The sequence below is a fragment of the uncultured Clostridium sp. genome, from assembly GCF_910588715.1.
In the GTDB taxonomy this organism is placed as follows: Bacteria; Bacillota; Clostridia; order Clostridiales; family Clostridiaceae; genus Clostridium.
In genome coordinates this window covers 1-52,451 of the sequence record NZ_CAJURG010000011.1, presented here as the reverse complement: position 1 = coordinate 52,451, position 52,451 = coordinate 1, and the positions used below count along the sequence as shown (strand labels likewise).

Annotated in this window: 50 protein-coding genes and 3 tRNA genes; 7 read left to right on the top strand and 46 right to left on the bottom strand. The window is 28.2% G+C overall.

All coding sequences use genetic code 11. The features are described 5' to 3' along the window. Nucleotides 1–83 precede the first annotated feature (83 nt). From QZ321_RS11355 to QZ321_RS11345, 3 genes are all read right to left on the bottom strand, one after another. A tRNA-Tyr gene (locus QZ321_RS11355) sits at nt 84–168 on the bottom strand. Nucleotides 169–171: 3 nt separating this feature from the next. Then, a tRNA-Thr gene (locus tag QZ321_RS11350) sits at nt 172–246 on the bottom strand. Nucleotides 247–281: 35 nt separating this feature from the next. Next, nucleotides 282–366: transfer RNA gene (locus QZ321_RS11345), tRNA-Tyr, on the bottom strand. A gap of 377 nt (nt 367–743) precedes the next feature. On the opposite strand from QZ321_RS11345, the gene yyaC reads away from it, so the two are divergent. Continuing rightward, nucleotides 744–1,277 (top strand): spore protease YyaC, encoded by a 534-nt coding sequence (yyaC, locus tag QZ321_RS11340; RefSeq protein WP_291743656.1) that lies wholly within the window; start codon nt 744–746, stop codon nt 1,275–1,277. 52 nt (nt 1,278–1,329) lie between these two features. On the opposite strand, the gene mreB is transcribed toward yyaC, so the two are convergent. The 23 genes from mreB to QZ321_RS11225 all read right to left on the bottom strand — a co-directional run bounded on the left by mreB (nt 1,330) and on the right by QZ321_RS11225 (nt 22,434). Continuing rightward, nucleotides 1,330–2,364, bottom strand: coding sequence for a rod shape-determining protein MreB (gene mreB, locus QZ321_RS11335; RefSeq protein ID WP_291743654.1), 1,035 nt, complete (start codon nt 2,362–2,364; stop codon nt 1,330–1,332). Nucleotides 2,365–2,466: 102 nt separating this feature from the next. Then, nucleotides 2,467–2,721, bottom strand: a complete 255-nt coding sequence (spoIIID, locus tag QZ321_RS11330; protein WP_291743652.1) for a sporulation transcriptional regulator SpoIIID — start codon at nt 2,719–2,721, stop codon at nt 2,467–2,469. Between the two features lie 127 nt (nt 2,722–2,848). Then, on the bottom strand, nt 2,849–3,688 hold the full coding sequence (locus QZ321_RS11325) for a M23 family metallopeptidase (protein ID WP_294196856.1): 840 nt from the start codon (nt 3,686–3,688) through the stop codon (nt 2,849–2,851). A 147-nt stretch (nt 3,689–3,835) separates the two neighbouring features. Next, the gene (gene spoIID / locus QZ321_RS11320) at nt 3,836–4,996 is read right to left on the bottom strand and encodes a stage II sporulation protein D (RefSeq protein ID WP_291748134.1); all 1,161 of its coding nucleotides are present in this window, start codon (nt 4,994–4,996) and stop codon (nt 3,836–3,838) included. 131 nt (nt 4,997–5,127) lie between these two features. Then, complete coding sequence (gene murA, locus QZ321_RS11315) at nt 5,128–6,390, bottom strand: UDP-N-acetylglucosamine 1-carboxyvinyltransferase (RefSeq protein WP_291744304.1); 1,263 nt, start codon at nt 6,388–6,390, stop codon at nt 5,128–5,130. Nucleotides 6,391–6,410: 20 nt separating this feature from the next. After that, the gene (locus QZ321_RS11310; protein ID WP_291748137.1) at nt 6,411–7,058 is read right to left on the bottom strand and encodes a hypothetical protein; all 648 of its coding nucleotides are present in this window, start codon (nt 7,056–7,058) and stop codon (nt 6,411–6,413) included. Between the two features lie 241 nt (nt 7,059–7,299). Further along, complete coding sequence (atpC, locus tag QZ321_RS11305; RefSeq protein WP_291748141.1) at nt 7,300–7,698, bottom strand: ATP synthase F1 subunit epsilon; 399 nt, start codon at nt 7,696–7,698, stop codon at nt 7,300–7,302. A gap of 11 nt (nt 7,699–7,709) precedes the next feature. Continuing rightward, nucleotides 7,710–9,104, bottom strand: coding sequence for a F0F1 ATP synthase subunit beta (gene atpD / locus QZ321_RS11300; RefSeq protein WP_291748143.1), 1,395 nt, complete (start codon nt 9,102–9,104; stop codon nt 7,710–7,712). Nucleotides 9,105–9,119: 15 nt separating this feature from the next. Beyond that, nucleotides 9,120–9,965, bottom strand: coding sequence for an ATP synthase F1 subunit gamma (gene atpG, locus QZ321_RS11295; RefSeq protein ID WP_291748148.1), 846 nt, complete (start codon nt 9,963–9,965; stop codon nt 9,120–9,122). A 37-nt stretch (nt 9,966–10,002) separates the two neighbouring features. Continuing rightward, nucleotides 10,003–11,517, bottom strand: coding sequence for a F0F1 ATP synthase subunit alpha (atpA, locus tag QZ321_RS11290; protein ID WP_291748150.1), 1,515 nt, complete (start codon nt 11,515–11,517; stop codon nt 10,003–10,005). Nucleotides 11,518–11,527: 10 nt separating this feature from the next. Next, nucleotides 11,528–12,067, bottom strand: a complete 540-nt coding sequence (locus QZ321_RS11285; RefSeq protein ID WP_291740150.1) for a F0F1 ATP synthase subunit delta — start codon at nt 12,065–12,067, stop codon at nt 11,528–11,530. Between the two features lie 2 nt (nt 12,068–12,069). After that, entirely contained in the window at nt 12,070–12,549 is a 480-nt protein-coding gene (locus tag QZ321_RS11280) for a F0F1 ATP synthase subunit B (RefSeq protein WP_291748152.1), read from the bottom strand. Between the two features lie 35 nt (nt 12,550–12,584). Then, nucleotides 12,585–12,818 (bottom strand): ATP synthase F0 subunit C, encoded by a 234-nt coding sequence (gene atpE, locus QZ321_RS11275; RefSeq protein WP_042399498.1) that lies wholly within the window; start codon nt 12,816–12,818, stop codon nt 12,585–12,587. A 15-nt stretch (nt 12,819–12,833) separates the two neighbouring features. Beyond that, complete coding sequence (locus tag QZ321_RS11270; RefSeq protein ID WP_291748155.1) at nt 12,834–13,517, bottom strand: F0F1 ATP synthase subunit A; 684 nt, start codon at nt 13,515–13,517, stop codon at nt 12,834–12,836. Beyond that, nucleotides 13,518–13,889, bottom strand: a complete 372-nt coding sequence (locus QZ321_RS11265; protein WP_291748158.1) for an ATP synthase subunit I — start codon at nt 13,887–13,889, stop codon at nt 13,518–13,520. A 664-nt stretch (nt 13,890–14,553) separates the two neighbouring features. Beyond that, a complete protein-coding gene (locus QZ321_RS11260) occupies nt 14,554–15,735 on the bottom strand; it encodes an acetyl-CoA C-acetyltransferase (RefSeq protein ID WP_291748162.1) in 1,182 nt (393 codons plus the stop codon). A 140-nt stretch (nt 15,736–15,875) separates the two neighbouring features. Further along, nucleotides 15,876–16,373: a dCMP deaminase family protein gene (locus tag QZ321_RS11255; protein WP_291748165.1), complete on the bottom strand. Its 498-nt coding sequence runs from the start codon at nt 16,371–16,373 to the stop codon at nt 15,876–15,878. Nucleotides 16,374–16,532: 159 nt separating this feature from the next. Beyond that, a complete protein-coding gene (upp, locus tag QZ321_RS11250) occupies nt 16,533–17,162 on the bottom strand; it encodes a uracil phosphoribosyltransferase (protein ID WP_291748169.1) in 630 nt (209 codons plus the stop codon). A gap of 31 nt (nt 17,163–17,193) precedes the next feature. Further along, nucleotides 17,194–17,643: a ribose 5-phosphate isomerase B gene (rpiB, locus tag QZ321_RS11245; protein WP_291748172.1), complete on the bottom strand. Its 450-nt coding sequence runs from the start codon at nt 17,641–17,643 to the stop codon at nt 17,194–17,196. A gap of 91 nt (nt 17,644–17,734) precedes the next feature. Further along, nucleotides 17,735–18,784, bottom strand: coding sequence for an L-threonylcarbamoyladenylate synthase (locus QZ321_RS11240; protein ID WP_291748174.1), 1,050 nt, complete (start codon nt 18,782–18,784; stop codon nt 17,735–17,737). Nucleotides 18,785–18,897: 113 nt separating this feature from the next. Beyond that, nucleotides 18,898–19,983, bottom strand: coding sequence for a peptide chain release factor 1 (prfA, locus tag QZ321_RS11235; protein WP_291740134.1), 1,086 nt, complete (start codon nt 19,981–19,983; stop codon nt 18,898–18,900). Between the two features lie 91 nt (nt 19,984–20,074). Next, nucleotides 20,075–21,829 (bottom strand): peptide chain release factor N(5)-glutamine methyltransferase, encoded by a 1,755-nt coding sequence (gene prmC, locus QZ321_RS11230; RefSeq protein ID WP_291748177.1) that lies wholly within the window; start codon nt 21,827–21,829, stop codon nt 20,075–20,077. A 17-nt stretch (nt 21,830–21,846) separates the two neighbouring features. Then, entirely contained in the window at nt 21,847–22,434 is a 588-nt protein-coding gene (locus QZ321_RS11225; RefSeq protein ID WP_291740130.1) for a thymidine kinase, read from the bottom strand. A gap of 192 nt (nt 22,435–22,626) precedes the next feature. On the opposite strand from QZ321_RS11225, the gene rpmE reads away from it, so the two are divergent. Beyond that, entirely contained in the window at nt 22,627–22,833 is a 207-nt protein-coding gene (rpmE, locus tag QZ321_RS11220) for a 50S ribosomal protein L31 (protein ID WP_005212373.1), read from the top strand. Between the two features lie 137 nt (nt 22,834–22,970). On the opposite strand, the gene rho is transcribed toward rpmE, so the two are convergent. The 10 genes from rho to QZ321_RS11170 form a co-directional block, all read right to left on the bottom strand. After that, complete coding sequence (rho, locus tag QZ321_RS11215) at nt 22,971–24,401, bottom strand: transcription termination factor Rho (RefSeq protein WP_291740128.1); 1,431 nt, start codon at nt 24,399–24,401, stop codon at nt 22,971–22,973. Between the two features lie 284 nt (nt 24,402–24,685). After that, nucleotides 24,686–26,287 carry a CTP synthase gene (locus QZ321_RS11210; protein ID WP_291740126.1) on the bottom strand — a complete coding sequence of 534 codons (1,602 nt, stop codon included), beginning with the start codon at nt 26,285–26,287 and terminating at the stop codon, nt 24,686–24,688. 266 nt (nt 26,288–26,553) lie between these two features. After that, the gene (locus tag QZ321_RS11205) at nt 26,554–26,970 is read right to left on the bottom strand and encodes a DUF1934 domain-containing protein (RefSeq protein WP_291748180.1); all 417 of its coding nucleotides are present in this window, start codon (nt 26,968–26,970) and stop codon (nt 26,554–26,556) included. A gap of 9 nt (nt 26,971–26,979) precedes the next feature. Further along, the gene (locus tag QZ321_RS11200) at nt 26,980–27,969 is read right to left on the bottom strand and encodes a tRNA 4-thiouridine(8) synthase ThiI (RefSeq protein WP_291748182.1); all 990 of its coding nucleotides are present in this window, start codon (nt 27,967–27,969) and stop codon (nt 26,980–26,982) included. A 16-nt stretch (nt 27,970–27,985) separates the two neighbouring features. Beyond that, nucleotides 27,986–28,666: a stage II sporulation protein R gene (spoIIR, locus tag QZ321_RS11195; protein WP_291748184.1), complete on the bottom strand. Its 681-nt coding sequence runs from the start codon at nt 28,664–28,666 to the stop codon at nt 27,986–27,988. A 71-nt stretch (nt 28,667–28,737) separates the two neighbouring features. Next, nucleotides 28,738–29,583 carry a 4-(cytidine 5'-diphospho)-2-C-methyl-D-erythritol kinase gene (gene ispE, locus QZ321_RS11190; RefSeq protein ID WP_291748187.1) on the bottom strand — a complete coding sequence of 282 codons (846 nt, stop codon included), beginning with the start codon at nt 29,581–29,583 and terminating at the stop codon, nt 28,738–28,740. Nucleotides 29,584–29,710: 127 nt separating this feature from the next. Next, nucleotides 29,711–32,326, bottom strand: a complete 2,616-nt coding sequence (cphA, locus tag QZ321_RS11185; RefSeq protein WP_291748190.1) for a cyanophycin synthetase — start codon at nt 32,324–32,326, stop codon at nt 29,711–29,713. Next, nucleotides 32,310–33,143, bottom strand: coding sequence for a cyanophycinase (locus tag QZ321_RS11180; protein ID WP_291748192.1), 834 nt, complete (start codon nt 33,141–33,143; stop codon nt 32,310–32,312). The genes cphA and QZ321_RS11180 overlap by 17 nt, the downstream gene beginning before the upstream one ends. A 115-nt stretch (nt 33,144–33,258) precedes the next feature. Beyond that, a complete protein-coding gene (locus QZ321_RS11175; protein WP_291748194.1) occupies nt 33,259–34,827 on the bottom strand; it encodes an SPOCS domain-containing protein in 1,569 nt (522 codons plus the stop codon). A gap of 430 nt (nt 34,828–35,257) precedes the next feature. Next, complete coding sequence (locus tag QZ321_RS11170) at nt 35,258–35,494, bottom strand: Veg family protein (protein WP_291740109.1); 237 nt, start codon at nt 35,492–35,494, stop codon at nt 35,258–35,260. A gap of 248 nt (nt 35,495–35,742) precedes the next feature. Between QZ321_RS11170 and yabG the strand changes: the two genes are divergently transcribed. After that, nucleotides 35,743–36,630, top strand: coding sequence for a sporulation peptidase YabG (gene yabG, locus QZ321_RS11165; protein WP_291748197.1), 888 nt, complete (start codon nt 35,743–35,745; stop codon nt 36,628–36,630). Between the two features lie 42 nt (nt 36,631–36,672). On the opposite strand, the gene QZ321_RS11160 is transcribed toward yabG, so the two are convergent. Then, the gene (locus tag QZ321_RS11160) at nt 36,673–37,674 is read right to left on the bottom strand and encodes a CotS family spore coat protein (protein WP_291740107.1); all 1,002 of its coding nucleotides are present in this window, start codon (nt 37,672–37,674) and stop codon (nt 36,673–36,675) included. A 104-nt stretch (nt 37,675–37,778) separates the two neighbouring features. Between QZ321_RS11160 and QZ321_RS11155 the strand changes: the two genes are divergently transcribed. Continuing rightward, on the top strand, nt 37,779–38,897 hold the full coding sequence (locus QZ321_RS11155) for a glycosyltransferase family 1 protein (protein WP_291748200.1): 1,119 nt from the start codon (nt 37,779–37,781) through the stop codon (nt 38,895–38,897). 65 nt (nt 38,898–38,962) lie between these two features. On the opposite strand, the gene QZ321_RS11150 is transcribed toward QZ321_RS11155, so the two are convergent. Genes QZ321_RS11150 through QZ321_RS11140 form a run of 3 tightly spaced genes read right to left on the bottom strand, consistent with a single transcriptional unit; the run spans nt 38,963 to nt 41,763 of the window. Continuing rightward, nucleotides 38,963–39,997 (bottom strand): CotS family spore coat protein, encoded by a 1,035-nt coding sequence (locus QZ321_RS11150; protein ID WP_291741534.1) that lies wholly within the window; start codon nt 39,995–39,997, stop codon nt 38,963–38,965. A 13-nt stretch (nt 39,998–40,010) separates the two neighbouring features. After that, nucleotides 40,011–40,751, bottom strand: a complete 741-nt coding sequence (locus QZ321_RS11145) for a hypothetical protein (RefSeq protein ID WP_291741531.1) — start codon at nt 40,749–40,751, stop codon at nt 40,011–40,013. 16 nt (nt 40,752–40,767) lie between these two features. Then, entirely contained in the window at nt 40,768–41,763 is a 996-nt protein-coding gene (locus tag QZ321_RS11140) for a CotS family spore coat protein (RefSeq protein WP_291748203.1), read from the bottom strand. Nucleotides 41,764–41,887: 124 nt separating this feature from the next. Here QZ321_RS11140 and QZ321_RS11135 point away from each other — a divergent pair, with 124 nt between their 5' ends. Further along, complete coding sequence (locus QZ321_RS11135) at nt 41,888–43,018, top strand: glycosyltransferase family 1 protein (RefSeq protein ID WP_291741526.1); 1,131 nt, start codon at nt 41,888–41,890, stop codon at nt 43,016–43,018. A gap of 96 nt (nt 43,019–43,114) precedes the next feature. On the opposite strand, the gene QZ321_RS11130 is transcribed toward QZ321_RS11135, so the two are convergent. The 3 genes from QZ321_RS11130 to tsaD all read right to left on the bottom strand — a co-directional run bounded on the left by QZ321_RS11130 (nt 43,115) and on the right by tsaD (nt 46,642). Beyond that, nucleotides 43,115–44,317 (bottom strand): trypsin-like peptidase domain-containing protein, encoded by a 1,203-nt coding sequence (locus QZ321_RS11130; protein ID WP_294196843.1) that lies wholly within the window; start codon nt 44,315–44,317, stop codon nt 43,115–43,117. Between the two features lie 202 nt (nt 44,318–44,519). Continuing rightward, nucleotides 44,520–45,533, bottom strand: coding sequence for an alpha/beta hydrolase (locus QZ321_RS11125; protein WP_291748210.1), 1,014 nt, complete (start codon nt 45,531–45,533; stop codon nt 44,520–44,522). A gap of 92 nt (nt 45,534–45,625) precedes the next feature. Next, complete coding sequence (gene tsaD, locus QZ321_RS11120) at nt 45,626–46,642, bottom strand: tRNA (adenosine(37)-N6)-threonylcarbamoyltransferase complex transferase subunit TsaD (RefSeq protein ID WP_291741517.1); 1,017 nt, start codon at nt 46,640–46,642, stop codon at nt 45,626–45,628. Between the two features lie 327 nt (nt 46,643–46,969). Here tsaD and QZ321_RS11115 point away from each other — a divergent pair, with 327 nt between their 5' ends. Further along, the gene (locus tag QZ321_RS11115; RefSeq protein ID WP_291748212.1) at nt 46,970–47,611 is read left to right on the top strand and encodes a RusA family crossover junction endodeoxyribonuclease; all 642 of its coding nucleotides are present in this window, start codon (nt 46,970–46,972) and stop codon (nt 47,609–47,611) included. Nucleotides 47,612–47,621: 10 nt separating this feature from the next. After that, nucleotides 47,622–48,191 carry a GDSL-type esterase/lipase family protein gene (locus QZ321_RS11110; RefSeq protein WP_291748214.1) on the top strand — a complete coding sequence of 190 codons (570 nt, stop codon included), beginning with the start codon at nt 47,622–47,624 and terminating at the stop codon, nt 48,189–48,191. A gap of 33 nt (nt 48,192–48,224) precedes the next feature. Here QZ321_RS11110 and QZ321_RS11105 read toward each other — a convergent pair whose 3' ends face one another. Genes QZ321_RS11105 through QZ321_RS11095 form a run of 3 tightly spaced genes read right to left on the bottom strand, consistent with a single transcriptional unit; the run spans nt 48,225 to nt 51,899 of the window. Further along, nucleotides 48,225–49,157, bottom strand: coding sequence for an NAD(P)/FAD-dependent oxidoreductase (locus QZ321_RS11105; protein WP_291748217.1), 933 nt, complete (start codon nt 49,155–49,157; stop codon nt 48,225–48,227). Next, nucleotides 49,150–50,508, bottom strand: a complete 1,359-nt coding sequence (locus QZ321_RS11100; RefSeq protein ID WP_291748219.1) for a TldD/PmbA family protein — start codon at nt 50,506–50,508, stop codon at nt 49,150–49,152. The genes QZ321_RS11105 and QZ321_RS11100 overlap by 8 nt, the downstream gene beginning before the upstream one ends. Nucleotides 50,509–50,519: 11 nt before the next feature. After that, on the bottom strand, nt 50,520–51,899 hold the full coding sequence (locus tag QZ321_RS11095) for a TldD/PmbA family protein (protein WP_291748222.1): 1,380 nt from the start codon (nt 51,897–51,899) through the stop codon (nt 50,520–50,522). Nucleotides 51,900–52,451: the final 552 nt, after the last annotated feature.

Genomic DNA, 52,451 nt, shown 5'->3' with positions numbered 1-52,451 from the left:
CAACCTGCTGATTACAAGTCAGCTGCTCTGCCATTGAGCCAATGAAGCGTAGTTTAATTTAATTTTATTAAGTAAGTTATCAATGGTGGGGGAGGACGGATTCGAACCATCGAAGCGAATCGCAACAGATTTACAGTCTGCCCCCTTTGGCCACTCGGGAACTCCCCCATTTGGAGCTTCATGTCGGAGTCGAACCAACAACCTGCTGATTACAAGTCAGCTGCTCTGCCATTGAGCCAATGAAGCGTAGTTTAATTTAATTTTATTAAGTAAGTTATCAATGGTGGGGGAGGACGGATTCGAACCATCGAAGCGAATCGCAACAGATTTACAGTCTGCCCCCTTTGGCCACTCGGGAACTCCCCCATATCTCTTATTAATAACTTTACTGCCGTTCGCTAAGTTGTTACCGAACTGACAAGGATTAGTATATAATTAATTCTTATTTAAATCAACACCCATTTTAAGCCTTTTATGACCTTTATCATTAATTATCTATATATTTCTTATATTTTCTCTATTTTAATACATTTTTCACTTTATATTAGAAAATAATCAACATACTAAAATCAATTAACTAAATACACTAATAACTTTTAGTAACATATATAGTCTTATTCAAATATATTATAATTGCAAAATATTTTAATATTATTCCCATAAGAAATTATATTATAAAATTTCCAATCATATATTTTATATATGATATTCTTACATCCATTATCATGATAGGGGTGAATTAATTGATAAAACGAAAATTTAACTATAAGTCAAATTTAGCATACTATGAAATTGCTGAATTCATGAGAAAATATATTAACTCTAATACTATAGTAGTTTGTATTGGCACTGATAAATGTGTTGGCGATTGCTTAGGACCACTAGTTGGAACTTTTCTTGAGGAACATAATTTTCCGTTACCTGTATATGGTACTCTAAAAGACCCCATTCATGCACTAAATTTAGATAAAAAACTAATAGAAATAAACAAATTGCATCCAAATGCCTGCATAATAGGTATAGATGCATGTTTAGGTGCTGCAACATCAATAGGAGAAATTCATACTCGTGATTATCCTATACACCCTGGAAAGGGTGTAGGAAAATCCCTTCCTGACGTTGGATCAGCATCAATAATTGGTATAATTGATTCTAGTGATACAGCTGAATTTTTCACCTCTAGAAGTATAAGGCTTCATTTAGTATTTGAAATGGCAAAGGTTATTTCTCATGGGCTTATTCACTCATATTATCTAAGTAACATAATTAATAAGTAAAGCTAGAAGCATAAACTTCTAGCTTTACTTATTAATAAAAATATTAAAATAACTAATTTATTAATTCTATCTCTCTACCTGAAATATTGTTGTCCAATTTATCTATATAATTTAAAACTTCACCAGTTCCCATTACAACAGCTTCAACTGAATTTTCAGCTACTCTAACCTTTATACCAGTATTTTCTTCAATAAGCCTGTCTAATCCATCGATTAACGAACCACCACCAGTCATTAATATTCCTCTTTCTATTATATCTGACGATAACTCTGGTGGAGTTTTTTCTAATACTGATTTTACCGTTTCAACTATTAAAGATACTGGTTCCATCAATGCACTTCTTAATTCCTCAGTAGAAATCATTACTTCATCTGGTAAACCAGTTATTAAATTTCTTCCCTTCATTGTAGTTGTTATATTTCTAGAATCCTTAAATACCGAACCTATTGTTACTTTTAAATCCTCTGATGTTTTTTCCCCAATTAAAATTTTATGCTTATTTCTAACAAACTTAGTGATGGCCTCATCAAATTTATCACCAGCTATTTTAATTGACTCTCTTAAAACTACTCCACCTAAGGAAATTACAGCTATATCAGTTGTTCCACCACCAATATCAACTATCATATGTCCATCTGGCTTAGTTATATCTAATCCAGCACCAATTGCTGCTGCTAATGGTTCCTCTATAAGATGAACTTTCTTAGCTCCAGAATTCATTGTAGCATCTACAACAGCTCTCTTTTCCACTTCTGTTGCCTGTGATGGTACACAAACCATTACCTTTGATGATTTAACTCGTCCTTTTCCACATGCTTTCTTTATAAAAGCTTTAAGCATTTTTTCTGTTATATCATAGTCTGAAATTACACCATCCCTTAATGGACGAACTGCAACTATGTTCCCCGGCGTTCTACCAATCATTTTTCTAGCTTCTTCACCAACTGCTAGAACTTTATTATTATTTTTATCAATTGCTACAACTGATGGTTCTTTTAATAAAATTCCCTTACCTTTAACATATACAAGTACAGTTGCTGTTCCTAGGTCTATTCCTAAATCACTACCTCTTCTCCAAAACCACATTTAATTCACTCCTAGATATATAATAATTTCAAAATAATTGCTTTTTCTACAAATTTATTCCTAATACAATTATATATGTAATGAATTTATCATTCAATGGTTTTATATTTCATTTTCTTTATATTTCATTTTTGTAGCTTCTCCACCTCTTATATGTCTTTCTGATTTATTTAGTTCTAATATTAAATGTGTTTGTTCTGCTATAGATGGATTAATCTTAGGTAGTCTTTCAGTCATATCCTTATGAATAGTACTTTTACTTACACCAAATACTTTGGCTGTTTTTCTTATTGTAGCTTTTGAATCAATTATATATTGTGCAACCTCTAAAACTCTTTCTTCAATATAATCCTTCAAAATTCTCCCTCCTTAACTTCTATTTATTATTTACTTAATACAAAAAAACATTCATAAAATTTACATAAAAATAAGTACTAAATATTTTTTAAGTATCAACCATAAAAATGGTTGATACTTAAAACAATTACTTAAAGTTAAAATATGAACTAGGATTAACATCATTTCCATTTGCATCTTGTACTTGAACATTTAATACATCACCGCAAACTTTTGATGTAAATATACCTGAAGTATTACCAACTGTACCTATTTCAGTTCCAGCATTAACAACATCTTCAACAGCAACCTTAACTTCTTCACTTAAGTTTGTATATTTTGTTTTTAATCCATTTGCATGTGCGATAACAACATAAGTACCATCAGTAGTGTTACTTGATACTTCTTCAACCTTTCCCTCAGCTGCTGCTTTAACTACAGTACCAACTGAAGCATTAATATCAATACCTCTTCTTGATGTATCTTCACTTCTATTTTCATCTGAGTAAGTTCTAATCATTTTTCCAAATTCTCTTGAAATAGCAATATTTCCATCTATAGGTAATGATAAAACTACTTCTGTATCTGTTCCTGCTGAAACATCTGCAGTTTCTTCTTCTGTAACTTCTGTAGTTTGATTTTCAGCAACTTCTGTACCTTGATTTTCATTATTTGCTACTTCATCATCTACATTTGCAACTTCTGGTTCAGATAAATTTTCCTCATTATTATTGGCTAATTCATCATTATTTTCTACTCTTTCAGCATTTTGCTTATTAAAGTTAGAATCTGTTTTTGAAGAAATGTTATCCTCTGCCTCATTTAAAGATAATTCATTGTTTACCTTATTTTGCTCCTTAGAAATTGAATTCTTTCTAACTGTAAACGCTGCTACAGTTGCTACTAAGCATAGGCAAACAAATAATACTACGTAAAAGCCCTCCCTTCTAAAAAAGTCCTTTACTTTATTTTTTTTGTTTTGGTCCATTTCAACACCTCCTGTCTTGTATTCTTGCCCGTAAAAGTAAATTAATTCACTTGAATATTAAATTTTATACGTCAAATTTATACAAAAAAAAACAAAAAGAGACTCTTTTGAAAGATTCTCTTCTTGTTTTTAACATTTTTTATTAATCTATTTATTAAATTTCAAACTTCCTATATTTGTCCCAGTATAATAATGCTTTAATATTTCATCATATAACTTACCACTTTTAGCCATAATATTTGCACCAAATTTACTCATTCCTACTCCATCTCCATATCCCGTGCACTCAAATACAATAGTATTTTCATTTATTGAGTATGTAAAATTAGTTGAATTTAATCCTGCCATAACTTTAAAATCAATACCACTTATTTCATCATTACCAATAGATATTTTAATAACTCCTCCAGTTTTACTTCTATTAATTATTTTTAATTTAGAACTTAAATTAGATTTATTTATTCCTGACTTAGGATACTTAGAATTTATTGCTAAAACTAAATCACTTAAAGTCATTTCTTTTTTAGTTTTATACTTAGGGGATTCCTCTTCACCTAAGCTTTCAACTGATATAAGATACGGTATATTTCCTAATGACATATCAACTGCTGATTCAGTAGCACCAGAGCTTATATCAAAAAACATCGGACTCATAACTAGTTCATCTTTATAAGTTAAAACCATTCCTTTCGTAGCATCTACCGCTGATTTTATCTTGTTCCAATATTTTTCTCCATTTTCTTCTCCCCACTTATTAATTAACTCTTCTTTAGATGAATATATTTGACAATGACTTGAATCACATATATCACCTTCATTAGCAATAAGACACTTTTTTATTTTTTTACTAGCTAAATATGTTCTACTAACTATAGCCTGTGCTTTTAATGCTTCTTCTTCAAAGCTTACCTGCATTTCATTAGCAATTACACCACATATATACTCTTCTAAATCTATTTCATCTATTTTATTCTGTAATGTTCTATAAACTTTTACATTCTCAGTTCCATCAACATATATCTCCTTAACAACATTATTAGAAGCTACAGCTTCTGTTTCTTCAGTTTTTTCATCAATAATATCTTCTTTTTTAGCTCCTTCATTAATATTTTCCTTATCTTTATCCTCAGTAGTTTCATTAGATTGCTTCTCTATATTTTCATTAACCTTTATATCCTTATTGTTTTTTAAATTAAATTTTATCCCTATAGACATAATTGGAATAATTATCATAAATAAAATTATTAATATAGTTGTATAAAATAATAGTTTTATTTCTTTTATACTGCCGTAACTTTTTCTCTTCATAATTCCTCCTATAAATAGGTTACATCTATATATATGTTTTAATCTGTAAAACAATACCTCTTATTTACAGCAGTTAATTTAACCAAAGTTTAATTATAAAAAATTTAGGAGCCAAAAATGGCTCCTAAGTATTATTTATAAGTTCTATAGATTTCTGCTCCTAACTTTCTGAATTTATCTTCTATATTAGTATAACCCCTATCTATATGATAGACTTCTCCTATTTCTGTTTCTCCACTAGCAACTAATCCAGCTAAAATCATTGCTGCTCCTGCTCTTAAATCAGTAGCCTTTACTTGGCATCCAGTAAGATTTTCTACACCATCAATAATTGCAATTCTTCCATCAATTTTAATATTTGCGCCCATCCTACCAAGTTCTCCAACATGCATAAACCTATTTTCAAATACAGTTTCAGTTATTACGCTTGCTCCTTTAGTAACTGATAATAATGCCATCATTTGAGCTTGCATATCTGTTGGAAATCCTGGATAAGGCATTGTTTTTATATCTACTGGTTTTTTCTCTCCAGTTCCGTCTACTATCATCTTTTCTCCATTAATCTTACAATGTACACCACATTCCTTTAGCTTTTCAATAGTTGGCATCAAATGTTCTTCATTAACTCCATTAATAGTTATTTTACTGTTTGTTATTCCTGCTGCAACCATAAATGTTCCAGCTTCAATTCTATCAAAAATAGGTGTAAATGGTTCTGGTTGTTTTAATTCTGATACACCATGTATAGTTATTCTTCCATATCCTGCTCCTTCAATTTTAGCACCCATACTATTTAAAAATCTTGCTAAATCCCATATTTCTGGTTCTTCAGCAGCATTTTCTATAATTGTAACTCCTGGTGCAAAAACAGAAGTCATCATAATATTTTCAGTAGCACCTACAGAAGGGAAATCTAAATATATTCTACTTCCATGTAAATCTTTTATTTTAGCCTCAACATATCCATATCCTATTTCTGAATCTATCCCTAATGACTTAAACCCTTTTAAATGAAGGTCCACTGGTCTACTTCCTATATTACATCCTCCAGGCATTGATATTTTACATCTTCCAAATCTAGCTAACATTGGTCCAATTACTAAAAATGATGCTCTCATCTTACGTATTAATTCATTATTTGCTTCTATTTCCTTTAAATTTAAAGTATTTATTTTTAAATCGCCTGTTATTGGTGAAAACTTAACTTCACAATTTAATTCTCTTAATAAATTTATCAAAACTGTTACATCTTCTAACATAGGTACTTTTCTTAAAATTATCTCTGTTGGATTTAAAATAGTTGCAACAATTATAGGTAATACTGAGTTCTTTGCAACACTTATATCAACTTCACCATGAAGCTTCCTTCCACCTCTAACTATAATTTTTTCCATATTATCCTCCATATTTATTTTTAGTATGTTACGAAAATTATCGGAGTTCCTATAATTAAATACGATCCAGAATCGTAAGTAATTTGTCCAATGTTTATATCTGTTCCATCCATCATTGACGCTTTAGCTACAACGCCATTATTTATATCTAAACTTTCACTAACTTTTATTTTTAATTTATTTTCTAAATCCTTAAATGCTTCCTTTCCTTCTATATCTAGCTTACCCTTTATAAATGAAAAATACCTCTCATCTATAAAATTAATATTTCTAATTTCTTTAGCTAATGACTTTAAATAATCTTCAGTTAATGTTTTGTTATTATTTATAACTACTACTTCAACTTTTGTTAATTCATTATAATTATAAATATTAACCTCATAGTTAATATTATTATTTTCTGAATGGATATAATTTTCTCCCCTTTTTATTTGAAAATTACCATTTCCTTTAAAAACATTAAAAATTCTTTCTAATTCACTATTTATATCGTCTTTTATTGTATATTCTAGCTTTATTCCATTATTTATAAATTCATACTCATTTAATATATATCTTTCAACTTCATTAAATAAACTACTTTTACCTACGCACTCATATTCTTTTCCATTAATAATTAATAGAGAAAAGATTAAAAGAAATACAAAAAATAACTTTCCCTTCTTCATATTGTAATCCCCGTCCTTTCCTCTAAAATTATTGTCCAAACTATATATTTTTATACAATAGAACTATAAATTTAGTGTTAGATTTATCATAAGTTAAATTCATAATATAATATATTATAAAACTGCTATAATAGTGCATTTTCCTCTTAAAATTTTATGATCCTCTACTATATTCGCCTATATATAACATTATATTTTTAACTTTATAAAAAAATAAGGAAGTCACTTATTTGTGACTTCCTTATTTTAACTCTAATCTAGCTTTAGCTCTTGCTTCTGCCTTCTTAGCCCTTTCTATATCTATATTACTTTCTTTGCTATTTAATCTTCCTTGAGCTCTCTTAAGAGATTCCTTAGCACGATTTTTATCAATCTCTTCTGGAAAATTAAAAGAATCACAGCAAAAGTTAATTATATTATCCTTAATATAAACAATTCCTGATGATGTAAATAAATTTTTCTTATTTCCATCAATAGTAGTATACGTGGATACTGTTGGTATAGTTGCTATTATAGTTGGGGCGTAATTTGCTAAAACTTCTATTTTACCATCAGGTTCAGTTGTTGATAAACTAACTACTTCTTCCGTTAATACTTCACGCCCTGGAGATACGATATTAAGTTTTATTAATTTTCCCATAAACACATCTCCTATTTCATACTATTTGCTTTTTCTATAACTTCTTCAATTGTACCTGCAAATAAGAATGCTGACTCAGGTAAGTGATCGTATTTCCCTTGTAATATTTCTTTAAATCCTCTTACTGTTTCCTTTACAGGAACATATCTTCCTTGCATTCCTGTAAATTGTTCAGCAACTGTAAATGGTTGAGATAAGAATCTTTGAATTCTTCTTGCTCTAGCTACTACAGCCTTATCTTCATCAGATAATTCATCAACACCTAAAATTGCAATAATATCTTGCAGTTCTGTATATCTTTCAAGTATATTTTTCACTTCTGTTGCTACTTCGTAATGCTCTTTTCCAACTATTCTTGGATCAAGAATTCTAGAAGAAGATTCTAATGGATCAACCGCTGGATATATCCCTAATGCTGAAATTGATCTAGATAATACAGTAGTAGCATCTAAGTGTGTAAATGTAGTTGCTGGTGCTGGGTCTGTTAAGTCATCAGCAGGAACATAAACTGCTTGAACTGATGTTATAGATCCATTTTTTGTTGAAGTAATTCTTTCTTGAAGTGCTCCCATTTCAGTTGCAAGTGTTGGTTGATATCCAACTGCTGATGGTATTCTTCCTAATAATGCAGATACTTCTGAACCAGCTTGAGTAAATCTAAATATATTATCTATAAATAATAATACATCTTGACCTTGATCTCTAAAGTATTCAGCCATAGTTAATCCAGTTAATGAAACTCTCATTCTAGCACCTGGTGATTCATTCATTTGTCCAAATACTAATGCAGTTTTATTGATAACTCCAGAATCAATCATTTCATGATAAAGATCATTACCTTCTCTTGATCTTTCTCCCACCCCTGTGAATACAGAAAGTCCACCATGCTCTTTTGCAATATTATTAATTAATTCTTGGATTAAAACTGTTTTTCCTACCCCAGCTCCTCCAAACAGACCTATCTTACCACCTTTTTGATACGGTGCAATTAAGTCTATAACCTTAATTCCTGTTTCAAACATTTCTGGCTCTAAAGACTGCTCCTTAAAGCTTGGTGCTGGTCTATGTATAGGATATGATTCCTCTGACTCTATAGCACCTTTATTATCTATAGGAGCTCCTAATACATTAAATAATCTTCCTAATACATTTTTACCTACTGGTACTGATATTGGCTTTCCTGTATCTAAAGCCTTCATACCTCTTTTTAATCCATCTGTAGATTCCATTGCTATTGCTCTAACAATATCATCTCCAACGTGTTGCTCAACTTCTACAACTAATTCTCTATCACCCATATCAATTTTAATTTCATTGTATATGTTTGGTAGAGAAGCTTCATCAAATTTTATATCAACTACAGGTCCAATTACTTGAACTACTTTTCCAATTTTACTTTCAGCCATACTTCTTCCTCCTTGCTACTTTTGAGCTTCGGCTCCCCCAACAATTTCTGAAATTTCTTGTGTTATAATTCCTTGCCTAATTCTATTGAACTTAATATGAAGATTTTGTAATATATCATTTGCATTTTCAGTAGCTCCATCCATAGCTGTCATTCTAGCACTATGTTCACTTGCTTTTGCACTAATCATACAAGTTTTAAGTTGACTTTTTAAATACATATCTATTGCATTTTTAAATACAGACTCTTCATTTGGCTCAATTATATATTGCCCTGCTTGACCAGACTTCTTTTCTATTGGTAATATCTTAACGCTTTTTACTTCTTGCTTAACTGGAGAAATAAACTCTGTATATACTATATTTACTTCAGAAACTTCTCCCTTTTCATATAAATATATAGCATCATTATATATCTTATTAACATCTTTAGTAGCAGGCATATCTGGTAAATCTACATATTCAGAATATGTACTTATTCCATATCTAGAAGTATATGAAATTCCCTTACCTCCTACAATAATAACTTTTGCCCCGCCACTTTTTTCTACTAAATTATTTAAATATATAGCTACATTATTATTATATCCTGCACATAACCCAGTGTCTGAAGTCAATGCAATATATAGTTTATCTCCATTAAAGTTTTTATAATAAATTGAATCAAAATCTTCTGGCATACTAGAGACAACTTCCTTAATAACTTCTTTACACAAATTATTATATTGCTCATTAGCTACAAGCTCTTTTCTTGCCTTCCTGAGTTTAGAAGTGGCAACAAGCCCCATAGCCTTAGTTATTTTTCTAGTACTTTCAACTGACTTTATTCTTCTTTTTATATCTATAAGTCCCGCTGCGCCCACTGCTTTACCTCCTAAAGAATTGCATAGCTATATAAAGCTATGCATCTTTTAAAAATTCTTTTTTAAATTCAATTATAGATTTTTCGATACCATCTTTTAGTTCATTAGTTAATTGTTTATCAACAACTATTTGTTTTAATATATCTCTATGATGAGTATCCATATATTCTAAGAATTCATCTTCAAATCTTCTAATATCTTTAACCTTTATGTCTGATAAAAAGTCATTTACAGTTGCATATAATATAACTATTTGCTTTTCAACATCCATAGGTTTATATTGATCTTGTTTTAATATTTCTGTTATTCTCTTTCCTTTTTCAAGTCTTCTCTTAGAATCTGAATCTAAGTCAGAACCAAATTGAGAGAATGCTGCAAGTTCTGTATATTGAGCAAGCTCTAATCTTAATGTACCTGAAACTTGCTTCATTGCTTTAATTTGAGCATTACCACCAACTCTTGATACTGAAATACCTGCATTTACTGCTGGTCTTTGTCCTGAGTTAAATAAATCAGTTTCTAAGAATATTTGCCCGTCAGTAATTGATATTACGTTAGTTGGAATGTATGCTGTTACGTCTCCAGCTAAAGTTTCTATAATAGGAAGTGCTGTTAATGAACCTCCACCATTTTCTTTAGATAGCTTTGCAGCTCTTTCTAAAAGTCTTGAATGAATATAGAATACATCTCCTGGATACGCTTCTCTTCCCGGTGGTCTTCTAAGTAATAATGACATTGTTCTATATGCTACTGCATGTTTAGATAAATCATCATATATTATAAGAACATCTTTCCCCTTATGCATGAAGTATTCACCCATACTACATCCTGCATATGGTGCTAAATATTGAAGTGGAGCACTTTCTGATGCTGTTCCAGCAATAACTATTGAATAATCTAATGCACCCATTTCTTCTAATGTGTTAACTATATGTGCAACTGTTGATTGCTTTTGACCAATAGCTACATAAACACATATAACATCTTTACCTTTTTGATTTAATATAGTATCTATTGCTATAGCAGTTTTACCTGTTTGTCTATCACCTATAATAAGTTCTCTTTGACCTTTTCCAATTGGAACCATTGAATCTATTGCCTTAATACCTGTTTGTAATGGTTCATTAACTGAAGATCTATCAATTATACTTGGTGCTGGTACCTCTATAGGTCTAGTACCTGAATAATTTATAGGTCCCTTTCCATCAATTTCTTCACCTAAAGAGTTTACAACTCTTCCCAAAAGACCTTCACCTACAGGAACTTCAACTATTCTATTAGTTCTTTTAACTATATCGCCTTCTTTTATTCCTTCTTCAGAACCTAATAAAACACATCCAACATTATCTTGCTCTAAATTTAAAGCCATTCCAAATACATTGTTTGGGAACTCTAAAAGCTCACCTTGCATACAATCATCTAATCCATATACTCTAGCAATACCATCACCAATTTGAATTATTGTTCCTGAGTCTGCTGTTTGAATTTGATTTTCATATCTTTGTATTTCTTTTTTAATGATAGATGTTATTTCTTCTGGTTTTATATTCATGCAATCACCTCTATTCCGTAGCAAGCATTAGCTTTTCTAAGTTATCTAATCTTGTTTTTACAGTTCCATCTATGACGTCATTTCCTATTCTTACATAAATTCCGCCTAGAATTTCTGGATCAATTTCTTTTTTTAATATAATTTCTTTATTATACTTTCTCTCAAGCTTCTCTACTAAAGAATTATATTCATTTTCTTCTAATGGTACTGTAGTTTTTACTATTCCCTGTAATACATTTAATTTGTCTAAATGTATCTTTTCCATTTCTTTTAATTTTTCTTTTAAGAATAAAATTCTATCCTTTTCTATTAATATTAATAAAAATGATAAAAGTTCCTCATCTATTTTACCCTTAAATATGTTAATAAAAGTTCTTTTCTTTTGCTTTGTACCTATTTGTGGATGCTTTATTACCTCAAAGAAATCTTTATTATTTTCAATCAATTCGCAGATTTCTCTTAAATCTCCAAGGTACTCATCAACTTTTTCTTTTTGTTCTGCCACTTCATATAGTGCCAGCGCATATCTTCGGTCTAAGTACTCATACATATTTAATTACCTACCTCAGAAATAAATTCATCAATTAATTGTCTATTTTTTTCTTCATCAATATTTTTTTCTATTACTTTTCTAGAAAGATCTAAAGCTAAATCTATAGCTTCTTTCTTTAAAGCATATTCTGCTTTTTCTTTTTCTCTTTCTATTTCTATTTTTGCTCTTTCTACAATTAAGTTTGCTTCAGATTTTGCTTCTCCAACAATTTCATCATATACTTTTTCAGCCTTTTTCTTATGTCTTTCTGTAATAGCTTTACCTTCTTCTCTAGCTCTTTGTAGTTCTCTTTCATTATTTATAGCTAAAGTTCTTGCTTTTTCAAATTCTTCATCTGCACTATCTAACTTTTGAGATATTTCATTTTCTCTAGCCTCAACTACTAATTTAACTTTTTCAAAGAAGAAATATTTTAATCCAAAGAATAAAATTAAAAAATTTACTACTGTGGCTAATATAACACCTAGATTAAATTCCATTACTTATTCTACCCCCTTCTGGAGTTATTAAAATATTAAGCTACTCCAACAAATATTAATAAGATTGATACTAGTAATCCATAAATAGCAGTTGCTTCAGCAAACGCAGAACCTATAACTAAAGTTGTAGTAATTTTCCCTGTTGCTTCTGGATTTCTTGCAACACCTTCAACTGCTTTCCCTGTAGCGTTTCCTATACCAATACCTGCTCCTAAACCAACTAATACTGCAATACCTGCTCCTAATGCTCTCATTCCTATTTCATTCATTTTTAAATTCCTCCTCTAATTATGTTCAGATACTATTTTAATATTTATCATTGTTAACATTACAAAAATTACTGCCTGAATACCACCATCAAATATATCAAAATATAAATGTAATGGAATTGGTACAACAAGTTGTGCAAACCATGCTACTTTTTCTAAACTTTCGTAAACAAGTTCAATTATAAAAGTAGCTGCTAACATATTACCAAAAAGTCTTAGTGACAATGATATTGGAAGCATTACTCTTTCCAATATAGTGATAGGTAATATAAAAGATACTGGTTCTAAATATCCTTTGAAATATCCTTTAACACCATTCTTCTTAATTGCGTATCCTTGTACAACTACAAATGATATTAAAGCTAAGGTTAATGTAACACTAAAGTTTTTTGTTGGAGGTGATATTCCTATTAGTCCTGTAAAGTTCATTACTAAAACAAATATCCCTAGAGCCCCTACAAAAGGAACTATACTTATAAAACTTTCTCCAACATTGCTTACTACAGCATTATTTAGCATATCATAAATCCATTCAACAATAGTTTGCTTTTTAGTTGGCCTTACTTTCATATTTCGTGTAGACCACCATGCTACTGCTAAAATTAATAAAACAATTATTAGCTGTACTATTGCTTCTGGCTTTATATCAATTGCTATTTTGCCTAAGTAAAAAGAAAATATAGCTTTTGATGACTCCATCTATTCACTTCCCTTCTGTATTTTTATAGTAGTTATTACTAGTATTATATAATGTATAAAAAATCCTATTAGATAAGCTAATAAATAGCTTGTCTTATTAGAAAAAACTACCGCTATAGCAACTATGCTTACTATTCTTATTAAATAACTCATAGGAAATAAAATTGATTTACTCTTTTTAGCTTCATTTAAAAATTTATTAGTAACTATAGCTGACACAATAAAGTTTATCATTGAAACTATTGCTCCAACTAATAGTATTGCTCCAATTTTAGATTGGTGTAATAATAATAGTATTAAAAATAAAACAACCCCACCTATTAAATCATTTCTTGCTACAGTTTTGACTATTATACTTAAATCTTTAGTCATTTTCGTCTCCTAGTAAATAACTTATTTGGGACATAGTGATTTTACGTTATTCCTATATAAAAACTAACTATATTTCTAGTGCAATATTATTTATTGCATAAAATAGCTCTTATCTAGGAATACTATTTAATTTACAAGTGTTTCCTAATCCCTGTGACAAAGAGGATTATATACCTACTTGAAAATTAATAAAAACCCCATTTTTAGTTATTTTTTTAAATTTAACCTCAAAATCGCTGATTATTTTATATTATTCCGTAAATACTTACCTAAAAGCTTGTTTTTGCAAATTTATTTTTTTTTGTGCAAGCACCTTTTCTTACTTGCATTTATATAAATTTTCTTAATATTTAAACTTTTTATTAATTTTATTTTGATAACGTTTCATAATTTTATTATGTTATTTTTATTTAAATATATTATTACTTTTTAGATTTTTTAATCTTTTTTTATCATTTTGAAACTATTACCATATTATATTAAAGAAATTTTTTAATGATTTTGAATAATTGAAATCTGATTTATTCATAATTTTTTTAAAAATTTACTATTGTTTATTTGTATAATTATCATCAAATTTACCTATAACCTATTAAATTAAAAAAGGAGTCTTTAAAAAACTCCTTTTTTCTATAACCTTCACTGTTTATTAATTAAATAAAAACTAAATTCTTTCAACTACAAGTGCAGTTCCCATTCCTCCACCTATGCATAAAGTAGCTAATCCCTTTTTAGCATCTCTCTTTTCCATTTCATGAAGTAATGTAACTAATATTCTCGCTCCTGATGCCCCTACTGGATGTCCAAGTGCAATTGCACCACCATTTACATTAACTTTATCCATATCAAAATTTAAATCTTTAGCTACTGCTAAACTTTGAGCCGCAAAGGCTTCATTTGCTTCAATTAAATCCATATCCTCAACAGTTAAGCCTGCAACTTCTAATGCTTTCTTAGTTGCATGGAATGGACCATACCCCATAATAGAAGGTTCCAATCCCTTACTTCCATAAGAAACTATTTTAGCCATTGGTTTTAATCCTAATTCATTAGCCTTTTCAGCACTCATAACTACAAATGCGGCAGCACCATCATTAATTCCTGATGCATTTGCAGCAGTTACAGTTCCTCCCTTAATAAATGATGGTTTTAACTTAGACATTTTTTCTATAGTAGAGCCGAATCTTGGGAACTCATCTTGTTCAAATATTTTTGGTTCACCTTTTCTTTGCGGAATAATTACTGGAACTATTTCATCCACAAATCTACCTGCCTTAATTGCCTTTTCTGCTTTTAATTGTGAGTTTAATGCAAATTCATCTTGCATTTCTCTTGTCAATTTCCATTCTTTTGCTATATTTTCAGCTGTAACACCCATATGATAATCATTAAATGCATCCCATAAAGCATCTTTAATCATTGTGTCCATCATTTTTCCGTCGCCCATTCTTTGACCCCATCTAGCTCCTGGCATAGCATATGGTGCTGCTGACATATTTTCCATTCCACCAGCAACCACTACATCACAATCACCAGCTTTAATCATTTGAGCTGCTAATGCAACACATCTTAAACCTGACCCACACACTTTATTTATTGTCATTGCTGGAACTTCTACTGGAAGTCCTGCCTTTATAGCAGCTTGTCTAGCAACATTTTGACCTTGAGCTGCTTGAATAACATTTCCCATAACTACTTCTTCTACTAATTCAGGCTTAATCTTAGCTCTATTTACTGCTTCCTTAATTACTATTGACCCTAGTTCTGCAGCAGGAACATCCTTTAATGATCCTCCAAATGAACCAATTGCAGTTCTTACTGCACTAACAATTACTACTTCTCTCATAATCTCTCCTCCCATTACTATACCCACAAAATAATAATGATGTTAACTATTTAAATTATTAAACAATTAACATCATTATTATACCATTTGACTTTTTCCAATTTCAACCAATTATCATATATTTTTAAAGTTATTATATATTAAACATCATTAACGTCAAATGATAATTCTATTTTTTCATGTGTTGCTTTTAATTGAGATAATTTAACTCCTGCACACTTAAACATAAGCTTTGAAGCTCTTACAGAATCTGTATTTGCGTATTTATCACTTAAATATATAACTTCACTTATTCCTGATTGTATTATTGCTTTAGCACATTCATTACAAGGAAAAAGTGCTACATATATTCTACATCCTGATAAGTCTTTTCCCTTAGCATTTAAAATTGCATTTAGTTCTCCATGAACTACAAACGGATACTTAGTATTTAAAGCTTCTCCTTCCTTATCCCATGGAAATTCATCATCTGAACATCCCTTTGGTAATCCATTATATCCTATACTTTCGATTATATTATTTTTATTTACTATACAAGCTCCAACTTGTGTACTTGGATCCTTACTTCTTTTTCCTGATAATAGTGCTACAGACATAAAATAATCATCCCAAGATAAATATCCTTCTCTTTTTCCCATAATATTTATTATACTACTCACAATATATTAAAATTAACGAGTAGTCCTCCCTTCTTTTATTATATAATACAATTTAATATTTAATTTATTATTTACATAAACTCTAATATTATTTAATAAAAAATAAATAAAAAGCGAAGGCAATGCCCTCGCTTTTTATTACTTAGTTCCAAAAAGTCTATCTCCAGCATCACCAAGACCTGGTACAATATATCCCTTTTCATTTAATTTTTCATCAATTGCTGCTACATATATATCAACATCTTGATGTTGATATTGAACTAATTCAATTCCTTCTGGAGAAGAAATTAAACACATTAATCTTATTTTCTTAGCTCCTCTTTGCTTTAATAAAGTTATAGCATCAGCTGCAGATCCACCTGTAGCTAACATTGGATCAACTACAATTACATCTCTTTCTGCTATATCTTGTGGAAGCTTACAGAAATATTCTACTGGTTGAAGAGTTTCTTCATCTCTATATAATCCTATATGTCCAACTTTTGCAGCTGGGATTAAATTTAATATTCCATCTACCATTCCAAGCCCAGCTCTTAGTATTGGAACTATAGCCATTTTCTTACCAGCTAACATTTGACATTTAGTTTTGCATATTGGAGTTTCTACTTCAACTTCTTCTGTTTCTAAATCTCTAGTTACTTCATAAGCCATTAACATAGATACTTCTTCTACTAATTCTCTAAAATATTTTGACCCTGTATCCTTACTTCTTATGTATGCTAATTTATGTGATATTAAAGGGTGTTTCATTTCTGTTACTTTGCTCATTTAATTAAGCCTCCTATGTATATATAATTTATTATTTAGAATATTTTTTTTCAATTTCAGTAATTTTATTAATTCTTTTTGTATGTCTATCGCCTTCAAATTCAGCACCTAAAAATGCCTTAACTATATCTATTGCTAAACCTTTTCCAACAATTCTTTCCCCCATAGTTAATATATTAGCATCATTATGTTCTCTTGTAGCATGTGCACTAAAAGTGTCTGAACAAAGTGCCGCTCTTATACCTGGAACTTTATTTGCTGCAATTCCTATCCCTATTCCTGTGCCACAAATTAATATACCAAAATCAAATTCCTTAGCTACTACAGCCTCAGCAACTGGTAATGATATATCAGCATAATCACATGATTCTTCAGTATAAGTTCCAAAATCTTTAAACTCTATATTTTGAGATTTTAAATATTTAGCAACTTCATCTTTTAAATTTAAACCACCATGGTCACAACCTAATGCAATTTTCATAAAAAAAACCAACCTTTCTATTATATTTAAAATAGAATATCCATATTCTATTTTTATAAAAAAAGAGAATAGGTTCCCCCATCCTCCTTAATTACACATCTACAATATCATATCCAGCAGCCTTAGTTAATCTATTCATTATTGCCACTCCAACACCCTTTTCCTCAAAACCTTGACATAAAATATATTTTACCCCCATGTCATCACATTTTCTTAATGCTTCAAAAAGATGTTTCGCAATTTGACTTAAATCTTTTTCACTACCTAATGATATAACATTGCCTTTATCAAATTTATCTAAATTTTCATCTGTAGTTAATATAGCTACATCGTTATTTTTTTCTATATAATTTTCTAACATTTCTTTAATAATTTCAATAGTTTTTTCGTTTTTACCCCTAATTATTTTTAAATTTGCCTTTGGAGCATAATGCCTATACTTCATTCCCGGTGCCTTTGGCTTTAAATTTTCATTTGGCTTTGACTTTAATGCTTCATCTATATCAATATTTGAATCTATTTCTCTAAGCATTTCTAAAGTTATTCCTCCTGGTCTTAATATCATCGGAGGATTAACAGTACAATCAATAATAGTAGATTCAACTCCAATGTCACTACTTTCCCCACCAATTATATACTCAACTCTACCATTTAAATCCTCTACACATCTCTCTACTTCTGTAGGGCTTGGTCTCCCTGATATATTAGCAGATGGTGCTGCAATTGGTTTTTCTGAAAGTTCTATAAGCTTAAGTGCTATTTCAGAGTTTGGCATTCTTATACCAATAGTATTAAGATTTGCACTTGTAACATTAGGTATAATATCTTTTTTTTCTAAAATTATAGTTAGTGGACCTGGCCAAAATTTATTAATTAATTTTTCAGCTACTTCAGGAACTTTTTTTACTAATCCAGAAACATCCTTAGAACTAACATGAACAATCAATGGATTATCTTGTGGCCTTCCCTTAGCAACAAATATTTTTTTTACAGAATTTTCATTTAAGGCGTTTGCTCCTAATCCATATACTGTTTCTGTAGGAAATGCTACTATTCCTCCATTTTTTATAACTTGTGCCGCTTCTTCTATAAACTTAATATCCTTTTTTATATCTTTAATTATGGCAACCTTAGTTTCCATAAGGAATTACCCTCTTTCTATAAATTTCTTTTAAGCATCTTAATAATTATATATTAATATTATTGCCTATTTAAAAAGCCCTACATTAAAATAATGCAAGGCTTTTAAATTTATTATATTGAATCAGTATTTCCCATAGCTTGCATTTTTTCTGCTTGGTCTGCTGTAATTAAAGCATTAATTACTTCTTCAATGTCACCATTCATAAAACTATCTAGTTTATATAATGTTAATCCAATTCTATGGTCTGTAACTCTTCCTTGAGGATAGTTATAAGTTCTTATTCTTTCACTTCTATCTCCAGTACCAACTTGGCTCTTTCTATCTTCTGCAATTCCTGCTAATCTTTCAGCTTCAGCAACTTCATAAAGTCTAGCTCTTAATACTTTCATAGCCTTTTCTTTATTTTTAAGTTGTGACTTTTCATCTTGACATGCAACAACTGTTCCTGTCGGTATATGTGTTATTCTAACAGCTGAATCTGTTGTATTAACGCATTGTCCTCCATTACCTGAAGATCTATAAACATCAATTCTTAAATCTTTATCATTGATTTCTATTTCAACATCATCAACTTCTGGTAAAACCGCAACTGTAGCTGTAGAGGTATGTATTCTACCTGAACTTTCTGTATCTGGTACCCTTTGTACTCTATGTACACCACTTTCGTACTTAAGTTTTGAAAATGCTCCATTACCCTTAATCATAAATACAACTTCTTTAAATCCACCAAGGTCATTTTCATTTGAACTCATCATTTCAACTGACCATCTTTGAGATTCTGCATATCTTGTGTACATTCTGAAAAGATTTGCTGCAAATAATGCTGCTTCATCTCCACCAGCTCCACCTCTAATTTCTACAAATACGTTTTTATCATCATTAGGATCCTTTGGTAATAATAAAATTTGTATTTTATTTTCTAATTCTTCTTCTTGTTCTTTAAGAGTTGAAATTTCTTCAGATAACATTTCTCTCATTTCTTTATCTGTTTCTTCTTCTAACATTTCTTTGTTAGCTTCTAAATCTTCAACTACCTTTTTATATTCTCTATATGCTGTTACTATTATTTCTAAGTCAGCATGTTCCTTACATAGCTTTCTCCACTCTTTTTGATTAGCCATTATTGAAGGATCAGATATTTTAACTGATAGTTCTTCGTATTTATTTTCCGTAAATGCTAATTTATCTAATAACATAGTATCACTCCGTACTGTATTTTTTCATATTGACACATTATAACACAATAATTAGGATTTTATCAAGTTTTAACAAAGACATAATCCTTTTCTAAATTTCTCCAATAACCACTCTATCATGCCCTGCTAAATCCTTAATAACTCTTATATTTTTATATCCTTTTTCAACCATTAAGTCACTAACTTCTTTGCCTTGATCGTGTCCTATTTCAAAAGCTAATACTCCATTATCTTTTAAAATCTTATTACTGTCATCAATTATTTTTTTATAAAAATATAATCCATCTTCTCCACCACTTAAAGCTGTATGAGGCTCATATTTTTTAACATCATCCATCAATGTTTCTATTACTTCATCTTTTATATATGGTGGATTAGAAACTAATATATCATATTTTTTATTCATGCTTATAGGTTCTTTTAATAAATCACTTTTTATAAAATTTGCTCTCGAATCTAAATTATGCTTTCTTATATTTTTTTTAGTTACCTTTTCTGGAATTTCATAATAATCAATTAAATCTACATTAGTATTTTCTTTTAAATATGCAATAGATATACCAATTGCACCACTTCCACAACATAAATCACAAATATCGTATTTTCTTTCATTCTTAATAAATTTTAATGTTTCTTCTACTAATATTTCAGTATCCCCTCGTGGAATAAGTACCCCTTCTTCAACTTGAAACTCCAATCCCATGAATTCAGCACTTTTTAATATATATTTAATAGGCATTTTATCTTTTCTTTGGTTTATTAGCTTATAAAATTCTTTTTCTTTAATTTTACTAACTTCCTCTTCCTTATTAGTAATTAAATAAAGTTTATCTTTACCTAACACTTTTCCTAATAATAGCTGAACATCTAATATATATGTATCTATATTAGCTTCTTTTAATATTTTATTTCCATCTATTAATAATTCCCCAATTGTTTTCTTATATTCAATTCCTTCTGCTGCCATTAAAGATTTTATAGCAACTTCTAATTGTTCATCATCAGGTTCCTTAGTCGTAAGCTCTTGTAACTTTAAACCTGGGTATGCAATAAATTTTCCCAATTTACTTTCAGTCCTTCCAAGCCATTTTATTAATTCGTAAGTAATACCAGCAACTAATGGCATAAGTACTATTCTTAATATAAGTCTTTGCCAAAATCCACCCCAACCAGTTAAGGTAAATAAAATAATACTAACAATCATAGTTAAAAATAAAAAATTTGTTCCACATCTAGGATGTAATCTTCCAAATTTTTTAACATTTTCTATCGTTAGTTTCTCTTCAGCTTCATAGCAAAATATCGTTTTGTGTTCTGCTCCATGATATTGAAATATTCTATATATATCATCTAGTTTACTTATGAAATACATATAAGTTATTAATATAGCTATTCTTATAGCTGATTCAATTAAATTTAATAATATTGGAGATAATCCTATACTTTTAAATATTGATGCTATAGCAGTGGGTATTCCTAAAAACAACCCTGCAGCAACAAAAAAAGATACCATCATAGTTAATGTAATTATTAAGTCATTAGCACCTTTATCTCCTAATTTATTTTTAAGCCAAGCATCAAATTTTGACTCTTCTTCATCTTCTTCAAAGAAACTAGCAGAATAATTTAATGTATTAATTCCGATTATTAAAGAGTCTATTAATGTAGCTGCGCCTCTAATTATAGGTATATTTAAAATTTTATATTTCTTTGTTATTGGGGTTGTTCTTTTAACCTTAACCTCTATTTCTCCACTAGGAGTTCTTACTGCAGTTGCTAATCCCTTAGCTCCCCTCATCATAACTCCTTCAATTATAGCTTGCCCCCCGACATCACATTTTCTCATAGCTTCCCTCTTCCATTTTATTTTTCATTTTTAAAATTAAAGTAGCAATGTCCACATAAAGATTCATATTCAACATTATCTACATTATCTATAGCAACCTGTTCACCTTCAAAAACAAACTTTTTATTTATTTTTCTTCCATTTAAAACAGCTTTTCGTCCACACTTACATATAGTTTTTAATTCTTCTATGCTATGGGCTAATAGTAAGAGTCTTGTACTTCCTTCAAAACCTTGCATTTTAAAATCAGTTCTAAGTCCATAACAAATAACTGGTATATCTAAAGAAACCGCAACTTCAAAAAGTTCATCTATTTGATGAGCTTTTAAAAATTGAACTTCATCAACTAATATGCAATTTATTTTATATTTATCTTTTTCCCAATTTTTAATTTCTTCAAATATATTTTGATCATCATTAATTAATAAATCAACCTTACGTTCAACACCTAATCTTGATACTAATTTATCTCCACCTTTTTTATCAGTTGAAGGCTTAATTAGCACTACCTTCATTCCACGTTCTTCATAATTATGGGCAACTTGCATAAGATTTGTGGATTTACCTGAATTCATAGCACCATATCTAAAATATAATTTACTCATAATGTTTTTCTTCTCCTTCTCCTTTGTGTCTCTTTCGATTATAGCATTTTAACATATAGTTAAAAAGAAATTTTTATTTCTTCATAATTTTACATAAAATTTTTAATATTGACTGAAATTTTTGCTTATGTTATAATTCAGTAGGTCATTGAATTAAGTTCAATGAATGTAATTTTGAAAGAGGTGAATTAAATGAAACAAGGCATACATCCAGAATACCATCACGATGCTGTGGTTAAGTGCGCATGTGGAAACACTTTCACAACTGGTTCAGTTAAAGAAGAATTAAAAGTTGATATATGTGCTAAATGCCACCCATTCTTCACTGGTAAGCAAAAAATCGTTGATATCGGCGGTAGAGTTGACAAGTTCAATAAGAAGTTCGGTCTTAACAAATAAGATTAAAGTTAGAATTTATGAGAAAGAATTATATTCTTTCTCATTTTTTCTTTTTCTTTAAAATTTTAAAAGAAACCATTAATAGATAGTAAATTTACAAATATTATACTTATCTATTAAAAAGTTTCTTTTATATATTATTTTTTGAATATATCATTTTTAGGAAAAACTTGAATAAATTCTTTATTATTCTTTGTTTTAGATAACATATTAATTAAGTTTTCTGTAACATTTTCAATGTTACCATCCTTATACATAACTTTTCTAATAGCAAATGCTACTTCCTTTTCCTCATCTGATAATAATAAATCTTCTTTTCTAGTTCCAGACTTGTAAATATCAATTGCTGGGAATATTCTTCTTTCTTGAAGCTTTCTATCTAAATGAACTTCCATGTTACCTGTTCCTTTAAACTCTTCAAAAATCATATCATCCATTCTTGAGCCAGTTTCAACTAAGGCTGTTGCTAAAATAGTTAAGCTTCCACCTTCCTCTATATTTCTTGCTGCTCCAAAGAATTTTTTAGGCATTATTAATGCTCCTGGATCTAATCCTCCTGATAAAGTTCTACCAGTAGGAGTTATTGTTAAATTATAAGCTCTTGATAATCTAGTTATACTATCTAATAATATAACTACATCTTTTCCTTGCTCTACCATTCTCTTTGCTCTTTCTAAAACCATTTGAGCTACTTTAGCATGATTTTGTGGTTCTTCATCAAAAGTAGAATAAATAACATCTCCATTTATAGATCTCTTCATATCAGTAACTTCTTCTGGTCTTTCATCTATTAATAAAACTATAAGCTTAATGTCCGGATGATTTTTACTAATATTTTGAGCAACTTTTTTAAGTAGTGTAGTTTTACCTGCTTTTGGTGGAGCTACTATAATTCCTCTTTGACCTTTTCCTATTGGACAAATTATATCCATTAATCTAGAAGATAAATCCTTTTCATTATCACTTTCTAAATGTAATCTTTCATTTGGATATATAGGGGTCAATGTTTCAAAATTTTTTCTTCCTATAGCTTTTTCTGGATTATCTCCATTTACCCTTTCTACGAATAATAAAGCTTTAAATTTTTCTCCCTCTTTAGCTTCTCTTACCTTTCCTTGGACCTCGTCACCAGTTCTTAAGTTAAATCTTCTTATTTGTGACGGAGATACATATATATCATTTTCTCCAGTTAAATAATTATTACATCTCAAAAATCCAAAGTTATTATTTTCTTGAACTTCTAATACCCCCTTAGAAGAACCTGATTCATTTATCATTACTTTTAATCTTTCTTTTTTTTCTTCCTTTTCCTCACTTGTCATAGAGTAGTTATCTCTATTGTCTTGATTATTTAAGTTAGAATTAATATTATTTTCTGTTTCTCTTATTTTAGGAGCTATTTTTTCTGTTAAAATTACTCCATCCTTTTCTATAGCATTAGGTGAAACCTTTACTAATTCATCAATTATTTCACTTTTCTTTAATTTACTTATATTTTTTATTCCAAGCTCCTTAGCCTTATTTTTTAAATCGACTAAAGTCATCTCAGCATATGTCTCTCTTGTCAAACTGACACCTCCAATAGTTTGTATGTTTAATTTGGAATAATATATAGACTAAACCTTAGGCTTGATATATTTGAAATGAACTATCAACTTAAAATAGATATATTTTAAGTATCTATAATTATGAACTAATAACACTTAAAATTCAATAGAAATTTATATTAATAATCTTATCAATTTTTTATAGTAATAAAATAAACTATATCTCATTAAAACTTTTAATTTAATAAGATATAGCTTTTCTTTTTATATAAAATTTTTATTAAAATTTTACTTTTATATAATGACTATTTTTCTTTGATTGCCGCCTTTATAAATGACTTAAATAATGGATGTGGATTATTAGGTCTTGACTTTAATTCTGGATGAAATTGAACAGCTACAAACCATGGATGATTTTCAATTTCTATAATTTCAACTAATCTTCCATCAGGACTCATACCTGTAACTTTCATACCAGCTTCATTTATTTCTTTTCTATATTCATTATTAAATTCATATCTATGTCTATGTCTTTCATAAATAAGTTCATTTAAATAACAATCATATGCATTTGAATTTTTATTTAGCTTACATGGATATATACCAAGTCTCATTGTTCCACCTAAATCTGCAATATTCTTTTGTTCTGGCATAATATCTATTACAGGATACATTGTTTCTTTATCAATTTCAGAACTATTTGCATCCTCATATCCTAATACATTTCTAGCAAATTCAATTACCGCAGTTTGCATCCCTAAACAAATTCCTAAAAATGGTATATTGTTTTCTCTTGCATATTTAATAGATTCTATCTTACCTTCTATTCCTCTATCTCCAAATCCACCAGGTACTAATATTCCATTAACATCTCCTAATATTTCGTTCACATTTTTTGATGTTATATAAGCTGCATTAACCCACTTTATTTCTACATTTATTCCATTAGCTAATCCACCATGATTTAACGCTTCAACTATGGATATATATGCATCATGTAATTCAATATACTTTCCTACTAAAGCTATTTTAACACTACCCTTTAAATTTTTTAATCTAGTAACCATATCAATCCATTCAGTATTATCAATATCTCTACAGCCTAATCCCAACTTTTCTACTACTAATCTATCTAATCCTTCTTTATAAAGCATTAATGGTACTTCATATAAATAATCAGAATCTATATTTTGAATTACACATTTACCTTCTACATTACAAAACAATCCTATTTTATATTTTAAATCCTCTGATATTTCTTTCTCCGATCTACAAACTATAATATCTGGTTGAATACCAATACTTCTTAACTCTTTAACAGAATGTTGTGTTGGTTTAGTTTTTAATTCACCTGACTTCCCTAAAAACGGAACTAATGTAACATGTATGAAACATACATTATCAATTCCAACATCATATTTTATTTGTCTTATAGCTTCAAGGAAAGGTAAAGACTCAATATCACCAACCGTTCCACCAATTTCAGTAATTACAATTTCAGCTTCTGTTTCTTTTGCAACCTTATAAACTCTATTTTTTATTTCATTTGTGATATGTGGTATAACTTGAACTGTCCCACCTAAATATTCTCCTCTTCTTTCTTTAGATATAACAGACCAATAAACCTTTCCAGATGTAATATTGCTATTTTTAGTTAAATTTTCATCTATAAATCTTTCATAATGTCCTAAATCTAAATCTGTTTCTGCTCCATCATCAGTTACAAAAACCTCTCCATGTTGATATGGACTCATTGTTCCTGGATCTACATTTAAATATGGATCAAATTTTTGTATACAAACCTTTAATCCCCTATTCTTTAATAATCGTCCCAATGATGCTGCTGTTATTCCTTTTCCTAAACCCGATACAACTCCACCTGTTACAAAAACATATTTAGTGTTCATTTTTACCCCCATATCAAACTTTATTTAACTTGCTTTTAAATTCTTCACATTTAATTCAATAAAATAAAATTTTAAAAATTAATATTATAACTACATAATTATTTATATTACTCACTTCTTTTTTAATACTATTTTTATTTAATTATTTTTATAAGGCTTTACTAAATTAAAAATATACGCTTTTAATAATTTTATTAATAAAAATTCTATAAAAAAGCTATATCATATTAAATCAAAAAATTTTAATATGATATAGCTCCTAAAATTTAATTTACATTTATTTTTATATCTAGTTCAGTAATTATTCCTTCTTGACCTTCAAGACCTAGAATATACTTAGAATAAATTTTACCACCATTTTCATTAATACTTATATTTAATTCTTCAGTATCAACATTTAAATTTAATATACCATATGGTGTTTTATATAAAGAAACAGCAACCTCTCCTTCTTTAAACTCCATATTTGTAGTTGTAGATCCAACTCTCTCTAATATCATCATATCATCTTTTATATTTAAAGTAGTAGTTGTTCCATCCATACCTGATATTTCTGATTCTTCATATATTGCTTTAAAACCTTGTTCATCAATAATAAATGTTCCTGGAGTTACCACTTCAATTACTTCATTAGCATCCAAATTTGATGTACTTTTTACAGATATAATAGCTCTCTTTTCCATTTTATCCCCCTATTTTATAGAAATCATATATTTCTCTAGTTCCTTATCACTTATAGGTTCTACAACTATAATGTTTTCTAGTTTTTGCCCGTATATTCCATATTTAACTTCAACTTGTGCTTCTTCTCTTCCCTTACTATATCTAGCTGCAATTCTAGCTGCTAAATGTATATCATTTTCTGTTCCTTTTTCTTCTAATAACACAAGTGCTCCAGAAAATTTAATTGTATGGAATGAATAATATTCTTTATGTATAAGTGATTTAATAGCATCTCCCTCTTCTTGAGTTCTTGCAACTATTATTTTATTATTATCTTCAGTTCTAAAATGTCTTCCATATCTTAAAAGACTTAATTCATCTTCATTTACTTCTTCTTTAAAACTTAAAAGATCCTTTAATCTTAATGCATAATTAGGTTCTGTTAACTTACATCCCCCAGCTGGTGATGGATATTCAGTTATTCCCCATTTTGCAGCTAATTCCATTTGTGGCTTTCTACTTCTGCCTGTTATGTTTAATAATTTTTCCCTATTAACTAAACCGCTTAATTCCATTTCTGTAGGTTCCATATTTTTTGCACATAATGGTCTTAAAATTTTATTAGCAAACCCTGATTCTTTCTTTACTATATTTAAAGCTTGCTTATTTTGAGACATAGGACGTTGATTTAATACTTCACCTGTAATAATAAAATCTGCATTATGTTCCTCTAATAATTTTCCTGCATAGTTCATCATCATTGCATGACAATCTATGCAAGGATTCATATTTTTTCCTCTACCGTGTTTAGGATTTTTCACAAGCTCTAAATGTTCTGGTGAAAAATCCACTACTAATAATGGTATATCTATTTGTTTCGTCATTTTTATAGCACTTTCCTCGCTAAAGAAATACGATCTAAAACAAATTCCTAATACATCTATCCCTTGCTCCTTTATTAATTTTGCTGCTAAAATACTATCTAGCCCTCCTGAAATCATAGCTAATGCTTTTGCCATACTTTTATCCTCCTAATTAATCAAACATGTTTTCTACAGCTTCTACCACCTTAAACTTAAATTTAATTTCACTGTTAACATTATTTGATTCATCATTTTTTTCTTTATATTCATTTGTTATATTATAATTTTTAGATTCTATATTTGCAATCTCATCTTTTAAATTAGTAGAATCTACTGAATTTTTACTTTCATCAACAAAGCATAATGATGGAAACATAACACACCACCAATTTTGCCCCTTTCCCTCTCCAATTATGACCCTAAAAGCTTCATAATTTCCTTGTGGGAAAACACAATCTCCATAAACTTTATCTGGAAAATTTTCATAAGATAACATTGTATTTACTTCATAAGTATAATTATTTTCTTCAATAACTTCTTTTGCAATCTTATTAACATATTCAATGTTTTTTTCTAATTCAATTTCTGCCTCTTCTAATGAAGTTACTCCACTTAATTTTCCACTTAATGCCTCAACAACCCTATCTCTAACCTTTAATTTAAGATTTTGATCCTCTTCTGTGTCACTATTTGCTATAACATGAAATCTTATAAGCTTGTCCTTAATTTCATTGTAATTTAATGTTGTTAATTCTAAACTATTTTCATTAAAATTATTCTCACTAACTTGACATCCATTTAAAACAAAAATTATTAAAAATAAAGATAAGATAAAATAAATATACTTTTTCATAAACATAACCCCTTTCTAGCTTTAAGTATTGACATTTTAAAGGGGTTTATTCATTTATATTTAATTTTTATTTAAATAGTTCTAGTTAAAAATACTTCCTTATAATTTTCCTTCATTTTCTCATAACATCTTTGAGCTTTTAACATATCATCAAAAAATGCAAAAACACTTGGGCCACTTCCGCTCATCATTGCACCTAATGCACCATATCTATACATATCTTCTTTTATTTTTATTAATATGTTGTGCTTTCTTAAAGTTACATTTTCTAATAAATTTTTCATGTTATTTGCAACATAATACAAATCATCATTTTCCATAGCTTCCATTAAACTTTCAGTTTTAGGATGCACCCTAACTCTCTCTAAATTAAAAGTTTTATATACTTCTTTAGTTGAAACTCCAAAGCTAGGCTTTACTAAAACTAATATTTTATCTTTAAAAGGTTTTAAAGTAGTTAATTTTTCTCCAATTCCTTCACAAAGAGCCGTACCTCCATTAATACAATATGGAATATCTGCACCTAATTTTAATCCAATATTCATTAATTCTTCATCTGACGCATTTACATCAAAAATCCTATTCATAAGCTTTAAAACAGCTGCTGCATCAGTACTTCCCCCAGCTAATCCCGCAGACACTGGAATATTTTTTGTAATATCAATATAAACTCCTTCTTCAATGTTATATATTTCCTTAAACAAACTTGCAGCTTTATAAGCTAAATTTTTTGAGTCAGTAGGAACGTAATTTTTATTACAACTTATTGTTATACCTTCCTTTTGTTTTTCTATTGATATTTCATCATACAAATCTATATTTTGCATTATCATTCTTAACAAATGATATCCATCATTTTCTCTTTTCCCTACTATATCTAAAGAAATATTAATTTTTGCATAAGCCTTTATCTTCATATATTCAAATCCTTTCAATGGAAAATGCATACTTTTAAATTAAAGTTCAGAGTATTGAACCCTGAACTTTACAAGTAATATTATATATATTATTTTTCTTATAGTAAATATATCATTGCTGCATTCTTTAATTTGAATTAACAACATTTCCTAAATTTGTATCATCTTCTTGAATTGATTCTATAAACTCAACTAGCGGTTTGAATTTTTCAAAAAATACAATTATAATATCTCCTCTTGAAGCTTCATTTAATGCTACTTTTAAAGCCTCAACCTCATTTAATATTATTTTTATATTTGCATTTTTATTTATTTCCAATATACCTTCTTTAATTAATTTAGGCACTTCCCCACTTTCCCTACCACGTCTATCCTTATCTTCTTTAATTATTATCTTATCAAGATATTTAGCACTTATATTTCCTACTTCTTTAGCTACATAATCATTTCTATCACAAGGAATACCAATTATTCCTGTAATCTTTCCCTTACCAATAGATTTTAATGTTGGTAAAACCTTTTTATATCCTTCTATATTATGACCATAATCTAATACAACCTTTATTCCATTATAATCATAGATATTAAATCTTCCTAAGTTATCTTCTAAGTTAAAATTTTTTAATCCTATTTTTATCATACTATAATCAATTTCCATAGCTACTAATGCAGCACAAGCCGCCATTGCATTTTCTACATTAAATTCTAATGTTCCATTTAACGTTATAGGAATATCATTAATATTGACTACCTTATATTCTCTTCCTCTATTATTAACATATATATAATTATCTTTTATATATATAGCTGTCTTTTTTTTGTTTATATTTTCTTTTATCAACTCATTGTTAAAATCAGAAGAATAATAAATTATATTTGAATTTATTCTATTAATAATTTCTTTGCTCCACTTATCATCAGCATTAATAATTACATTTCCATCCTTCTTAACTGCTTCTGCAACTAATGATTTTACTTTACAAAGCTCTTCCATAGAATTTATATTGTCTATTCCTAAATGATCATCAGTAATATTAGTTATCACTGCAACATCTGCCAAATCATAAGCCAATCCTTTTTTTATAATTCCGCCCCTTGCAGTTTCTAAAACTGCAATATCTACATCCTTATTGAACAATATACATTTAGCACTTTCAAAACCTGTATCATCACCAACATCAATACATTTTCCATTTATATATATTCCATCAGTGCTTGTCATACCTACACAATATCCCATTCTTGATAATGTGCTATTTATTATTCTAGTGGTTGTTGTCTTACCATTTGTCCCAGTAATCGCAACGACAGGTATATTTTTAGGATTATTATTATACATTAAATTTATAATATGACTTCCAATATTTCTTCTTATACCTTCAGATGGATATGAATGCATTCTCAAACCTGGTGCAGCATTAACTTCAATTATAGCACCATCATTCATTAATGATTTAGTAATATCCGTTGTACAAACATCAACTCCACATATATCAAGTCCTATAGCCTTTGCTGCTCTTATACATATTTCTTTATTTTCTTCTGAAATAACATCTGTATAATCTATAGCTAATCCACCTGTAGATAAATTTGAATTTTGTCTTAAAAATAATTTTTCCCCACTCTTTAATACAGAACTTAAATCATAATTACTCTTACTTAAGTTACGTTCTAATTCGTTATCAAATTTCACCTTAGTTAATGGTTTCTCGTGATCTTCTCCCCTAAGCTCATCATTATTTAGCTCATCAATTAGTTCTTTAACACTCTTTTCTCCATCTCCAACTATAAAGGGAGGAACTCTCTTTGAAACTGCTACAACTTTATCTCCAACTATGCAAACTCTGTAGTCATCTCCCTCGTAATATTTCTCAATCAATATATCCTTAAAATCCTCTGTTAATCTTTTATAGTACTTTAGTAATTCCTTTTCGGTAGTTATTTTTAATATAACCCCTCTGCCCTTACTTCCAAACTCTGGCTTTAAAACAACAGGGTATCCTATTTCTTCTGCAGTTTTTAATAAATCAATTACATTACTTACCTTTTTACCTATTGAAACAGGTAAATTTTGTATGCTTAATAATTCTTTAGTTAATAACTTATCACATGAAATATCAGCAGAAACACAACTCGTAGAATTAGTAATTGCAGATTCTATTATCCTTCCTTGTTTTCCATAACCAATTTGATAAAAGCCACTATTACCCATTTTTATAACTGGTAATCCAAGATTTTTAGCTGCATTACAAATTTCTAGTGCACTAGGTCCTATAGTTTCTTCTGGAATAATAGATTTAATTATATTCATCCTATCATTAAATCCAATTTTTTTATTATCTATTAATGAATTAATAATATCTACTGATAATTTTGCAACTTCAATTCCAACCTTAGGATACTCATATTGATATACAATTATATATTTATCACCCTCAACTTCTCTAGCTTTTCCATAAGCTACATCTATACCTAAAATATTTTGTATAGCAATAATAATGTGTTCACAAATATGAGCTAAGTATGTTCCTTCTTCTAACCTTTTTACAAATCCACCTTCTTCATCTATTCCACATCTATGAGTTTTAAGAATTGGAATCATTTTTACTAAGTTTTTATTGAAATCTTTAATATCTTTACTAGGTATCTCTGAATACCCCTCTAAGTCTACATCTAATTGTATACACTTTTTATGAGAATGTATATTCCTTCCATTATACACAATACTATTTATGATTTTCATAAAAATTATTATCCTCCTCAAACGGAACCTTATCTAATAAATTAAATCTATTTCCTTCTTTTAATACATGTATTTTTACATTAAATATACTAAGAATCTCATCACTGTATTGTTCTGATACATTGCTATAACTAATTGAACTTCCATCTATAAAGTATACAGCTCCCGATCCAATAACTTCTGCTGTGCCTTTATCACTTACTACTATTGCTGTATCTTCATCTATTCCTATTCCTAACACTTCAGGATTTTGAGCTATAGCAGTTAGTAATCTTCCTATTCTTCCTCTTTGAGCAAAATGTTGATCTATTATTATATTGTTTACTAATCCTAAACCTGGAGACATTTTTAAAGTACATTTATGTGGTGATTCATCATCTTCTCCTTCAACTATCATTGTGTCACTCATGACAGATGCACCAGCTGATGTCCCTGCAATTAATCCTCCATTAATGCAAAGATTCTTTATAGCATCATATACAGGAGTTCCCCCTATCATGCTAGTAATTCTTAGTTGATCTCCGCCAGTAAAGAATAATGAGCTTGCATCGTTTATTAAATCAATATTTTCTTTTTTAAAAGCCTCTTCTCTATTACTAATATCTAGCTTATCTATATTTTCAACTCCCAAATTAGAAAATATATTTTTATAGTTTTCATAACTTTTTTCTGGGTATTGTGTTGCTATGGTTGCTATTATTAATTTTTCATTTTTAGGATCTATATACTTTGCTACTCTTTTTAATATTTCCTTATCACCCTTTTTATCTTCGGCTCCTCCAATTATAATTAAATTACCACTTACTTTCTCGCTCAATTTATCACCTCAAATCAGATATTTCTTATTTTATCCAATAGTACAAAATATATTCAAAAATGATAAAAGGCTATTGCATACAATATTGCAATAGCCTTCATATTATTAAATATTATTAAAATTTACATTTTCCTGGTATAATTATCTTCTTACCTTCAATTAACGACTCTGGACCTTCTAATTCATTAATTTCTATTAGTGAATCCATTGTTGTATTATACTTTTTAGCCAAATCCCAAAGTGTATCACCTACATTAACAACATATATTGTCACTGATGCCTTTTTACATTCCTTTTCTTCATCACTTTCAATTATATCAACAATTAACTCTTTATTAACCTTATAACATACTTTAACTAATACAGATAGCGTTGCTCGTACTCCTATAGTATTAGCTTCAATAGTTGCATCTAAATTTTCCAAGTGAACCTTGCATAAAGCAACCATATCTGGTTTTGTTCCCTTTAAATCAATAACTGACGTAAATGGAATCTCACCATTACACATATCTGTTTTACAATCATCATCTGTTGTTTTATAAAGAACTAATGCTTTTATAATACCTTCAATTTTTATTTTATCATCCTCTATAACCTTATCTGTTATAACTGGAAAACCTGTAGCAGATATTATACAAGCAATTTTATCATTTTCATCTTTAGGATATAAATTATCCTTTACTATTAATTCAGATGTAACTATTCCGTGAACTAATCCTATTTCATAATTCTTTTTAGTTAATTCTATTGATTTCGTAGGTGAATAAGCATCTTTTATTACATCAATTATATCTTTAGATATTACTTTAATATTTCCCTTAATCATAAATTCAACATTTACAATTCTATTTTCACCTAAATCATCTGCATTTATTATGCTATCAAAATTTATTATATCTATTTGATGTGATGTAATCATTTCACTATTTACCCCAATAGCCTCTTCTTCCTTAGATAAATAAATGTCATCTTGTAATACAAATATGTCGTTTTCATCTTTTCCCTTGCATAATACTTCAATTTTACAATAGCAACCGAAATATATTTTTCCATCACCAAGTTTAACTTCTTTTTTGTGTAAATTCATGCAACATTTTAATATTTCATCTATTTCAGGCTTATCCATTGTAACCTTAAGCATTGATTTTCCCATCAGCTCTATATCTTTTTCGCATTTTATTTGGTTTATCTCTTCACTATTTCTTTTAACCTGTATATCTTCTCCGCCTTCAATTTCCTTAACAAACTCAAATTCTTCAACCTTATAAAGTTGCCATTTAGTTGTTCTTATTCCATCAATAGCAATCTTACGTTCATTCATAATACTAGCTTGAATATGTTCTATTACGCAATCGACTTCACAAATCACTTTATGTTCTTCATTATTAAGATCAAGATAGTCTGCGAACTTTTCTGATAAACTAACTGAATTTATACTAGTTACCTTACTTTCATCTTCTGATAAATACATAACAGAATAATTTATTTGACCTTCTACCATTATTTTATCTGCTAATGTTTCTTTATTTGTAATAGTAGCCTTAGCTTCTACTCCTAATATTTGATATACATCTGGATGAGAGTCTTTTATTAAATATTCACCCTTTAGTACATTGTTTGTAGAATTTTCTCTTAATAATTGTTCATTTTGAATACTTTCTTTAACAATATCTATCTGAGACATCATATCCCCCCCTATAGTATAACTACTATAATTTATATTCTCTAAATATATATTTATTCTAATAAGGCTTTAACTGTTCAACAATTTTTAAAAAATATATTCTCTAATTATTTTACTTTTATCACCTTCTATTCCATTTTAATTCATTCTTTTGTCGAATTTTAGACTTATTTATAAAAAAATTTTATTTTTTTTAAATAAAATGTTGACTTTATTATAAATATGTCGTATTATAAAGATGGTTATTGACCATATAACCTCTCATAAATTCTCAATACCCTTTTATACCATAGTTGAAAGATGGATACCCGCCATCTTTCTTTTTTTATTTCTTTATAAATATATTACTTAAAGTTAGTTTTTAGAAATATTCAAAAAAGTTTTTTAAATAAAATAAATAAAAGCTTCGAAATTTTTTCGAAGCTTTTATTTATACTGCATAATACAATGATACAGTTTTAGTCAAAACGTCTGAATAACTATAAGTTACTGTTCTTTGGGTGTCATTTTCTAATCTTACAACAAAAATACTAGGATGAACACTTTCGATCACTCCATCATTTACAAGTATCTTCCTTCTTCCACCATTGGCTTTTAGTGTTACCTTTTCACCTACATGATTTTCGATGTCTTTTCGTATGTTGGCTAAACTTCTATTACTTTCCATATGACCACCATCTTTCTAATTTTATTATAAAGCTTTTAAGCTTATTTGTCAAATAAATCTAAATATTTTAACATTTTACAATAATATTGTCAATGTAAACTTTTTCTCTTTTTATGCAATTTATCACATCTAATAATTATTATTACACTTTTTCTCACTTTTTATTCATTTATTAAATATATAGTGGGGCAAAGATTTATAAATAAACATACTATAGATTGTAATAATCTATTTATTAGGAGAAAAAAATGGTAATAGGTGACACTGTAGTTAGAAAATCTTACGATAAAGATATAACATTTAGAATAATAGATATAAAAGAGGTTAATGGTAAAACGATTTATATTCTTAAGGGAATTAATATAAGAATAATTGCAGATTCACCAGATTCTGATTTAGAACCTGTTGATGTTGATTTTATTGGAGAAAAAGAAAAGATATTAAATAGTCGTATTAATGAAGCTATAAAAAAAGCTGTTAATACTAGGTCTTCCTCAGCTAATAAAAGTAGTTCTATATTATTACCTAGAGGAAGTAAAAGTCAAAAAAACAATTCTAATAAAGACTTAATGTTTGGTCGACCTGGAAAAATACTTCATATTGATGGAGATAAAGATTACTTAGAAACCTGTTTAAAAGTATATAAACAACTTTCATTAGATGCAGTTGGAAGAGCCATATCTGAAAAGGATCAAGCAGATAAGGTTGTAGATTTAGTAAAAGAAATTAAACCAGATATAGTTGTATTAACTGGACATGACAGCGTTTTAAAAGAAAGTAACGATTACTTAGACTTAAATAATTACAGAAACTCTAGATATTATATTGATGCTGTTAAAGCTCTTAGAAATTACAATTCTAGCTATGATGAGTTAGTTATATTTGCTGGTGCTTGTCAATCATGTTATGAATGCTTATTAGATGCAGGTGCAAATTTTGCTAGTTCTCCAAGCAGAGTTCTAATTCATTGTTTAGACCCTGTATTTATATGTGAAAAGATAGCATACACAACTATTGATTCCGTTGTTTCAATAACAAATATAGTTGAAAATACAATTACAGGAATAAAGGGCATTGGTGGACTTCAAACTCGTGGTAAATATAGAGAAGGATATCCAAAATCACCATTTATATAATATATTTAATTAATTTAAAAGCCGGCTTTTAAAAGCCGACTTTTAAATTGTATTATATTCACTTTTAAAATTGTCTAAAAACTTTAGATACTCATCTTTTTCATTTATTATACTTTCTAACTTACTATCGAAGGTGTTTTGTCCCCAGTTGACCTCATTATAGTAATATCTATTTGCTAATCTCCAATATCTTTGTGGAAACTGTAAATAAGCATATAATACATTGTATTCGCATTCTTTTAATTTAGAAACTTCATTGTAGGAATCTATTATAGCTTTTGCAAATTCCATATTCCATTTATTTCTCTTTAAGACTTTTATCATAAAATTTGAAATATCAAAGGTTCTTATTTCTCTCTTACAATAGTCAAAATCTATTACACTAACAGAATTATCCTTTCCTAGTATAATGTTATGATAAGTATAATCATGATGGCAGAATCCCTTTTCAAGTTCAGCTTCTTCACATAATTTATCATATTCTGATGTTTTTAATGTATTTAAAGCTCTCTTTCCCATTTCTTTATAAAAATCCATTGATTTTAAATACAATAAATCAAAATTGCTTTTTCTATTCTTCTTTCTAATCATATCTCTCATTTTGTCTAATGATTTTATTCTCTTTTCCATAAGACTTGGCCATCTACCTAAATCACTCTTTAATTTAGAATTTTCAGGCGGATCATATCCCTTAGATGCTTCATGAAGCTTTGCTAACGTTGCTGCTGCTATTTTTACTTCATCTATGTTATGAAAATCGCATTCTTTTCCATCTAGCCACTCAGATAGAGTATATAAATCTTCATTTACTAGTGCATATGGCTCACCATCTATGTTTAAAAAATACTTGTCTACAGTATTAAATCCATTATTTATTAAATGTTCTTTAGCTCCATAAACAAATAAAAGTTTTTGTGGCCCATAATTTATTTTTTTAAGACATCTTTCGCCTTTATTAGTTTTTAAATAATAGATACCTTTATTAGCTTTTATTATATCTATTTTTATTTGAAATTGTCTTTCTATTTCAAATTCTCTCATCATATTCCTCACCCCCTCTATATTTATATGTGTATATGAACTGTTTTATTAACATTTTTTATTTATTATAATATAATAAATTATAACTATTTTGAAAGGATTAAATCATGAAAATTGGTATTGATGGAAGAGCCGCAAAATGGTATAGGGGAACCGGTATTGGAACTTATACCTATCAACTTATAACTAATTTAAGCAAATATGATGATTCAAATCAGTATCTTACTTTCATTCCTAAAGGTTCTGATTTAAATCTTAAAGATAACTTTTCTATAGAGTACACACAAGACTCATCTGACAATAACTTTTGGGATAATGTAAAAGTTCCTAATTTATTAGACAACTTTAATATGGAACTATATCACGTTCCTCAAAATGGTGTAGGCCTTTCAGACAATATTAATTGTCCTAAGACTATTACATTACATGATATAATTCCACTAAGAATGCCTGAAACTGTAAGTGATCGTTATTTAAGAATATTTAATAACGAAATGCCAAAAATACTAAGTAATTGTGATGGTATAATAACAGTATCTGAATTTTCTAAGATTGATATAGCTAATGAATTTAACTTTCCACTTGAAAAAATATTTGTTACTCCTTTAGCTGCTGAAGATATTTATAAACCAATAAATAGATCTTATTGTAAAAATTTTATAAAAGATAAATATCGTATTAGTGATAATTTTATATTATACGTTGGAGGATATAGTCCTAGAAAAAATATTATTGGCATCATGGAAGCATTTTCACTATTAAACTATAATTTAAGGAAAGGTTTAAAGATTGTTATTACAGGTAAAAAGGGACTTTCTTATGAACGCTATAAAAATCGTGCCATAGAACTTGGTATAAGTGATTCTGTAGTTTTTACAGATTTTATTCCTCTTGAGGATTTACCTATATTTTATAATGCCTGTGAATTTTTAATTTATCCATCATTTTATGAAGGCTTTGGACTTCCACCATTAGAAGCTATGGCTTGTGGAACACCTGTAATTGCATCTAATGTTACCTCAGTTCCAGAAGTATGTAAAAACTCTGCAATATTAATTGATCCTAATGATGTTGATGAATTATCTTATTCAATGGAAAGAGTATTAACGGATAGTTTTTTAAAACTGACAATGATTGAACGAGGATTATCAAATAGTCGAAAATATTCTTGGAAAAATACCGCTTTAAATACTATACAAGCATATAGAAATATAATTGGTGTTTAATTTAAATATGAAAATTTAATCTACATTTAATAAGAGCTATGCTACTGCATAGCTCTTATTATTTTTTATTTTAAATTTTTATCTATATTTCTTAACAATTCACTTTTAAAAATATCATTTTCTACCTTATCTTTAAATCTACTTAGAAATACCTCATAATCCCATGACTTTTGTTTTAAATAATATCCCTTTGATATATTAATAAAGTCTAATGGATAATTTAACATTGCATATATTACACCTTTTTCTTTATCTGATATTTCTGAAATACTACTATAATCATTTATTATTTTCTGAACTACACTTTTATCATAAGCATAATTTTTTATTGCCTTTATCATAAAATTATATATATCTCTTGCTCTAATATCTATCTTACAGTAGTCAAAATCTATCATATTAACCTTGTCATCATCTATTATAAAATTATGATGAGCTAAATCCAAATGGCATATTACCATATTTTTATTATCATTATAAAGCTCATTATAAGAACTATTAGTTAATAAGTTTATACTCTTATTTAAATCATTTTTTGCTTTAGCAACATTATTTAAAAATAAAGAGTCAAATTCATTTTTATAACTAAACTTACTTATAACTCTTTCAGCTTCAGTAATAAAACATAAATCATTTAAAAACTCATATATTAAGTTTTTAGATTTGTTTAATATAACCTCTTCACTATTTAGCCTTTCTGTTATATTTATTGATGCATTATGAAAATTTGCTAAAGCCTTTGTACACCATTCTACTTCGATTGGATTTGTAAATGTTGCTTCTCTACCATCTATTAAATCTAGTAGTACATAAGACTTGTCCTTCCAATTAGTTATTATATCTCCCTGAGAGTTTGTACAATATCTTAGTATATACTCATCTCTTTCTTTAATTATATTTAAAACCTCATTTATAAAGTTAATTCTATCTATTGAAGAGTCAGTGATTTTTAATATTTTCTTACCTTTGTCTGTAAACAAAACAAATACTTTCCTTAATGGAATAATGTCATAAACTTTAACTCCAAGTTTATTAAAAAACTCTTCGCTCAAATCATAACTACACAATATCCTCTTATCTATATACCTAAATTTATTCATTTCGCTCCTCCATTCATAAAAGCTCAATACCATCTATATTTTGGGCAACATGAATTTGATTTACCCACCCTTCATCACTAAATCTCTCCCTATCTTCTTTTAATTTTAATAAAACCTTAATTGATTCAATTGGATAATTTGATAATATCCTAATATAGTCTATGCTATCTCTATTTAAATTTGATTTATATACAAAATCATTTATTAATTTATTAATATCTTCTTTATATCCTCTTTTCTTTAATCTTTTTATATAATTATAACAATCTTGCTCTATCATATTATAAGAAATATATCTTGTAGTTCTGATCTTAATTGCTAATCCTTCTTTCTTTAAGTTTCCCTCATCTACTCTTCCTAAACATATATCATAATTATTCATACTCCTCATTATTATTTTTAAGTACTCATCTTCATTTAATGCATTTAATGATTTATTAGCCCTATTTAATATTTTATTTCCTTCTTCTACAATAAATAAATCAAAATCACTCTTATTATATTTTTCTTCAAAATACTTTATCATCCTTGAAATTCTTTTAGCTTGAACAATAAATGATTCCATTTCTCTTCCTATAGAACTTTCAATTCTAGGAATCATATTTATTTTTTTTCCTCTTAAAATTCTTTGTACTTCAATTATTAAAGATATCTGACTTTCTGTATCCCAAATATACTTTTTTTTATCTTTCTTTGGAAAATTTTCTTCTCCAACAATAATTCCATTACCATTTAAAAAATCTAGTATATCCAAATAGACTTCACTCCCTTTAATTGAAATACTCTTCTAAAAATTCTTCTCTATAATCAATATCTTCTAAATATTTTTTTATTTTTCCAATGAAAAAATCTTCTCCCCAAGGTTGTTGCTCCCAATAATATTGAAGTCCTACTTGCCAAAACACTTGTGGAAATCTAATAAACTCTTTTATTAACTTTAATTCTTCTTCATATATACTATTAGTCTTGCAGTAGTTATTTAAAATTAAATTTGCCTTTTCTTTACTCCATTTTCCATCCTTCATAGATCTAATTAATAATGATGACACATCATGTAAATGGCTATCTAAAATACAATAATCAAAATCTATTACATTAAATTCTCCATTCTCATCAACTAAAATATTATGATTGGCAAAGTCATGATGACAAAATCCCATTTTCATTACTTCCTTATCCATAATTTTTATATAATTACTTTTTTTAATTCCATCAATTGCTCTTTTTCCTCTTTCTATTTCAGATTCTATGTTGTCTAAGTATAATAAATCAAATTTAGATTTATATGCTTTTTGATATATCCTATTTTTAAAATCTAATATCTCATTACACCTAGTTTCAAAAACCTCTATCCATGAATACCATCCAATTCTAGGCTTCATATTTTTACTTAATATAAATCCACAACTACATTTATGAAGCTCTCCAAGCTTTTTTGATATAGCAGCTAATTCTATTGGATTATTATAATTACTCACTCTAGAAGAAATCCATTCTGTTAAATATGCATAACAATTTTCTAATTTTATATAATCTTGTCCTTGATTATTTTTTAATATCTTGGGAATATTATTGAAACCTCTTCTTTGAAGATGTTTAATAGCAGATAAAATAAAGTAAAAATGTTCAAAATCATATTTAATTATTTTTATTGCATAATTTTTATTTTCTGATTCCAATCTATAACTATTTTTAACTTTTTCAAGTGATTTTACTTTTATATTGTAATTAGATTCTATAGAATTTTTTAAGCTTTCTATATCCATGATTATCTCCTAAACCTTTATTTTATTCATTATATGAATTTATATATTTCGTTGTGTTTACTATCACATAAATTACTTATTTATAATATTTATAATATTATAGGTTTTTAGGAGGCGTTATTCTTTGAAAATTTCGATAGATGCTAGGGGTATTAATTTATATAAAGGATCAGGTATTGGTACTTATACTGAAAATCTTCTTAGAGAACTTCTTAATATAGATACTAAAAATAATTATTCAATTTTTTGGACAGGAGAAAATTACGAAAACTATAAGAAAGATAATTCAAAAATAATTTTTACTTCAAAAAAGCATGGTGGTTTTTACGAAAATTATTATTATCCAAGTTATATAAAAGAAAATAACATAGATATTCATCACTTGCCTCAAAATGGTATTGGATTTAATGAATTTTATACATCACCTGTAGTAATAACTATTCATGATTTAATTCCTTATGTATTGCCTGAAACAGTAGGAAGAGGATATTTAGAAAAATTTTTAAAGGATATGCCTTTGATAGTACATGATTCTAAAGCAATATTAACAGTTTCTGAATACTCTAAAAAAGATATAATTAAATTTTTCCCATTTGTTAATGAAGAAAAAATATTTGTAACTCCTTTAGCTGCTAATAAAAGCTATAAGCCACTAAATAAGAATAACTGTATTGAATATATAAGAAATAAATATAATATTGATTCACCATTTATATTATATATAGGAGGATTTAGCACAAGGAAAAATGTTAGGGAACTTATCATAGCTTTTAATAAAATTCAAAAATCATTAAAAAAAGATTATAAGTTAGTTTTATGTGGTCCAGTAAAAGATGAAGGTATTAAATTAAAAGAATTATGCAAAGAGCTTTTAATAGATGATAAAGTTATATTTACAGGATTTATACCAGATGATGAATTGCCTTTATTTTATAATGCTGCTAAGATCTTTATTTATCCATCTTTATATGAAGGCTTTGGACTTCCACCACTTGAAGCTATGAGCTGCAAAACACCTGTAATTACTTCTAATTTAACATCTATTCCAGAGGTAACTAATGACTGCGCTATATTAATAAATCCTTTTGATAAAGATGAATTAGCCTCTTCAATTCTTACTTTATTAAACTCAGATTCTTTACTACAGGAATATAGTGAAAAGGGCTATAATAATAGTTTAAATTTCACATGGAAAAATACTGCTACTATTACCTTAAAGGCTTATGAATATGCCTTTAAAGATATAAATAAATAAAAAAAGCCATATAATATTGAATTAAAAACTTTCAATATTATATGGCTTAATTTTATTATATAAAGTCTTTATTAATAAGCTATATAAAATTTTACTTTAATTTGTTGTAGTTATTGTATAAGTTAAGTTTATAGTAGTATTCTTAGTCTTTCCATCTCTTATAAACTCAACATTCATACTATCTCCCTCTTCTTTAGAGTTTTTAATTTCTTGCAACTCTTCAAAAGTCTTAATTCTTTTTCCATCAACTTTAACTATTAAATCTCCACCTCTTAAACCTGACTTCTCTGCTGGTGAAAATTCATTAACTTCAACAATATAAAGTCCTTCTTCCATATTTAATTGTTTAGACATAGCCTCATCTATAACCCTTATTGATACTCCTAGGTTTAATATAGGTTTTGATAATGAATCAATTTTTTCCTTTACGTCATTAATAGGAATTGCAAATCCAATACCTTCTGCTCCATTACTTGCCTTTAATGTATTTATACCAATAACTTCACCTTTAGTATTTATTAATGGACCACCACTATTGCCTGAATTAATAGCTGCATCTGTTTGTATTAAATTTGTATTAACTCCTGATTGAGTTTCAACACTTCTATTTAATGCACTTACAATTCCCTTTGTTAATGTAGATGATAACTCTTTAGATAAAGGATTACCAATTGCAACCACCTCTTCACCTGGTTGTAATGCATCAGAATTACCTAGTTCTACAACACCAGGAACTTCTACATTTCCATTTAATTTTATCATTGCTATATCTTTATCCGAATCATAATTTACAACTGAAGCTGTAACTTCTTGACCATCACTTAATGTTACAGTAACTTCTTTTGCTCCATTTATAACATGATAATTTGTTAAAATGTAACCGTCAGTATTTATTATAAAACCTGATCCCATTCCTTCAGTTTCTTGTTGGAACCAGCCATTTACACTTTGAATTGATTTTGTAGATATCATAACTACTGCTGGAGCTACCTTCTTGTATATATCAGCTGCTGATAATGCTGTATTATCTTTTCCAAATGAAACTGGGTCAGCAACTATATTATTAGAAGCTTTATTTAATGGAACATTCTTATTTGCTAAATAATAGGTAATTCCAGAACCAACTCCCCCTCCGCATAAAGAGCAAATAAGAGCTAGTGCTATATACTTAGCCATTCCACCCTTCCTTTTTCTATTGTTTCCCTTTTTTATCTCTTCATTAAATGTATATCTTGTTTCATTTTCTCCACTTAATTGTGCTTCGCTATAAGCTGCATCATAAATATTCTCATTATCCATGTATATTACTCCTTTTTCTCTCTCATTTATTCTATACTTATAATATAACCAGTCAATGTGTCAAATATATGACAATAAAAAATACTTAATAAAAAGAAGCTATACTATATTGAAATTTCTTAACTCAATATAGTATAGCTTCTTTTTTATTATACTTCTATGTTATAAGTTAAATAAAAAATTATTTTAATATAGCTAACCTTTAATTATTTTTTTGCTCATCCATAAATTTTAATTTTTTAACAGTTTGCCTTATGGCCGTTAATACATTTTCCTTATCATTTAAAGCTAAAAAATCCTTATCACAAGTAGTTGTAAATACTGTAGTTAAATCTTCGCTTCCTAAACTTCTTAATGGATCATTTTGCTTTTTAGTAAGTAAATAATATGGAATATCATTAAATACACCATCAACTTGACTATTACTTTTCCCATTAAGAACATTATTTAATTCATGATATACTGCATTTGTATAATCCGATTTAGTTCTAAGCGTTAAAAATTCATCTAAATTGCTATCTAAAAGCCCAGATTCATAATCATCTAAACTTACATCTAAATTTAGCTTGTCCAGAAGCATTGTTAATCCAAATTTTGATCCAATTCTTTCGATATTTCTTCTAAGCTTAGTAATAATTTGGCTTCTTTTATATTCCTTAGTTTGAACTTCCTTTTCATTAATTGGATTTATCATTATAGCAGCTTCAACAGAATCCTTAAATTGTTTTGCAAAACTTGTTAAAACAAGAGAACCATAACCTTCTCCAACTAATATATACGGTCCTGATAATCCTGCTTTTCTTAATAATATTTTTAAGTCCCTAGCTTGTTCTTCTGGTGTTCTTCCTGATGCTCCATCACTAAAACCATAGCCCTGTCTGTTATAAACAAAAGTTCTAACATTATCTTTTTCTTTTAATTCTTCAATTATAGGAGTCCATCCCTCTAAGGTAGAACCAATATCCCCATCAAAAATAATAGTGTAGTTACCCTCCCCCTCAATTCTATAATCTAACCTTAAATCATCTACAGTTGTATAATTAACTCTTTTTTTTAGCTTTTCTCCATCAACAAAGTTAACTATACTTTGAGTAACAAATCCAATAACTATTATTGTGACAATTATCCCAGAAATTAATTTAAACTTATCCTTAGGACTTCTTTGCCTCCTCATATTCACTGAACGTACTCCATTTGAATACGGCAAAAACTTCATTTTATTTCTCTCCCCATACTTTTATATACAATAAATATTATCTAAAATATTAAAGTTACATAAACTTATTTTATTCAAATATTAATTATATATTAATAATTTAATTTTAAATTAGGTTTTGCATTTAAATTTAAATCACTAACTTTTCCGTTAACAAAATTAAAGTATGCTGCACTTCCAATCATAGCCGCATTATCAGTACATAAAATTGGTGCTGGAAATAATACTTCTATTCCTCTTTTTGAAGCGTCTTTAATAAGAGTTGCTCTTAAGCTTGAATTAGACGCAACTCCACCTGCTATAGCAATAGTTTTTACCTTTCTTTTTTTACAAGTTAATAATACATTTTCCTTTAACACATCAATAACTGCATATTGAAATGATGCTGCAACATCAGCCTTATTTACTTCAATATTTTGCATTTTGCACTTATTTAAATAATTTAATACGGCTGATTTTACTCCACTAAATGAAAAATCTAAAGTTTCTTCATGGAAATTAGCTTTTGGAAATTGGATTGCTCTTGGGTTTCCTTCCTTTGCTAATTTATCAATCTTAGGTCCTCCAGGATATCCAAGTCCTAAAGCTCTTGCAACCTTATCATAAGCTTCTCCAGCTGCATCATCCCTTGTTTGACCTATTACCTCATATTCTCCGTAATCTTTAACATGTACTATAAAAGTATGACCACCAGATACCACTAAAGATACAAAAGGTGGTTTTAATTCTTTATGTTGTATATAATTAGCACAAATATGCCCTTCAATATGATTTACTCCTATTAAAGGTTTTTTAGTAGCAAAAGATAGCCCCTTTGCAAATTGTAGCCCAACTAGTAATGCTCCTACTAATCCTGGACCATATGTAACACCAATTGCATCAATTTTATCTAAAGTAACATTAGCTTCCTCAAGAGCTTCTTGCACAACACCGCTAATAGCTTCAATATGCATTCTTGAAGCTACCTCTGGTACTACTCCACCATATTTTTTATGAGTATCTATTTGAGATGCAATTACATTAGATAATACTTCTCTTCCATCAACAACAACTGCTGCTGAAGTTTCATCACAACTTGATTCTATAGCTAAAATATATTTATTTTCCATTTACTTTTTTACCTCTTCTTTTTACTAAATAACACCAAAATGTATTATAACGTAATAATAAAACATAATCAAACTATTACTTGTTAATATAAATTTACTCATGTATAGTTTAAATGTAATAAAATTTTTAATTTATATTATGTTCTTATGAGTATTATATACTTTTAAAAAATTTTATTCATTATTTTTTGTTTCATTTTATGGATTTTTAAGGATTCTTAAAGATTTCTTAATAATTTTTTTGCAAGTTTAATTATTATTTATAATTATTGCCATTATTATTTTATCTTATATCATTTTATTTTTAATATAATTGGGGGAAAACATATGAACTCTTATGCAAAAGTAATAGTTTTAGGCTCACCTATAACTAAATCAAATTTTAAATTACATAATAAAAATGGAAGAGCAATATTGCCTTATAATACGGGAAAATCCCATGATAAGTACGCTTTATATGAAGAAGAAATAGCTTATCATGCAAGAAATCAAAATCCCGATATAATATTTTATGAATCACTTATTGCAGTATTAAAAGTATATTATAAAAGCGAAAAAAGACATCCTGATACAGCTAATATAACAAAAAGTATATTTGATGGTATTGAAAAAAGCGGATTAATAGTTAATGATGCACAAATTAGAAAAATAATAGTTGAAGAATTTTATGATAAAGAAAATCCTAGATTTGAATTAGAACTATTTGGAGAAAGTGATTTTTCAGTTTCATATTCAATTAATAAAAAAGAATCTTCTAGTGAAAAAATGTTATATTCTTCATTGAAAAAATCTAACAACTCAACTATAAAACCTTTAAAAGAAAAAAAAGAAATTAAAAATAACGATAATTATGTTGAACCAATAGAAAAATGCTCCATTTGTAATAATATTTTAAAAGATAATAATTATATAAAAGCTGATAAGGGAAAAACTCTTATTTGTAAAAATTGTTTTAATAAATTATTTTAAGGAGGTTGTTATGGAAAATAAATATGTATTTTTAGGAGATAGCTTAATATTTGGATATGGTGTCAAGCCTAAAGATAATTGGGTTAATAAATTAAAAGTAAATTATAATTTAAATATAAACAATAAAGGGATTAATGGAAGTACCTCTACTGATATGCTTTTTAGATTTCAAAACGATGTTGTTGAAGCTTCTCCTAACATCTTATTTTTAATGGCTGGAACAAATGACTTGCTTTCTAATAGATCTGTAAACTCTATTATTAAAAATATTGAAATAATGCTGAAAGAAGCATTATCAAATAATATAAAAACATACATAGGAATTCCTCCTAATATTATTCCTGAAATGGCAAACAAGCTTTTTATGAAATGTGACACGTATGACTACTGTAAAGAAAATTTAATCTTATTACGCAAAGAATTATTAAATCTATGCAAATTATATTCCATAAACTATATAGATTTTTATTCAATAACAGAAAATACAAATAAAATATCAAATTTATATCTTGATGGAATTCACTTTAATCCTCAAGGTCAAGAACTATTATTTGAAACAGCAAAAAAATACTTTAACTAAATTGTAAAACAATTTAGTTAAAGTATTTTTAATTTATATTAAATATTCAGCTACTTGCTTTCCTACTTTAAATCCATTTTCACCACTTTTAAAAATTTCCTTAATTCCCTTTTCCATAGTTCCTGTTATAAAAACACCTTCAACAGAAGTTCTATTATCCTCACTATAAATTTTATCTCCATCAACCATAAGACTCATTTTTTTTATAAAATCATTATCTGGCAAATAACCTACAGATAAAATTAAAGAATCACACTCAATTGAAGTAATTTCTTCTGTTTCAACATTTTTAATTTTAGCTAAAGCAACTCTTTCTTCTCCTTCAATTTCAATAACTTCGCTTGTATGAATTATAGGAATATTAAATCCATTAATAATATCTAATTCATCTCTATTAAAGCATTTTCTTTCAGTAACTATTCCCCTTATATTATCGCCTTCAATTACTAATCTTCTAGCTAATATAAGAGTCCAAATATCATCTCCTATCATTATAATTTCTTTTCCTGGAAGATAACCACTATAGTTTACTAACCTATGTGCAGAACCAGTAGTAAAAATTCCCGTAAACTTATGAATTGGTATCATAATATTTCCTGTATACTTTTCTCTACATCCTGCTGCTAAAACTATTGCTTTTGCTTCAATTTCTTGTATTCCATCAATTGGATTAACATACGTTACAACTTTATCTCTATTTATTTCAAGAACTCTAGTATTAACTTTATATTCTCCACCTAATGATTTATAGTCCTTTATTAAAATACTGCTAAGCTCTGGACCAGTAACAACATTATTTAAATAATATTCTCCAAATCCATTATTAATAAATAAATTTAAATTTCCACCTAAAACATCTTCTTTTTCTAAAACTAAAACATTTTTAACTCCAGACTTTAAAGCTGAAATTCCAGCTGAAAGCCCTGAAGCACCTGCCCCAACTATAATTAAGTCATATTTATTCATTTTTTGACCCCTCTCCAGCAATGGAAAGTTCCTTTACCAAAATACTTGGACTACCTACGCTACTCATAGGAAACTTTAAATCATTTCCTATTTCCTCAATATCACTTAATAAAGTAAAGAAGTTTCCTGCTACTGTTATTTGTTCTACTGGCTTAGATTTAACTCCATTTTCTACATAAAAACCCTTTGCGGCTAAAGAAAAATCCCCTGTTATAGAATTTGCCCCAGAATGTAAACCTGCAAAATCAGTAATTATTAATCCCTTATCTATTTTTTTAGTCATATCTTCTAGTGAACTAACACCTGGTTCTATATACATATTTGTTGGAGACACTGAAATAGCTGAAGCATAAGAAGACTTAAATCCATTACCCGTTGACTTAATTCCTGCCTTATTAGCCGTTTTTAAATTATGAAGTAAACTCTCTAGTTTACCATTCTTTATCAAATAAGTTTTTGTTGTTGCTACTCCTTCATCATCAAATCCAACTGATGCTAAACCATCTTTTAAATGTGGGTCATCAACTAAATTTACTATACTTGAAGCAATAACTTTACCTTCTTTTCCCTTTAATAAACTTAAACCTTTTTGAACCGAATCTCCACTAAATACCCCTGCAAATGTAGAAATAATAGATACCATTGCATCACTATTTATAATTACTTTATAATTACCTGATGGTATTGAAGCTCCTCCAATTTTACTTAAAGCTTCATCTACCCCCATTTTAGCAATTTTAAATGTATCAACTTCATCTAATGATTTTGCAACTGTATATCCAAAGCCATCATACATATTCTCTCCATCTTTTACAATTGGAACAACATAAGCAGTTAAAATATTAGACTTATTGTGTAAATTTAACCCCTTAGAATTTATAATTCCATATTCTCCTGAACTATAAGACACAGAGCATCCACTAAAGCTTTCTACCTTATTTGAATATTTTTTAGCCTCTGACTCCATATCTAATGCAATTTTTATTAATTTATTCGCTGGGATATTTTCTAAGTCCTTATAGTAAGTATTAATGTCTTTATATTCCTTATCGCCATCATAAATAAATTGTATATCTTCACTTTCAATAGCTAGAACATTTTCCTTTGCTTTATTTATAAGCATATCTATAGCATCTTCATCTAAGATTTCTGTATAAGAATAACCTATTCTATCTCCTAACTTACCCCTAAAAGACAATCCAGCTGAATTATTAAGATTACATTTTTCAACTTCGCTTTTATATACACTTATGCTTAAGCTCTCTCTATCTACATAATAAACTTCATATTCTGAAAATCCAGCTTTCTTAGCTTTTTTAAATAACCCTTTTACAAATAAATCTAATTCCATAATCTCCCCTCCTATCTTCCACCAACAGTAATTTCTTTTACTCTAATCATAGGTTGACCTACATTTGTTGCAATGCTTCCTGATGATGATCCACACATACCTTGTCCTTGTGTCATATTATTTCCAACCATATCTATATCCATTAATATTTCGCTACCTTTTCCAATCAAGCTTGCTCCTCTAACAGGTTCTTGAATAACACCATTTTTAACTAAATACCCCTCAGATACTGCAAAGTTAAATTCTCCAGTAACAGGATTAACAGAACCGCCACCCATTTTTTTAGCATATAATCCATCACTAATAGATTTAATTATGTCCTCTGGATTATCATCTCCATTTGCTATATAAGTATTAGTCATCCTAGAAGTAGGAGCAAATTTATAACTTTGCCTTCTTCCACTACCCGTTGGAGACATTCCCATTCTACGACCATTTAATTTATCAATCATATAAGATTTTAATATCCCATTTTCTATAAGAATATTTTTTTGAGTTTTATTCCCCTCATCATCTATATTTAATGATCCCCAAGCATTTGGAATAGTTCCATCATCAATTGCCGTTACTTTTGTAGAAGCTATTTGTTGTCCTAATTTTCCTGTAAATACAGAATTACCTTTAGCTACAGCAGTTGCTTCTAATGAATGTCCACATGCCTCATGGAATATAACACCACCAAATCCATTATCAATAGCAACTGTCATCCTTCCTGCTGGACAATTCTTTGCATGCAACATTGTATATGCTTGTTTTGCTGCTGATTTTCCATAATACTCAGGATCAATTTCCTTAAACATCTCAAATCCCATATGTCTACCTGGCCCTTCAAAACCTGTTTGATTTTCCCCATTAGCAGAAGCAATAGCATTTATAGTAAGCCTTGTTCTTATTCTCTTATCTTCAACATATAATCCATCTGTATTTGCAATTAAAACATTTTGCTCTTTATCAACATATCCAACTCCAACTTGAACTATTTCATCATGATAATTCTTTGCAGAATCATAAGCAATTTTCATAATACCAATTTTTTTATTAAGGTTAATTGAGGATGGTGTAAGTAATATTGGATTAAAGCTATTTACTTGTGTTTCATTTAAAACTATAATTTTATCTTCCTTTAATTCACCTAAAGCAAGAGCTGCCTTTTGAGCAACGTTTAAAAGTGAGGTTAAACTATTATTATTTGTATAAGCATATACACTTTTTAATCCTTTAAATATTCTAATTCCTATTCCATAAGTTCTCCCACCTAAGGAATTCTCAACCTTTCCATTTAATATACTAATTGAATTATTTAAAGCATCTTCTTCAAATATTTCTGCAAAATCTCCACCAGTTATTAAACACCTCCCAAGAACTCTCTCTGCAACTTCACGAGATAACATAATCATTCCTCCTTTTTTATCTATATTAAAATATTATTCTAAATTTCCTTTAACTATATTTAATTATATATCATATCTTCTATTATTTACTATAAATTTATACTTAAGTTATTTGGCTAATAAGATAATCTTACCAATTTCATTATAATTTAAAATCAAAAGCATAAAATATAATATTTTAAATTTAAATATATAAATTTAAAAATTAATTTATGTATAAGCAGATAAATTAAAAGTTTTATATTATTTTTAATAAAAAAGTGAAGTTGGCTTATGCTAACTTCACTCCATATATAAATTGATTCTATTATATATTAACTTTTTAATATTTTTCAATCAACAATACTTTAATTATATAAATATAACTACTTTTCAATATATAAGTATAGGCTTATCAAAATTAAACCCTATAAGTTAATAGTTTTAAAATTTAACTTCAAAACATTTATCTATTTAAATATAAAAAAATAAAGCTAGAATTTAATTCTAGCTTTATTTGGCTCCGCGAAGAGGACTCGAACCTCCAGCCTATCGGTTAACAGCCGAGTGCTC

Excerpts from the sequence above, each read along its gene's own strand:
- prfA (WP_291740134.1), bottom strand. The coding sequence starts at position 19,983 with ATGTTATTAGATAAATTAGCATTTACGGAAAATAAATACGAAGAACTA.
- QZ321_RS11110 (WP_291748214.1), top strand. The coding sequence starts at position 47,622 with ATGGAAAATAAATATGTATTTTTAGGAGATAGCTTAATATTTGGATAT.
- cphA (WP_291748190.1), bottom strand. The coding sequence starts at position 32,326 with ATGAAAATCATAAATAGTATTGTGTATAATGGAAGGAATATACATTCT.
- ispE (WP_291748187.1), bottom strand. The coding sequence starts at position 29,583 with ATGAAGATAAAGGCTTATGCAAAAATTAATATTTCTTTAGATATAGTA.
- QZ321_RS11105 (WP_291748217.1), bottom strand. The coding sequence starts at position 49,157 with ATGAATAAATATGACTTAATTATAGTTGGGGCAGGTGCTTCAGGGCTT.
- QZ321_RS11115 (WP_291748212.1), top strand. The coding sequence starts at position 46,970 with ATGAACTCTTATGCAAAAGTAATAGTTTTAGGCTCACCTATAACTAAA.
- QZ321_RS11150 (WP_291741534.1), bottom strand. The coding sequence starts at position 39,997 with ATGAATAAATTTAGGTATATAGATAAGAGGATATTGTGTAGTTATGAT.
- QZ321_RS11155 (WP_291748200.1), top strand. The coding sequence starts at position 37,779 with ATGAAAATTGGTATTGATGGAAGAGCCGCAAAATGGTATAGGGGAACC.
- QZ321_RS11170 (WP_291740109.1), bottom strand. The coding sequence starts at position 35,494 with ATGGAAAGTAATAGAAGTTTAGCCAACATACGAAAAGACATCGAAAAT.
- rpiB (WP_291748172.1), bottom strand. The coding sequence starts at position 17,643 with ATGAAAATTGCATTAGGTTGTGACCATGGTGGTTTAAATTTAAAAGAT.
- QZ321_RS11255 (WP_291748165.1), bottom strand. The coding sequence starts at position 16,373 with ATGGGAAAAAGAGAAGGATATTTATCTTGGGATGATTATTTTATGTCT.
- QZ321_RS11310 (WP_291748137.1), bottom strand. The coding sequence starts at position 7,058 with ATGAAGAAGGGAAAGTTATTTTTTGTATTTCTTTTAATCTTTTCTCTA.
- mreB (WP_291743654.1), bottom strand. The coding sequence starts at position 2,364 with ATGTGGTTTTGGAGAAGAGGTAGTGATTTAGGAATAGACCTAGGAACA.
- QZ321_RS11100 (WP_291748219.1), bottom strand. The coding sequence starts at position 50,508 with ATGGAATTAGATTTATTTGTAAAAGGGTTATTTAAAAAAGCTAAGAAA.
- atpC (WP_291748141.1), bottom strand. The coding sequence starts at position 7,698 with ATGGGAAAATTAATAAAACTTAATATCGTATCTCCAGGGCGTGAAGTA.
- prmC (WP_291748177.1), bottom strand. The coding sequence starts at position 21,829 with ATGAGAAAATGTGATGTCGGGGGGCAAGCTATAATTGAAGGAGTTATG.
- QZ321_RS11260 (WP_291748162.1), bottom strand. The coding sequence starts at position 15,735 with ATGAGAGAAGTAGTAATTGTTAGTGCAGTAAGAACTGCAATTGGTTCA.
- upp (WP_291748169.1), bottom strand. The coding sequence starts at position 17,162 with ATGAGCAAAGTAACAGAAATGAAACACCCTTTAATATCACATAAATTA.
- spoIID (WP_291748134.1), bottom strand. The coding sequence starts at position 4,996 with ATGAAGAGAAAAAGTTACGGCAGTATAAAAGAAATAAAACTATTATTT.
- QZ321_RS11205 (WP_291748180.1), bottom strand. The coding sequence starts at position 26,970 with ATGGAAAAGAGAGCTATTATATCTGTAAAAAGTACATCAAATTTGGAT.
- QZ321_RS11210 (WP_291740126.1), bottom strand. The coding sequence starts at position 26,287 with ATGAACACTAAATATGTTTTTGTAACAGGTGGAGTTGTATCGGGTTTA.
- QZ321_RS11285 (WP_291740150.1), bottom strand. The coding sequence starts at position 12,067 with ATGTATGAGTACTTAGACCGAAGATATGCGCTGGCACTATATGAAGTG.
- atpE (WP_042399498.1), bottom strand. The coding sequence starts at position 12,818 with ATGAATGAAATAGGAATGAGAGCATTAGGAGCAGGTATTGCAGTATTA.
- QZ321_RS11270 (WP_291748155.1), bottom strand. The coding sequence starts at position 13,517 with ATGGAGTCATCAAAAGCTATATTTTCTTTTTACTTAGGCAAAATAGCA.
- spoIIR (WP_291748184.1), bottom strand. The coding sequence starts at position 28,666 with ATGAAAAAGTATATTTATTTTATCTTATCTTTATTTTTAATAATTTTT.
- QZ321_RS11140 (WP_291748203.1), bottom strand. The coding sequence starts at position 41,763 with ATGGATATAGAAAGCTTAAAAAATTCTATAGAATCTAATTACAATATA.
- QZ321_RS11130 (WP_294196843.1), bottom strand. The coding sequence starts at position 44,317 with ATGGATAATGAGAATATTTATGATGCAGCTTATAGCGAAGCACAATTA.
- QZ321_RS11200 (WP_291748182.1), bottom strand. The coding sequence starts at position 27,969 with ATGGCAAAAGCATTAGCTATGATTTCAGGAGGGCTAGATAGTATTTTA.
- QZ321_RS11325 (WP_294196856.1), bottom strand. The coding sequence starts at position 3,688 with ATGGACCAAAACAAAAAAAATAAAGTAAAGGACTTTTTTAGAAGGGAG.
- QZ321_RS11175 (WP_291748194.1), bottom strand. The coding sequence starts at position 34,827 with ATGTCTCAGATAGATATTGTTAAAGAAAGTATTCAAAATGAACAATTA.
- QZ321_RS11265 (WP_291748158.1), bottom strand. The coding sequence starts at position 13,889 with ATGACTAAAGATTTAAGTATAATAGTCAAAACTGTAGCAAGAAATGAT.
- QZ321_RS11240 (WP_291748174.1), bottom strand. The coding sequence starts at position 18,784 with ATGGAAACTAAGGTTGCCATAATTAAAGATATAAAAAAGGATATTAAG.
- tsaD (WP_291741517.1), bottom strand. The coding sequence starts at position 46,642 with ATGGAAAATAAATATATTTTAGCTATAGAATCAAGTTGTGATGAAACT.
- atpD (WP_291748143.1), bottom strand. The coding sequence starts at position 9,104 with ATGGCTGAAAGTAAAATTGGAAAAGTAGTTCAAGTAATTGGACCTGTA.
- QZ321_RS11225 (WP_291740130.1), bottom strand. The coding sequence starts at position 22,434 with ATGAGTAAATTATATTTTAGATATGGTGCTATGAATTCAGGTAAATCC.
- QZ321_RS11095 (WP_291748222.1), bottom strand. The coding sequence starts at position 51,899 with ATGTTATCTCGTGAAGTTGCAGAGAGAGTTCTTGGGAGGTGTTTAATA.
- atpA (WP_291748150.1), bottom strand. The coding sequence starts at position 11,517 with ATGAATATAAAACCAGAAGAAATAACATCTATCATTAAAAAAGAAATA.
- QZ321_RS11160 (WP_291740107.1), bottom strand. The coding sequence starts at position 37,674 with ATGATGAGAGAATTTGAAATAGAAAGACAATTTCAAATAAAAATAGAT.
- yabG (WP_291748197.1), top strand. The coding sequence starts at position 35,743 with ATGGTAATAGGTGACACTGTAGTTAGAAAATCTTACGATAAAGATATA.
- QZ321_RS11280 (WP_291748152.1), bottom strand. The coding sequence starts at position 12,549 with ATGGAATTTAATCTAGGTGTTATATTAGCCACAGTAGTAAATTTTTTA.
- QZ321_RS11125 (WP_291748210.1), bottom strand. The coding sequence starts at position 45,533 with ATGAAGTTTTTGCCGTATTCAAATGGAGTACGTTCAGTGAATATGAGG.
- murA (WP_291744304.1), bottom strand. The coding sequence starts at position 6,390 with ATGGAAAAAATTATAGTTAGAGGTGGAAGGAAGCTTCATGGTGAAGTT.
- rpmE (WP_005212373.1), top strand. The coding sequence starts at position 22,627 with ATGAAACAAGGCATACATCCAGAATACCATCACGATGCTGTGGTTAAG.